Genomic DNA, 55,236 nt, shown 5'->3' with positions numbered 1-55,236 from the left:
GGCACAAGATCTATCCCTTCCGGGGCATCGTGTTCGACGTCGACCCGGTGTTCGACAACACCGAGGAATGGTGGCTCGCGATCCCGGAGGAAGTGCGACCGCGCAAGGATCAGCCCTTCTACCATCTGCTCGCGGAGAATTCGGAGACGGAGTACGTCGCCTACGTCTCCGAGCAGAACCTGCTGCCGGATACGTCGGGCGAGGCGTTGCGCCATGCCGGGATCAAAGAGATCTTCGAGCGTGACGCTTCCGGCACCTACCGGATGCGCGACCGGCCGACCAACTGAAAAAGGGCCGGGCCTCCCAGCCCGACCCTCTGGCCGAATCGGGGCGCCCGCGGGCGCCCCTTTTCGTGTCTGGCTTACTTGGCGGCCGGAGCGGCGCCGGCGGCGCCCTGCTGCGACTCGAGCTTCTTGCGCATGTCCTCGCTGCGCTTCTCCAACTCGGATTGCAGCTTCTTCTGCTGCTCCTCGAGCACCTTCGGATCCATGGCCGGGCCATCGAACGCCTTGCCGAAGCCGGCGAGCGGCACGGCGAAGGTCACTTCGCGCTGGGTCTGGTTCTGCACCGACACGCTGAGGGTCGTGCCCTTCTTGAGGGCCGCGATCACGCCCGCATCGACGCCGCCGACTTCGGCGAAGCAGCCGTTCGGGAAGCACACGGCGAAGCGGCCGGCGGTGGCGGCCTGACCGTCGATGCTGAAGCGGATGCCGGGCTGCAGCAGCAGGCCGAGCGGCAGCAGGAAGCGCACGACGCGGATTTCCTGCTTCTGCGCCGGGTTCTTCATGTCGTAGACGGCGGCGGCGAGCACCGGCTGGCCCTGGTCCGACACGAAGTCGCGGGTCGTGTAGCAGATGTCGGTGCCCGAACCCTGGTCCTTGCCGCACACCTTGGTCCAGTCGGCCTGGCTCGGCTCGGACTTGAGCGTGACGATCTGCGGGCCGGTCTGGGCGGCGGGGGTCTGCGCGGCCGGGGCGGGAGCGGCCGGAGCGGGGGCCTGGGCCGCCGGGGCGGCGGGCTTCTTCGGCTGAGCCGAGGCCGGAACCGTCGCCAGCGCGAGGCCCGCGAGGCCGAGGAAGGCGGCGCGCGCGAACGGCGCGGAGCGAGTGAAGGACATCGGCTCTTATTCCTTAGGGCGTTCGTTACCTGGACGTGGAACCTGCGCGGCGGCTTGCCGAAGCCTCCGGGGAGCGTGCCGCGATGACGATCGCCGCTCGAAACCCGGTCGGACCGGTTTGGCCGTCGGCCGCTGCGGATCGGATGGATCCACCCGGAGGGCCGGGCGGCTGATTTCCCTGTGAATGAGGCGAAGGCATGACGCCGCCGCCTCCAGGATCCGTGTGCGGACGCGGGCCTCCCTAGGCCGCATGCCGTTCCGCCGCAAGAGGCCGAGGCCTCCGAGCGTCAACGGGCGGTTAACCATGGACGGGGAAAGGTGCGCCTGAACGCTGTCCGTCAGGGGTTCGAGTGAGCGCGCACGCGGCGCAATTTCCGGCATCGCCGGCCGACGAGCCTTTGCGGCAGGGCTTGGCCACCGCCCTGATGGCGGCTGCCCGGCTGAATCCGCAGCGGACACTTCTGCGCGATGCCGGGGACCGGCGGGCGTGGTGCGGTCGTCCTGCCATCACCTGGACCTACGAGGCCGCCGCCGAGATCGTCGGCCGGCTGGCGCGGGGCATCGCCGCATGGCGGCTGCCGCGCGGCAGCCGAATCGGCCTGTGCTTCGCCGGGGGCGCCGAAGCCTCCCTCGCCCATCTCGCCGTCGAGGCCGCCGGGCACCTGCCCTGCCCGCTCTCGCCGGTCTGGGAGAGCGAGGCGCTGTCGGCCGCGATCGAATCGGCCGGGCTCGTCGCCGTCCTCACCGAGGGGCGGCGCGGGACGAGGCGGCCCGCCGAGGAACTCGCCTTCACCGCGCTCCGCCATTTCGGCCTTCGCTTCATCGCCGCCTTCGGGCCGGGTCTGCCGGACGGGGTCATCAGCCTCGACGCCATGGCGCTGGAGCGCGGAATCATCGATCCCGCCCCCGGGCTCGGGATCCTCACCTTCGCCGGGGCCGATCCGCGCCGTCCCGTCCAGCGGGATGCCGCCTCCTTCGGCGCGGCAGTGGCCGCCCACCGGGAGCGTCTGCCCTCGCCGGAGCGCGTGCTCACCCTCCTGCCGCCGCACGATCTGCGCGGCCTCGTCACCGGCCTCGGGACGGCCCTGGCTTCCGGCGCGAGCCTGGAGACCCTGATCCCGTTCGAGTCGGCCGCCTTCCGCGTCGCCCTGATGCGTCCGGTGCCGACGCGCCTCGTCGTGCCCGCCGCGTTCGAGTCGGCGCTCGCCGAGACGACCCTGCCCTGGACGGTGCGGGCCATCGACATCGCTCACCGGGCGCCCACCCGGATGCCCGAGCCGAGCGCCCGCGACGTCGCCGGCCCGCCTTGCCTCGACGTTCTCGTGCTCGACGAGGACGCGATCCTCACCCGCCCGCGCGGCCGGTGGGAGATCGCGATGCTCGATGAATCGCTCCCGGGCGAGGTTATTCACCCGCTCGTTCGCCGGCCTCGGGACGGGCGTCTGCTCTGCCGCGCCGCCCCTTCGCACCGCGACAGGCAGGCCGGGATCGGCGATGCGATCTGGCAGGAAACCGCTTATCGCGCCCATTATGCACAGGGTATTTTAGCCGTCTTACCCACCCTCTGAACGCGTCCTTCGGTTCGGTTCAGCCACCGCTCAGATTGCCTCATTCACCTTCGCCACAGAGTGCGGATGGTGGATCCAAAGGCATTTTCGCGGGTTTGGCTTAGGTTTCCGAGCGCGGCTATCTTTTCAGCCCGCAACCGATGGGGTATCGCTCAAGCTTATGGTTGCGCTGCAGCAAGTCCTCGTGGTGGATGACGGCGTCAGGGCCGTGGACCACTCGCTCTCCGGCGAGCTTGCCGGGCTGGGTTACGCCAGCGTCACCGCCTCGCTCGAGGCGGCGGACGACGTGCTGGCCGTCATCGCCCCTCCCGCCGCAGTCCTGGTCCAGGCGCCCGCCCGGCGCGACCCGACCTACGCGCGGCGGGCGGCCCGCCTCCGGGCGCGGATGCGCGAACGCGGCATCCCCGTCATCCTGATCGGCGAGAACGGCGAGACCCGCAGCGGCGCGCCCGTCGACCTCGCGACGCGGCTCGGCGCCTGCGTCGCCGCCAAGCCCTCCTTCTGAGACAAGCCCTCAGGCCGAGGCCGCTCGCCTGTCCGCCCGCATGAGTTCGGGCGCTCCGAAGCGCGGCAACACCCCTTCCCGCATCACGATTCGCCGCAGCGGCCCGAGATGGGCCATGGCGAGCAGGCCGAGCCCCCGCGCGAGATCGAGCGGCAGCATATCCGTGAGCAGGGAACGGTTCAGCGCATCGACGGCGGCCGTGCGCGCGGCGGCGTCGATCCGGCGTCCGCCCGCATAGGTCGCGAGCAGAGCCCGGCTGCCCGGATCGCGTCCATCGCGATGCGCCCGCGCCACCACGTCGCGCAACGAGGCCGCATCCCGCAGGCCGAGATTCAGCCCCTGCGCGCCGATGGGCGGAAAGACATGCGCCGCCTCCCCGATCAGCGCGAGCCGTGCCGCGACCGGGCTCGCGACCAGCATTCCGCGCATCGGCACGAGGCCGCGCGGCCCGTCGATGCGCATCGTGCCGAGCATCCCCCGCGCCTGCCGCTCGACGGCCTGGGCGAGGCCGGCATCGTCCAGCGATGCCAGCCGCTCGGCCGGCCCCTTGCCCGCCACCCAGACGAGGCTGGACCGGAACCCACCCGCCATCGGCACCAGGGTGAAGGGGCCGGAGCGGGTGTGAAACTCGGTCGAGACGTCGTCATGCGGCTTGGTGTGGGCGAGGATCGTGGTGATCGCCGATTGCGGGTAGGTCCATTCGCGGACCGTGACGCCGCTGGCCGCGCGCAGCGGCGAGCGGCTTCCGTCCGCCCCCACCACCAGCCGCGCCGCGACCGTGCCGCCCTCGGCGAGGGCGATGCGCGAGGTTTCCTCGCCGGGCTCGGCCCCGGCGGCATCGCTCTCGATCAGGGTGAGCCCCGGCTGGCTGCGGGCGCAGCGGCGCAGGGCCGCCACGAGATGCGCGCTCTCGACGTTCCAGCCGAAGGCGTCGAGGCCGATCTCGGACGCGTTGAATCGGGCGGGCGGCGGCCGGAACAGGCTGCCGGTGTCGTCCACGATCTGAAGCGTGCAGAGCGGGCTCGCCTTCGCGCCGACCTCATCCCAGGCGCCGAGCGCCTTCAGGAAGCGCACCGAACCGTCGAGCAGGGCGACGGTGCGCCCGTCCGCCACGGAGGCGTGACGGCCGACCAGGGCCGTCGGGACGCCCGCCTGCGCGCAGGCCAGGGCGGCGGCGAGGCCTGCGGCCCCGGCCCCCACCACGGCCACCTCGACTTGCGGATTCGCTGTTCCCGCCGACACGCCCTGCACCGTCTCTGGCCTCCGTTCGGGTCCTATCTGTCCTCCCGGCCGGTCCCTGCCAAGGGCATGCGACGCGGGGCTCACCCCAGGAAGCGCGACAGTTCGGCGATGAGCTCGTCCGGCCGCTCCTCCTGGAGGGTGTGACCGCAATCGAGGGCCCGGCCGGAGACGTCGGTCGCCTTCTCGCGCCATGTGGCCAGCACGTCGTAGGTCTTGCCGACCACGCCCTTCGCGCCCCACAGGGCCAGGAGCGGCACGGCGATGCGTTTCTCTGCATCGGCGGCGTCATGGTCGAGGTCGATGCCGGCCGAGGCGCGGTAATCCTCGCAGATGGCGTGGCGGCTCGCCGGATCGGCGTAGCAGCGCAGATATTCCGCGAACAGCTCCGGCGAGGTCGAGCCCGGCGTCTTCGACTGGTTCTCGATGTGATGACGCAGGAAATAGGCCGGATCGGCGCCGATCAGCCGCTCCGGCAGAGGCGCCGGCTGGATGAAGAAGAACCACCAGAAGTACCGGGTGGCGAAATCCTTGTCGGTGCGCGCGTACATCGTCGCCGTTGGGGCGATGTCGAAGACGGCGATCCGCTCCACCGCATCCGGGTGGTCGAGGGCGAGCCGGTGGGCGACCCGCCCGCCCCGATCATGCCCGACCACGGCGAAGCGCTCGTGGCCGAGGGCGCGCATCACCGCGACGGCATCGGCGGCCATGGCGCGCTTGGCATAGGCTTCGTGCCGCTCCCCACCCTCGGGCTTGGCCGAATCGCCGTAGCCGCGCAGGTCCATTGCCACGACGCTGCGATGCTCCGCGAGGCGGGGGGCGACGTGCAGCCAAGTCGAGAGCGTCTGCGGATGACCGTGCAGCAGGAGCAGCGGCGGGCCGGACCCGCCGGAGCGCGCATGGATCGTGACGCCGGGGGCGGTCTCGATACGGTGGTGGGCGAAGCCCGGCAGGAAATCGACGGCCACGGAGACCTCTCGGGTGAACGACGTCTTGTAGGCAACGCGAGGCGCTGCGTCGCCGGCATGAGTGGCACGGCGGGGAAGGCTCCGGTAAGCCCCTCCGGTCTAACCTCGCCGAACGCGATGTCCGAACCCAGCCTCCGCCCGAGCCTCCTCGATCCGCTCTTCGCCCCGGCCCGCACCCTGCCGGGCGTCGGGTCGAAGGTCGCGCCGTTGATCGAGAAGCTGCTTGGCTCGCCCGAGCGCGAGGCGCGCATCGTCGATCTGCTGTTCCACCTGCCGCAGGGCGGGGTGTCGCGCCGGCTGGTCGGCTCGGTCGCCGAGGCGCCGGTCGGCGAGCCGGTGACGATCGGCGTGACGGTGGTGGCGCATCGGCCGCCGACCCAGGGGACGGGCCGGCGCCCGCACCGGGTGGTGACGGAGGATGCCACGGGCGAGGTCACGCTCGTGTTCTTCGGGATGCCCCGGGCGCGGATCGAGAAGATGCTGCCCCTCGGCTCGCACCGCTACGTCTCCGGCAAGATCGACGTGTGGGAGGGGATGCGCCAGATGGTGCATCCGTCCCGCATCATGGACGAGGCCGGGCTCGCGGAACTGCCCGCCGTCGAGCCGGTCTACGGCGCCACCGAGGGGCTGACCTCGCGGGCGATCAACAAGCTCGCCGTCGCCGCCCTCGACAAGCTGGCGCCCCTGCCGGAATGGCAGGACCCGGCCTGGCTCGCCAAGAACCGCTACCCGCCCTTCGCCGAGGCCCTGCGCGCCGAGCACCGCCCGGAGGACCTGCCGGCCCGCCCGGCCGACCCGCTCCAGCCGGCGCCCGTGACCCCCGCCCGGCGGCGGCTCGCCTATGACGAGCTGCTGGCCTCCCAACTGGCGCTCGCCCTCACCCGCGCCCGCCAGCGGCGGAAGGCGGGGCGGGTGAATGCGGGGGATGGTAGCCTCGTCGCGCGGCTCACGGCGGATCTGCCCTTCGCCCTCACCGGGGCGCAGCGGCGGGCGGTGGACGAGATCCGCGCCGACCTCGCCGCGCCCCGCCGGATGCTGCGCCTGCTCCAGGGCGATGTCGGCTCGGGCAAGACGGCGGTGGCGCTGCTCGCCATGGCCTCGGCGGTGGAGGCGGGTCGGCAGGCCGCCCTGATGGCGCCGACCGAGATCCTGGCCCGGCAGCATTTCGAACGCCTCGTGCCGATGGCCGGCGCCCTGCGCCTGCGGCTGATGACCGGCCGCGACAAGGCGGCCGAGCGCCGGGCGACGCTCACAGACCTCGCGGCGGGGGAGATCGACATCCTCGTCGGCACCCATGCCCTGTTCCAGGAGGCCGTGACCTTCCACGACCTCGGCCTCGCCGTGGTCGATGAGCAGCACCGCTTCGGCGTCCACCAGCGGCTCGCCCTCGGCGCCAAGGGCGAGGCGGTGGACTTCCTCGTGATGACCGCCACGCCGATCCCGCGCACCCTTGCGCTGACCTTCTTCGGCGACATGGACGTCTCGATCCTCGACGAGAAGCCCGCCGGCCGTCAGCCGATCCGCACGGTCACGATGTCGACCGAGCGCCTGGACGAGGTGGTGGCCGGGCTCGGCCGGGCCATGGCGCAGGGCGAGCGCGTCTACTGGATCTGCCCCCTGGTGGACGAATCCGAGTTCGTGGACCTCGCGGCGGCGGCCGAGCGGTTCGAGGACCTGAAGCAGCATTTCGGGAATGTCGTCGGGCTGATCCACGGCAAGATGCAGGGGCCGGAGAAGGACGCCGCCATGGCCCGCTTCGCGGCGGGCGAGACGACGCTGCTGGTCTCGACCACCGTGGTCGAGGTCGGCGTCGATGTCCCCCAGGCGACGATCATAGTGGTGGAGCACGCCGAGCGCTTCGGCCTCGCCCAGCTCCACCAGTTGCGCGGCCGCGTCGGGCGCGGGGCCAAGGCGTCGTCCTGCCTGCTGCTCTACCGGGGGCCGCTCGGGCAGGTCTCACGGGCGCGGCTGGAGATGATGCGCGAGACCCAGGACGGCTTCCGCATCGCCGAGGCCGACCTGAAGCTGCGCGGCGAGGGCGAGGTGCTCGGCACCCGCCAATCGGGCATGGCCGCCTTCCGCCTCGCCCGGATCGAAAGCGACGGCGACCTTTTGGAGACCGCCCGCGACGATGCGAGGTTGGTGGTGGAGCGCGATCCGCGACTCGAAAGTCCGCGCGGCCAGGCACTCCGGGTGCTGCTCTACCTGTTCGAACGGGAGGCCGCGATCCGCCTGATCGGGGCTGGCTGAACGGGTTCGTTCAGAAAAGCGACAGGATCGAAAAGTGCGGAAAATTACTGCACAATCGGCCGGGGCGCTGGTACCGCTCCGAGATAGGCGAGAAATATCAGCAACTTAGAAGTTTCCCGACCGAACGCTCCGGTCGTTCAGGCAAGCTTCAGGTAGGCTAAGACCTTGCATCCGACACAATCGTCCCTTAACTGCAGATGAACGAATGGCCCGGTACGCCGGGTCGTCACGGACGAATCTGGAGGACGGACATGTCGAACGGACTGTTCCAGCACCTGCCGGGCTCCAACGAGATGGCCGGCCACTTCGCGCTCCCCAATGAGCCGTGGTTGATGCCCATCTCGGATCGGGAGACCGTCGCGAACCGGACTGCGGACGAGCTTCAGGCCGCCGTGAAGCGGGCGTCTCGCCCCTTCTGGATCGCTGCCAACGGCCTCGTGGTGGCCCTCGGGCTCGCGCTCACCCTTCAGGCGAGCACGGGCTGGATGGCCCCCGCACACCGCTCCACCGTCTCGGTGGCGCAGGCGACCCCGCCGACCATCGCGCCCCAGCAGGCTTCCCTGCAGCGCTGATCGGACCAACGGGTTCAAGACATTTCGTGAAGGGCCGTCCCATCCGCCGATTGGGGCGGCCCTTCGCGTCTCAGGCATCTTCCGGCGCCGCCTGCCGCGTCTCGGCGGGGTGTGGTCCGGGGGCGTGGGTGGAACGCAGGGTCGCCGCCATGGCGTTGAGCCGCGCCTGCGGATCCTCCGGCTGGATGACGCCCGCCGACATCACCAGCTTGGCCGCGTCGTCGACGCTGATCGGCACCTCCACCACCTCCGAGCGCGGCAGGTAGAAGAAGAACCCCGTGGTCGGGTTCGGGGCGCAGGGCAGGAACACGCCCACGAGATCGCCCCCCGATACGCCCCTGCCCTGCAGGGCGTTCTCCACCTCCGGCGCGGCCGGCGCGGAGAGGAACACCACGGACCACGTGCCCTTCACGGGGAATTCCACCAGCCCCACGGTGCGGAACGAGGTGCCGTTGGCCGAGAACAGCGTCTCGAAGATCTGGCGCAGCCCCTTGTACAGGCCGGAAATGACCGGGGTACGGGCGAGCAGCACCTCCCCGAACTCGATGATCGAGCGGCCGACGAGGTTGGCGGTGAGGAAGCCGAGGAGCGTCACCGCCAGGAAGGCGATGACGAGGCCGATGCCGGGAATCGAGAACGGCAGGTAATGGTCCGGCAGGTAGCTTGCCGGGATCAGCGGCTTCACGAAGGAATCGATGAGCGCGATGATCCACCACGTGATGTACGCGGTGATGGCTAGCGGCCCCGCGACGATCACGCCGGTCAGGAAGTAGGTCCGCAGCCGCCCTCGGGCGCTCACGCGCCGTTTCGGCGCGGCCGGATCGATGTCCGGGGACGGGATCGGGGGAAGACTCGACGCCACGACTGCCCTCTCGGCCGCAGGCTACCGGGGAACCCGGCCCAAGGGTGGCGGGGCCCCCTTGCGCGGGACAGGTAGCGGTTGCGCCTGCCGCGCTCAAGGGCCGCCGCCGCATGGCTCGATTCCGATGGCGCGCAATCTTCCTGCGCCTGTCTTTGTCGATCTTCCGTCGTCGTTCGGTCCGGCCGGCGAATGATCTTGTCTGGAATTGATCTAATTCACCTTTGTTGTGTTTGAGAAACAGACGACGGCAATAAACGGAAACCCAGAAGTAAATGCCATTACTCGATTGATCCGCCGCCCTTGGCCGATGAAGACCCGATCGGGCGCGCGTGCCGCGCCGCAGTGAGTCGAAGAGCCATGTCCACCCCGTTCCCGCGCCGCTCCCCATCCTGGGGCCGGCTTCCCCTCGGCCTCGCCATGGCGGCGGCGAGCTTCGGCCCGGTGCGGGCGCAACCGGCGGCGAACGAGGTTGTTCTGGAGGAACTGAGCGTGGTCGGTCAGGGCGGCGCCGTCCCCGAGAGCGCCACCGGCCCGGTGACGGGCTATCGCGCCACCCGCTCCGCCACCGGCACCAAGACCGACACGGCTTTGCGCGACTCGCCGCAGACCATCAACGTCGTGCCCCGGCAGGTGCTCGGGGATCAGCAGGATCTGCGCCTCACCGATGCGGTGACGAATGTCAGCAACGTCGTGCCGGGCAGCACCGTCCAGGGGCGCTCGCAGAACTACATCATCCGCGGGTTCAGCACGCAGATCTTCGCCGTCGACGGGGTGCTGATCAATCCGGCCATCAACTTCTATCCCGTGGAGCGCGATCTCGCGAATGCCGAGCGGGTGGAGGTGATCAAGGGTCCGGCCTCGGTGCTCTATGGGCGCGGCGACCCCGGCGGCGTCGTCAACATCGTGACCCGGCGGCCGACGCTGGAGCCCTCGGGCGAACTCTCCGTGCTCGGCGGCGGCTTCGGCCTGCGGCGGGTGCAGGGCTCCGTGTCGAGCGCGCTCCTCGGCTCTGATACGCTCGCCGGGCGGATCAGCTTCGCCGCGCAGGAAGATCCAACCTTCCGCAACATCGGCGACAACACCAATTCCCGGTACTTCGTCGCACCCGCCTTCAGTTGGACGCCGAGCGCCGACACACGGGTCTATCTCAATTCCGAGTTCACGAAGCAGTACAGCCAATACGACGAGGGGCTGACCGCGTTCAGGGGCCGGGTGCCGCTGGACAATGTCAGCCGGTATTACGGCACGCCGTGGTCCCGGTATTACGGCGAGATCAACTCCACGACGCTGCGCATCGAGCACGACGTCAACGAGAACCTCACCCTGCGGCAGATCGTGAACGGGCAATGGGGTGTGTTCCACGTTTTCGCCGCCCGCAACACGGGGGTGAACGCCGCCGGCACCACCGTCACCCGGCGGGAAGCGACCGTCGATTCCACCTTCGCGGCCGTGGATTCCCAGACCGAGGCGGTGCTGAAGTTCGACACGTTCGGCCTCGGCCACACGGCGCTCTTCGGCTTCGAATACACGAACGGCTTCCGCCACCCCTACTCGCAGCAGGGCGTGCTGCCCTCGACGAGCTTCCTCAACCCGATCCTGTCGGGCGCCTCGCCGGTGGGCCTCGCCTTCCAGCAGGACCTGAAGCAGAAGCTCGAACTGTTCGGCTTCTACCTTCAGGACCAGATCGCGCTGACGCCCGAGCTGCAGCTCGTCCTGGGCGCCCGGTTCGATCTCGGCACGCAGCTCTATGCCAATCGCCAGCCGGGCACGCGGACCCTCTCCCCGGAGCAGGACCTGTTCGGCGCCTCGCCGCGCGTCGGTTTGATCTACCGCCCGTTCGAGCCGCTGACCCTCTACGCCAGCTACGCGACATCCTTCGCGCCGCAGACCGCGAACGTTCTCAACGTCACCAACCCGCGCCCCGAGACGGGCGAACAGGTCGAGGTCGGCACCCGGATCGACATCCTGCCGAGCCTGACCCTCTCGGGCTCGGCCTTCCGCATCACCCGCGACAACGTCGCCGCGAGCGATCCGGTGAATACCGGCTTCTCCGTCATCACCGGGCAGCAGCGCTCGCAGGGGTTCGAGGCGGATCTCGCGGGCGAGATCCTGCCCGGCTGGAACGTGATCGGCGGCGTCGGCTTCCTCGATGCGAAGATCACCGAGGATCGGATCTTCCCCGTCGGCAACCGGCTCGCCGGCGTGCCGCATGTCAGCGGCAGCGTCTGGACGACCTACGAGTTCCACGAGGGCTGGCTGCGCGGGCTCGGGCTCGGCGCGGGCGTCACCTATGTCGGCCGGCGGACGGGCGACTTGAACGCCAGCTACTCCGTCGGCGCCTATGCCCGTGTCGATGCCGCACTCTGGTACGATTTCGACGAGCGCTGGCGGCTTTCGGTCAACCTGCGCAACCTGACGGACGCGCGCTACATCGAGCAGCCGTTCAACCAGTTCAACAACACGCCCGGCGCGCCCTTTTCGGCCATCGCCGCCATCCGCGTGAAGCTGTAGCGCGCCCTCACTCGGCGGGTGCGGCCACCAGCGGCTTGCGCTGGGCCCGCCGTCCAGCGGCCCGGCGCCGCAGGACGTAGAGGGTGATCCCCGTGGCCGCGAAGCCCGGCATCGCCAGGGCCGCGAGGCAGAACAGAAGGGCGAAGCCTTCACCAAAGAACCGGCCGCGATGCACCTCCAGCATGTTGCCGGCGATGCGCTTGCCCACCGGTTGCTCGGCGGCGCGCTCGGCCGAGATCAGGGTGCCGGTGGCGGCCTCGTATCTGGCCTCGTTGCGGGCGGCGGGGCGGTCGTCGTCGCGGGAGAACCAGCGGATGCGGACCGGCTGGCGCCCCTCCTCCGGCACGAGGATCTGCGCGCGGGCGGCGTTGCGCCCTTCGCCGGCGCGGAACGCGGTCCAGATCGCATCGAGGGCCGGCGGACCCTCCGGCGCGGCCTTGCCCCGGCCGCCCATCCGCGCGGGCTTCGCCCCACCCACGAGAAGCGCATTCGCGCCGTCCTTGACCCAATCGTAGGACCACGTGAGCCCGGACAGGGCGATGATGGCATAGACCGGCAGCAGCCACGTTCCGGCCACCGCATGGAGGGACCACCACCGGGCCCGCCCCGGCCGGGAGAGGTTCGGCCGCAGCCAGATCTTCAGGCGATGCACCTGCGGCCAGCGCAGCACGAGGCCCGTCGCGAGGAACACGAGGAGCGCGACCGCGCAGGCGCCCGTGATCTGGCGGCCCCAGCCATTGCCCTCGCCCGGCACGAGCAGGAAGCGGTGCAGGGCAAGGACCGTATCGAACAGCGACTCCCCGCGCACCGGCCCAAGCACGGCGCCGTCATAGGGATCGGCGAAGACGGATTCCGGCCGGAGGCGCGTTCCCGGATCGCGGGCGAAGCGAACGGTGACGCTGGCGGCGGGGTCGTCGCGCAGGCTCAGCCGGGCCACGCGCTGACCCGGCCTCTGCGCCTCGATGCGCTTCGACAGATCCGACAGGGCGAGCGGCGGCGCCTGCCGCGTTCCCACCGACAGGCGATCATGGTTCGCCCAATCGGTCAGGGCTTCCTCGTAGCTGAGGAGCGCTCCCGTCGCGCCCATCACCGCCAGGACGAGGCCGGCCGTCAGGCCGAGCACCCAGTGCAGGCGGAAGAGGATCGCACGGGGGCTCGGCATCGGGAAGGCTCCGGTGCTGTCCGCCATCGCGACAGCGTTCGGCACCGGCTTTTCCGCCGATGCAGGGCGGGAGTAGGTGATGAGGCGGGCTCGATCAAGCGCCTGTCCAAAGCATTCGCTGAGTGAAGTGCCGGATCGGCGCTTGATTATATTTAGTCTAAAGTGGAGTTGCGCTTTGACCGGGCTTGCCCTCGGCATCGAATGCTGGGCGACCGCATTGCGGGCGGGCGTTCGGCCTTGCGCCTGATGCGTCGAGCGAACCACGAGGGCCGCACCCGAACGAGTTGGTTCAGCCAGCCTTCTCCAGATCGTGCGGTGCGCTTTCACCGTCTCTGCGAGCCGAGCAGACGATCTTGATCAAATTGAAATCACTGCAGTGCAGGGCGCTGTAAAGTTTCCAAGACGCGTTTCGAAGCTTACGCGGCCTTGAAACAAAATGATACACGTTCATGGAATTGGCGTTGCAACTGTCCTCCAGTCTCTGGTGTTTCAAGGCACTCACCAAGGAGGAAGACTTCAATGCGAATGAAGTTGATTGGCGCCGCCCTTCTGGCGCTCGGCACCGTGACCGCGACGGCGGGCACCGCGGAAGCCCGCGATGGGTGCGGGCTCGGCTTCCACCGCACCATCTACGGCTTCTGCCGTCCGAACGGCTTCTATCGTCCGTACGCGTTCCGTCCCGTCTATGGCTACGGCTATGGCTGGCGCCGCCATTACGGCTGGCACCGGGGCTGGGGCTGGCACCGGCATGTCGGCTGGCGCGGCGGGTGGCACCACGGCTGGCGCCGCTGGTAATTCTTGAAGCCGCGTAACGGCGTCGTCGCCCCGGTCGTGCCGTCTCTCGCGAGGCGGCGCGGCCGGGGCTTTTCACGCGCGTATCGGGCGACAGCAAAACCTTGGCCGGGGATTCACATAAGCAGTTGCGGCATGTGTTCGCGGCCGATTCGTAAAGTCTTCTCACGGACTTCGGCCGTTTGGTCACGAATTGGTGACGCTTGCCTGCCCTGATGGGCGTGAAGCGGCACGCCTCGGCTGTGCCGCCACGTCCGGTCCACCCACGATGCCCGCTCCCCTGCCCTTTCGCGTCCCCGCCCCGGTCGCCTCGGACCCGGTTCGCCGCCTCGCCTCCTATTTCGACGGCCTCGACCAGGGGGTGATCGCCATTGACCGGCGGGGCCGCGTCGTGGTCGCGACCGCCCCCGCCTGTACCATCCTCACGGGCCTCGGCTTCACCGCGACCGCCGGTTCGTCCGGGCGGGACCTGCTGCGCATCCTGGCGGCGATCACCGGCTCCGGCCTGCGCGACGGCTTCGCGATGCTGCGCCGCGCCCGCGCGGAGGATGGCCCGCAGGCCTTCGAGGCGGTGACGGCCGGGCGCACCATCGCCCTGCGCATCCACCCTCTGGACGAGGGCTGGACCGTCGTGCTGGAGGACGTCACCGAACTCCGCGCGAAGGAGGCGAACTCGGCCGAGCTGGCGCGGATCGATCCGCTGACCGGCCTCGCCAACCGGCTGATGCTGCGCGAGCGCCTGAGCGCCTCCCTCGACCGCCTGAACCGCTACGGCGAGCCCTGCGCGGTGCTGCTCCTCGACCTCGACCGGTTCAAGCCGATCAACGACACCCTCGGCCATGCCGTGGGCGATGCGCTGCTGGAAAAGGTGGCCGACCGGCTGCGCTCGGCCGTGCGCAGCGCCGACACGGTGGCGCGCATCGGCGGCGACGAATTCGTGGTGATCCAGGCGGCCGCCGGGCGACAGGAGGACGTGACGACCCTCGCCCGCCGGCTCGTGGACCTGATCGGGCGCACCTACATCATCGACGGGCAGCTGCTCACCATCGGCGCCAGCGTCGGTGCGGCCCTGGCGCCCAAGGACGGGACGGACGCCGAGCGGCTCCTGAAGCACGCCGACCTCGCCCTCTACCGCGCCAAGCTCGACGGACGCGGCACGTTCCGCTTCTTCGAGCCCGAGATGGACGTGCGGATGCAGGCCCGCCGCCGGCTCGAACTCGACATCCGGCAGGCCCTGGCCCGGCGCGAATTCGTGCTCCACTACCAGCCGCAATTGAACCTCGCGAACCAGAGCCTCACCGGCTGCGAGGCGCTGCTGCGCTGGAAGCACCCCGAGCGCGGGACGGTCTCCCCGGCGGACTTCATCCCGCTGGCGGAGGAGGTGGGCCTGATCGTGCCGATCGGCGAGTGGGTGGTGCGGCAGGCCTGCCGGGACGCGGCCCTGTGGCCGGATCCGGTCACGGTGGCGGTGAACGTCTCGCCCGCGCAGTTCAAGAGCGAGCGCCTGGTGGAGATGATCGTCTCCGCCCTCGCCACGTCCGGCCTGCCCGCGCACCGCCTCGAGATCGAGATCACCGAAGGCGTGCTGCTGCAGAACAACGAGCACACGCTCGAGACCCTGCACCGGCTGCGCAAGCTCGGCGTGCGCGTCTCGATGGACGATTTCGGCACGGGCTATTCTTCCTTGAGCTACCTGCGCAGCTTCCCCTTCGACAAGATCAAGATCGACCGCTCCTTCGTGAAGGATATCGCCACCGCGCCGGACGGGGACGCGATCATCCGCGCCATCGCCGGGCTCGGCCGCAGCCTCGGCATGACGACGGTGGCGGAAGGGGTGGAGACCGAGGAGCAGATGCGCCGCATCCAGGCCGAGGGCTGCACCGACGTGCAGGGCTACCTCATCAGCCGGCCGGTGCCGCTCGACGACCTGATGCGCCTGCTGGCGCGGGACCAGCACAACCACCCGTCCGCCCCGGGAGTTCACCCATGAGCGACCTCTTCCGCCTCGTTTACGCCAGCAAGAACCTGCTCAAAGGCACCGAGCCGGAGGCGCGGGTGGCGGTGGAGACGATCCTCGATGCGTCCCGCCGCAACAACGCCCGCGTCGGGGTGACGGGCGCGCTGATGTTCAACGACGGCGCCTTCGCCCAGGTGCTGGAAGGCCCGCAGAAGGGCGTCGAGGACACGTTCGAGCGCATCCAGCGCGATCTGCGCCACGGCGACGTGACCGTGCTGGAATGCCGCCCGGTGACAGAGCGCAGCTTCCCGGAATGGTCGATGGCCTTCGTCGGCCACTCGACCAGCGGTCAGGCCGTGTGGAACCGCCTCGCGACCGAGAGCGGCTTCGATTTGCGCCGCCTCGACGGCGACGAGGTGTTCTCCATGCTGCACGGCCTCGTCCTCGAAGAGGAAGGCATCGCCGCGCCTCCGCAGCCCGCGCCGGAACCGCAGCCCCTTCCGCGCATCCTCGACACCGAACGCCTGCGCGAGGAGATCGCCCCCCTCACCCGGCCGCAGGGCCTGCCCGCCCCGGAGCCCGTTCCGGCCCGAAGCACCAGCGATGCCGCCGCCATCGCCATCCTGAAGGCGGCTCTCGTCGAGGAGCGCAGCCGCACGACGGCCCTGCGCGGCGAACTCGACGCGCTGCGGCTCTCGCTTGCGGAATCGGAGAACGGGCTGGACCACATGCGCGAGCAGCGCGACCTCTGGCGCCGCCGCTCGCGGGCGCTGGCGACGGCCCTCTGCCAGGATGACGACGAGGAAGCCGGTCTTCACGCCAGCGAGCCCTCGGCGCCGGACCGCGCCGTGGCCTGAGCCTCATAGAGGATCACCCACAGTCTCCACAGCGCGGTGAAGAACGGGTTGCGGAGATCGGCCCGAAGGGGGCACCGCGCCTCGACCTGCTCGCGCAGGGCCTCGCTCGCCCGGCCGGGCCCCAGCCCCAGCGAGACCGTGCCCGTCGACCTGTTCACCCTCGCCAACCGCGCGCGGGGCGCGGGGAGCCCCATGAGGCTGGGGCCTTCGTGTTCATGGGGAGCCCCGTCGATGGCTTGACTCCGCAAGCGTGGCCCGAACAAAGAGCCCGTCGGCATCATTTTTCCAGTTCAGCCGGCGTAGACGGGCCGGTTCATGAGCTTCATCATCTGTTTAGCCGCGCTCTTCTTCCTCATGGCGGTCGCCTATCGCGGCTATAGCGTCATCCTGTTCGCGCCGCTCGCCGCCCTCGGCGCGGTGCTCGTCACCGATCCCTCCGCCGTCCCGCCGATCTTCAGCGGGCTGTTCATGGAGAAGCTGGTCGGCTTCCTGAAGCTCTACTTCCCGGTGTTCCTGCTCGGCGCCCTGTTCGGCAAGCTCATCGAGATCTCGGGTTTCGCCCGCTCCATCGTGAGCGCGGTGACGGGCCTTCTCGGCACCAGCCGCTCGATCATCGCCATCGTCCTCGTCGGCGCGATCCTGACCTATGGCGGCGTCTCGCTGTTCGTGGCGGTCTTCGCGGTCTACCCCTTCGCCGCCGAGCTGTTCCGGCAGAGCGACATCCCGAAGCGGCTGATTCCCGGCACCATCGCGCTCGGCGCCTTCACCTTCACCATGGATACGCTGCCGGGCACGCCGCAGATCCAGAACATCATCCCCTCGACCTTCTTCAAGACGAACGCCTACGCCGCGCCGATCCTCGGCATCGTCGGCTCGCTGTTCATCTTCACGGTCGGCGTCGCCTATCTCGAATTCCGGCGCCGCGCGGCGGCCAAGGCCGGCGAGGGCTACGGCACCGGCCACACCAACGAGCCGGAGGCGGTCGAGGTGGCGGCTCCCATCCATCCGCTCGTCGCCCTGCTGCCGCTCCTCATCGTCGGCATCGGCAACAAGCTGCTCCTCAGCGTGATCGCCTCGGCCTACGGCGCGCAGGCGAGCGTCGCGCTCAGCCCCGAGATGGCGAGCCACCCGGTCATCGTCGATGTGAAGGCCGTCACCGCGATCTGGGCGGTGGAGGGCGCCCTGGTCCTCGGCATCCTGGCGACGCTGGTTCTGGGGATGCGCAACATCCGGGGCCGCTTCTCGGACGGGTCGAAGGCCGCCGTGGCGGGCTCGCTGCTCGCCGGCATGAACACCGCCACCGAGTACGGGTTCGGCGCGGTGATCGCCGCCCTGCCCGGCTTCAAGACCATCTCGGACGGGCTCGCCGCGATCCCGAACCCCCTCGTCAACGAGGCGGTGACGGTGAACGTGCTGGCCGGCGTGACGGGCTCGGCCTCGGGCGGCCTGTCGATCGCGCTCGCCGCCCTGGCCGACCGCTTCGTGCAGGGCGCCCAGGCCGCCGGCATCCCGATGGAGGTGCTGCACCGTGTCGCCTCCATGGCGAGCGGCGGCATGGACACCCTGCCCCATAACGGCGCGGTCATCACCCTGCTGGCGGTGACCGGGCTGACCCACCGCCAGAGCTACGGCGACATCTTCGCCATCACCATCATCAAGACCCTGGCGGTCTTCGTGGTGATCGGGGTCTACTACGCCACCGGCCTCGTCTGAACGCCCCAATCCTTCGTGAAGCGCAGGTTGTCCCGCGACAGCTCCGAGATCGACGAGCAGCCCATCAGGCGCATGTCCCGCTCGATCTCGGCATGCATCAGGCCGAGCGCCTTCTCGACACCCGGCTGGCCGGCGGCGGCCAGCGGGAAGAGGTAGTAGCGGCCGAGGCCGACCGCCTTCGCCCCGAGGGAGAGCGCCTTCAGCACATGCGTCCCGCGCTGGACGCCGCCATCCATGATGACGTCGATCCGGTCGCCCACCGCGTCCACGATCTCGGCGAGCTGGTCGAATCCCGTGGTCGAGCCGTCGAGCTGGCGTCCGCCGTGGTTCGACAGCACGATGCCGGTGCAGCCGATCTCGACCGCGCGCTTGGCGTCCTCCACCGACATGATGCCCTTGAGGCAGAACTGGCCGCCCCATTCGCGCACCATCAGGGCGACGTCGTCCCAGGTCATGCTCGGGTCGAGCATCTCGGTGAAGTAGCGGCTGATCGAGAGCGAGCCGCCGCCCATGTCGACGTGGTTGTCGAGCTGGGGCAGCTTGAAGCGCTCATGCGTGGCGTAGTTGATCGCCCAGGCGGGCTTGATCGCGAATTGCAGCATCCCGCCGAGCGTCAGACGGAACGGAATCGAGAAGCCCGTGCGCTTGTCGCGCTCGCGGTTGCCGCCGGTGATGCTGTCGACGGTCAGCATCATCACCTGGATGCCGGCCTGCTTGGCGCGGGCCATCATCTCGCGGTTCAGGCCGCGATCCTTGTGGAAGTAGAACTGGTAGACCTGAGGCCCGCCGCTGATGCGACGCGCCTCCTCCAGGCTCACCGTGCCGAGCGACGAGACGCCGAACATCGTCCCATACTTGCCCGCCGCCGCCGCGACGGCGCGCTCGCCATCGTGGTGGAACAGCCGCTGGAGCGCCGTCGGCGAGCAATAGACCGGCATGGCGAGCTTCTGGCCCATCACCGTCACCGACATGTCCACATCGCCGACGCCGCGCAGGACGTTGGGCACGAGGCTGCAATTGTCGAAGGACGAAGTGTTGCGCCGATACGTGACCTCATCATCGGCGGCGCCGTCGATGTAGTCGAAGATCGGCCCCGGCAGGCGGCTCTTCGCCATGCGGCGGAAGTCGTGGAACGAATGACACTGAGACAGACGCATCTTTGAGACTCCACAGGCGCTCGCGATCCCGGCCGCAGGGGTCGCTGCGCAATTCGTTTCTTCAACCCCATGCATGGCGTCGGACTGGGTGTCACCTGCCGAACCGATGGTGGCTTGGTCAAATGATTTGACCTAACTCGTCACACGATGCGCTCGCTTTCGGGCTTGCTGCGCCAGGGGGTGATCGAGAACCGCGACACCCTGTTCTCGCGGCCGGAGACCCGCGATTGCCTCTACGCCCAGCACAGGGACATCACCGCGTGCATCCTGCCCCTCAACGAGGTGAAGGCCGCCGAGGCCCGCCTTGAGGTTTCCCTGCGGCGGCTGAACGGCGGCGGCCTCACCGCACGCCGCAAGGGCGGGCGATAGGGCGCCCCGCCCATCGTCAGGCCGCCTTCACCTTCGCGAAGCGCTTGAGAAGGCGCTCGCGCTTCAGGCGCGACAGGCGGTCGATCCAGAAGATCCCGTCGAGCTGGTCGATCTCGTGCTGGAGGATCGCCGCCGAAAAGTCGGCCAGTTCCTCCTCGTGGGGCGCTCCGGCGAGGTCGCGATAGCCGATGCGGATGCGCGTGGGTCGTGTGATCCGCTCCCGGATCCCGGGCATGCTGACGCTGCCCTCGTCGTGGGACATCGTTTCGGGCGAGGCCCAGAGCACCGACGGGTTCACGTAGACGCGCGGCGCGTCGTCCGGCGCCATCCGGGCGACCACAACGCGCTGGAGGATGCCGATATGCGGCGCGGTGAGCCCGAGCGCCGACACCGCGAGGAGGGTGTCCCGCACGTCCTCCGCGACGGCTTCGAGGTCGGGACCGAACGCCTCGACCGCGGCAGCCGCGAGGGAGAGGCGGGGGTCCGGGTAAAGGACGAGGGCGCGCGCCGGCATCGTGGGGTCCCATCACCCGCGACGGTGCGGGCCGCTCCCTTGTAGCGTCGGGAGCGGATTCTGTGTCGCCTGATCGGACGCGAGCGTTGGAAGGGCTCCTGCCGGACCCGCGCCTCAGCGCACCCCGTCGAGCAGGTCGCGCGCCGCGCGGACGAGGAGGCCGTCCGCACGGCCGAACTCGTCGAGGATGGAGAAGTGGTCGGCGCCCGGCACCGGCAGGAGCGCGCCCGGCGCGTGGGCGGCGGCGCGCAGGGCGTGGAAGCGGCGCGCGTCATGGACGAGGGCCGGCAATTCGCGGCTGCCATAGGCGAGCGTCATCGGCTTGTCCGTGACCGGCAGGCGCAGCGGCGAGAGCGTCGCGATCTCGTCCTCCGTCAACGAAAGCTTCTCGTTCAGGTAGGTGTCGCGGATCGGCGCGAGGTCGTAGACGCCGGAGATGGCGAGCGCCGCCGCCACCGCCCGGTGTCCAAGATGCAGGGCGGCGAGATGCCCCCCCGCCGACCAGCCGGAGAGGATGATCGGCCCGCCGATCCCGTGGGCCTTCCCATGGTCAGCCAGCCAGTCGAGGGACACTCCGATCTCGGCGGAGATTCGAGTGAGGCTCGCCTCGGGGGCCAGGGTGTAGCCCGGCATGGCCACCGCCCAGCCGGCTTCGTTCAGCCCTTCCGCGAGGCAGGCGAAATCGGCCCTCGCATTGCGCTGCCAGTAGCCGCCGTGGATGAAGACGAAACAGGGCGCATTGGCATCCGCGACGGGGAACAGGTCGAAGCCCGTGCGCTCGCCCTCCGCATAGGGAATGTCGAGACCGGCCGGATGGGCGGCGCGGTAGCGCGCCGAGGCCGCGTTACGGGTGGCGACCCGCTCCGCGCTGTCGGCCACCGCGTTGGTGTTGTCGTAGCTCGCGTCCCGCGCCTTCTGGTCGAGGCTCGGCCAGTCGAGGCGGGGGTCGCGGGGCGTCGGGTCGTCGAGGAGGAAGGCGGTCATCGGGTCTCGCGGGTCAGGCAGCGGCTTTCTCCATGTAGCGGCGCCAGCCGCCGAACCCAGTGATGTCGGTGGCGCCGACGAGCCCCGCCGCCTCGCACAGGAAGCCCTTCGGCGCGGTGCCGTCGGCGAGGCGCACGGTGCCGATCCCCAGTGGGGACGGGATGCCGGCCACGAACTCCCCGAAGTCGGCGGGCGGAAGCGCCCAGACCTCCGTCGCGATGGCGCCGCCGCCCTCCTCCACACGCACGAGACCGGGCCGCTTGGGCGGGCCGCCGGGCAGCGCGTAGAGACGGTAATCCGGGGCGGTGTCCGCCGCGCGGAGGAAGCGAGCGCCGCGCGTTGCCAGCTCGTGATTGAGCGGCAGGCCGGAGAGATGTGCCCCGACCACGACGAGTTCGATCTCGCCGGGCAGCGCCCTCGCCGGTCCGTCCTGGGCGGGCGGCACCGGCGCGCGGCTGGCGCCGATCCGCTCGGCAGAGGCCGCGTGCAACCGGGCGCCGAGGGCGGCCAGCAACCCGTCCGCCCCACGGGGGCCGAGGAGGGTGATGCCGGCGGGGAATCCGTCGTCTCGGGCGTGGCCCGGCACGGCCAGCGCGCACCAGTCGAGCAGGTTCACGAAGTTCGTGTAGGTGCCGAGTTCGCTGTTCGGCCCGATCGGATCCGCCTCCAGGGCGGCGAGGGTGTGCGGGCGCGGGTAGGTCGGCACGCACAGGACATCGACCCGCGACCAGACCGCGTCGGCGGCCCTGCGCAATTCCGTCAGGCGGTAGAGGCCGGCGAAGGCGTCGGCCGCCGCGTGGCGGGTCGCCGAGCCGATCACCGTCCGCGTCGTCGCGTGCAGGATCTCCGGCCGCGTCTCCATCACGGAGCGGATCGCTTCGTAGCGCTCGGCGACCCAGGGGCCGTCGTAGAGCAGGGCCGCCACGGCGAACATCGGCGCGAGATCGACGGGGGCAGCCTGGCCGGCGATGCCTTCGAGGTCGGCCAGCGTCGCGGCGAAGGCGGTCTCGGAGAGCGCATCGCCGCCGAAGCGCAGGCCGGCGGCGTCGGGCACGCCAAGGCGCAGGCCCGGCGGCAGGCCGGCGGGGACGGGCGCCACCGGCAGCGGACGCGACCACGGATCGGCGGGGTCGAACCCGGCCATGACGCGGAAGGCGGCGTCGGCATCGGCCACGGTGCCGGCGAAGACGGAGAGCGTGTCGAGGGTACGGCAGGCTGGCAGCATCCCCCGGCTCGAGACGGCGCCGAGGGAGGGCTTCAGCCCGACCACGTTGTTGAGCCCCGCCGGCACCCGGCCGGAGCCCGCCGTGTCGGTGCCGAGCGCGAAGGCGACGATCCCGTGCGAGACCGCCACGGCCGAGCCGCTGCTCGATCCCCCCGGCACGTAGGCCGGGTCGATGGCGTTGCGCGGGACGGGATAGGGCGTGCGCACCCCCACGAGTCCGGTGGCGAACTGGTCGAGGTTGGTCTTCCCGATCAGGATCGCCCCCGCCGCGAGGAGCCGCGCCACGGCGGGCGCGGTCTCGGTGGGGGTGAAGGCGAAGTCCGGGCAGGCGGCGGTGGTCGGCAGGCCCGCCACGTCGATGTTGTCCTTCACCGCGAACGGCACGCCCCAGAGGGGTTTGGCCTGCGGGTCGAAGGCGCCGAGCGCGTCGGCGGCGGCCAGCGCCTCCGCCTCCGGCACCAGCGCGAGGAAGATGCCGGGATCGTCGATCTCCGCGATCCGGCGATAGGCCTCTGCCACCACGGCGCGGGGGTCGAGCCCCCCTTCGTAGGCCGCGTGAAGGGCGGGGATGGTCGGGAAGGGGGGCAACGGGAAATCCATCAGGCGGCGACCGTCGCGGTGCGCGGGGCGTGGTGGCTATGCAGCTGCGCGGCGAGCATACGGCGCAGGTCGTTGAACGCCGGGCTCGACACGTCCCGTCGGCGCAGCAGGTCGACCTCGTGGACGGCCTCGATCCGGCCGGGACCGGGGGACATCATCACGACGCGGTCGGCGAGGAAGATCGCCTCCTCGATGGCGTGGGTGACGAATAGGATCGTCAGCCCCGTCCGCGACCAGAGTTCGAGCAATTCGTCCTGAAGCCGCTCGCGGGTCATGGCGTCCAGCGCCCCGAAGGGCTCGTCCATCAGCACCACCTCGGCCTCGTTGGCCAGCACGCGGGCGATGGCGACGCGCTGCTTCATGCCCCCCGAGAGCTGGTGCGGATAGGCATCCGCGAAGGCCTGGAGGCCGACGAGGGAGATGTAGCGCTCGGTGATGTCCCGGACCTCGGCGGCGGGTCGCTTGCGCGATTTCGGGCCGAACCCGATGTTGTCGCGCACGGTGAGCCAGGGGAACAGGCCGTAATCCTGGAACACCATCCCCCGGCTCGGCCCGGGGCCGGGGATGGGCTTGCCCCACATCAGCGCCTGGCCTGACGTGGGCGCCTCGAAGCCGGCGGCGACGCGCAGAAGGGTCGACTTCCCGCAGCCGGAGGCGCCGAGCAGGCAGACGAACTCGCCCCGCGAGACGGTGAGGTTCGCATCGCGCAGGGCCTCGGTGGTGCGCCCGTTGGCCCGGTAGGTCTTGCCGACCCCGCGCATGTCGAGGATCGGGACGGTGGGATCAGCCATGGGACGGGCTCCAGGCAAGGAGTTTGCGGCCGAGGCGCATGACCAGCCAATCCGAGACGAAGCCCGCGACGCCGATCACCGCCATGCCGCAGATCACGATCTCGGTGCGGGAGAGCTGGCGCGCCTCCATGATGATCGCACCGAGGCCGGTCTGGACGCCGGTCATCTCGCCGACCACGATCACCACCCAGGCGAAGCCGAGGCCGAGCCGCAGGCCGGTGAAGATCGACGGCAGCGCCGCCGGCAGCACCACCCGGGCGAATTGCGCCGCCCCGGTGCAGCCAAGCATCGCCGCCGCCTCGAACAGGCGCGGCTCCACCGAGCGCACGCCGAACACGGTGTTGACGAGGATCGGGTAGAACGCCCCCAGGAACACGAGGAAGAAGGCCGAGCGCGGCCCGAGGCCGAACAGGATCATCGCCAGCGGCAGCCACGCCGTCACCGGGACCGGCCGCAGGATCTGCAACACGGGGTCGAGCAGCGCCCGGACCACGGGCACGCGGCCGATCAGCAGGCCGAGCGGCAGGGCTGCCGCGGCGGCCAGCGCGAAGCCGCCGTAGACGCGCATCAGCGAGGCCGAGAGATGCGTCCAGAGGGTGCCGCTGAAGGCATCGTCGTTCACCCCACCGATGGCGAGGTCGCGCATCTCGGCCCAGACGTCGGCGGGCGGCGGGATCAGGCTGTAGGGCCGGCCCGCCGTCGTGATTTGCCAGATCGCGACGAGGATCGCCGGCACCACCAGGGCGAGCCCGGCCCGCGCCAGCCCGCCGCCGAGGGCGATCCGCGCGGGCGCCCTCGCCGGCGCGGAGGCCGGCAGAGCGGGGGCGTCGATGCCGGTGCTCATGCCCGGCTCATCGCATCGACGAAGCGGGTGTCGATGAAGCCGGGCTCCGGCAGGCGCTTGATCTGCTTCAGCGCCAGCATGTGCTGGGCGTAGGCGCCGGCCTGCCGCACCTCGTCCGGCCCGAGGCGCCACGTCAGCTCGACGTTCGGCGCGGAGAGTTCCAGCGCCTCGCGCTTCTGGCCGAGCTTGGCCACCGCCATGGCGATCATCGCCTCGCGGTTGCCGGCCGCGAACTCCGTCGCCTTGCGGTGGATGTCGAGCATGGTGCGCACCATGTCGGGGCGCTCGGTCAGGGTATCGCGATGGGCGCCGAACACCATGTTCAGCGAGCCCATCTCGGTGCCGTAGGGATATTCCACCAATTGCCCCACGCCGGAGGCGAGGCTGACGCCGGGGGCGGGCTCGGCGCCGACATAGGCGTCGACGTCGCCCCGCGCGAGGGCGATGTGCATCTCGGAGAAGGAGATCCGCACGGGGGTGATGTCCTTCACGGACAGGCCCTCCATGCGCATCCGTTCGAGGGCGAACACCTCCTGCGTGCTGCCGGGCCAGATCGCGACCCGCTTGCCGCGCAGGTCCTTGATCGCGTGGATGTCCGAACCCTTCTTCGCGATCACCGCCATCCCGCGATTGCAGGTGGAGGCGATGACCACCAGCGGCTCGCCCGCCGCCGCGCCGAGCATCGCGGATGCGAGGCCGAACGTGCCGAAATCGACCGACTTGGTGACGACGGCGTTCTTGCACTCGGTCGGGCTCTCGAAGGGCACGACCTCCACCCGCACGTTCTCGGGGGTGAAGCGCTCATAGAAGCTCGGCGCGATGGAATGGATGAGCTTCAGGGAGCCCATCCGGATCGTCACGGGCGCGCCCTCGGCCCGCGCGGTGCGGCGAGAGAGCGGTGAGAGGGCGAGGCCGGCCCCGAGACCGGCCAGGAGAGAGCGGCGGCGGATCATCGAACGGCTCCGTGAGATTCTCGATGGATGGGAGGCTAGGTTCGCCGCCTGTTGCAAGGAAGTGCTATTTTTCGAGTGACCCGTTGCAAGCCAGGCAACAGGGCGACAGTGTGGGGCGATGAAGCACCTGCGCACCCTCGCCTACGTCACCGAGATCGCCCGCGCCGGGTCGATCCGGCGCGCTGCCGAGCGGCTGAGCATCACCCCCTCGGCCCTCACCCGGCAGATCCAGGACCTCGAATATGAGCTCGGCACGCCGATCTTCGAGCGGCTGGCGCAGGGGATGCGCCTCAACGCGGCGGGGGAACTGTTCGTCCGGCACATCCGCGACCAGATGGCCGACCTCGACCGGGTCCGCTCGCAGATCGCCGACCTCTCTGGCGTGCGCCGGGGCCATGTGGCTTTGGCGTGCAGCCAGGCCTTCGTGACGCAGGTGGTGCCGGAGGAGGTCGAGACCTATCGCGCGCGCTTCCCGCTCGTCGGGTTCACGGTGCAGGTGCGCGACCACGCCCAGGCGGTGACGGCGCTCGCCACCTTCGAGGCGGATCTCGCCCTCATCCTCCAGCCCCCGCCCTCGGCGGATTTGCATCCGCTCTATTCCGGGCACCAGACCCTGCGCGTCCTGATGCGGTCGGATCACCCCCTGGCGGCGGAGGCCGGGCCGGTGCGCCTGCGCGACTGCCTCGGCCACGCCCTCGCCCTGCCCGACCGGTCGCTCGCCATCCGCCATCATATCGAGCAGGCGCTGGCCCGGCGGGGCGTCGCGCTGCAACCCACCGTGGAATCGGGCTCGCTGGAATTCCTGCGCAACCTGACCCTGCGGGAGGGCGTGATCAGCCTTCAGGTGCCGAGTGGCATCCCGCAGGATCCGCGCCTGCACAGCCGGCCTATCGACGAGCGCGACCTCACCCCCATGGTGCTGGTCCTGGCGCAGCTGCGCGGCCGGTCCCTCTCGGTGGCGGCGGCGAAGTTCGCGGACCAACTCGTCGCCCGCCTCAACCGGGAGGGGAGTTGAGGGGACGTTCGGCGAAGATCGCCTTCTTCACGATGGCGTGGACGCCCCAGTTGCCATCCACCACCTGGGTGATGCCGAAATCGACTGCGATGGACATGAGCGAGATCGCCTCGTCCTCGGTGAGGCCCTGCGCCTGCATCAGGAACTGGCGCATCTTGCGGAACGCGTCGCGCATGGCGAGGTCGAGGGACGACTTCGCGAAGATCTCCGATTGGGCGTCGGGCCCGAGGTCGCGCAGGTAGTTCGGGTAGCTGAAGCCCGAGAGCACCCAATCCTCGCCCGTCTCGATCATCGGGAAGTCGAGGCTGGCGAGGGACGTGCCGGCGAGGTCGGCCTTCTTGTGCAGGATGAACTGGAACGTGCCGGTGAGCGAGCACTCGATGGCCGTGCCGCAGAGTTCGGAATCGCCCTGGCTCGCATGGGGATCGCCCACGGAGAACAGCGCGCCGGGCACCGCCACGGGGTAATACATCGTGGCGCCCTTGCCGATGCGCCAATTGTCGATGTTGCCGCCGGTGTAGCTCGGCGGGATCGAGTTCACCATATCGGCTTCGGCCGGCGCCAAGCCCATCGTGCCGAAATGCGGGCGGATCGGCAGGCGCACGCCCTTCAGCACGTCGAAGTCCCGCGTGGTGCGCGAATGGTCCACCGGCAGGCCGGGATAGTCGATGGTCGGGTGGTGGACACCGTTCGGGTCGGTCACGCCCGGCCAGCGGAAATTGTAGGCGGCCCGCGCCCAGTCGCGGCGGCCGGTGGCGTCGATCTCGTAGATCGTCACGACCTCGCGGGGTTTCTCCCCGGTCAGCAGGTCCTTGTAATGGTAGCCCCACCATGCCGCCGCGTTGCTGCCGAAGGCGAGGCCCTTGAACTTCGGGTTGGCGCAGGGGCGCGGCGCCACGTCGAGGATGCGCACCTCCAGCACGTCGCCGGGCTCGGCGCCCCGGATCGCCACCGGCCCGGTGCAGATATGCACGCCGAGCCCGCCGCCCGGCCCGAGCTTGGCATCGTCCGGGCCGGCGCCGCGCCGGGCGACGCCCTTCTTCTCCTTGGTCCAGAGGAAGACGCTCTCCGCGCCGGGATCGCCCTGGACCATCCGCTCCGCGTCGTCGTTGGCGTGATGGGTCAGGGTCTCGATGGTGACGAAGTCGCCGGATTCGATCTCGACCTGGGGTTTCAGGTTCTTGGAGAAGTAGCCCCAGTGGATCGTGTCGGCATTGGCCGGCAGGTGGTAATGCGCCGTCCGGCCGGCGGCGGCCTTGGCGGCGCTCGCCTGGGCCAGCGCCGGGCTCACGAGGGTGGTGCCCGCCGCCATCATCGCGGCGGCGCCGCCGGTCGCGGCGAAGGTGCTCTTCAGGAAGGCCCGGCGCTCGGGCGCCATGTCGTGCTGGTAGCGCAGGCGGTGCTCCGCGAAGGCCGCGCAGGTCGGATCGTCACCGAGGCACATTCTCACACACTCCGACTGACCGGATTCCCGGCAGCGATCCATGCAAGGGTGCGGCCAAGCTGCGGAACGATCCTTGCCTGCCTTTCCCCGGAACCCGGCTTCGGAGGATCGATGAGCCCCAACCCGCACCCGGCCGCCCCGCCGGATCTCGACGCCTATTGCGACGCCGCCGCCGCGCTCCTCGGCCTGACGATCGACCCCGCGTGGCGGGCGCCGGTCCTCGCCAATCTGCGGGTGCTGCGGGAGGCCGCCGCGCTGCTCGAGGGCTTCCCCCTCCCCGACGAGGCCGAGCCGGCCCCGGTCTTCGAGGCGTGAGGTGATGTCCGTGTCGCAGGATTGGGCCACGGCCCCCGCCGCCGCCATCGCCCGGGGCGTGGCCTCCGGGGCGGTCAGCGCCCGCGCCGTCGTCGCGGCGTCCCTGGAGCGGATCGGCCGGATCGACTCCGCCGTGAACAGCTTCACCGACGTGCTGGCCGGGCGGGCCATCGCCCGCGCCGAGGCCGTCGATGCCGCGCTCGCCCGGGGCGAGGCGCCGGGGCCGCTCTGCGGCGTGCCCTTCGCGGTGAAGAACCTGTTCGACGTCGCGGGCCTGACCACCCGCGCCGGATCGCGCATCAACCGAGAGCGGGCACCGGCCGCCCGCGACGCGGCGCTGATCCGCCGCCTCGAAGGCGCGGGCGCCGTGCTGGTCGGTGCCCTCAACATGGGCGAATACGCCTACGACTTCACCGGCGAGAACATCCACGACGGCGACACCCACAACCCGCACGACCTGTCGCGGATGTCGGGCGGCTCGTCGGGAGGCTCCGGCGGGGCGGTGGCGGCGGGGCTCGTGCCCCTGGCGCTCGCCTCCGACACCAACGGCTCGATCCGCGTGCCCTCCGCCTTCTGCGGCTGCTTCGGGCTGAAGCCGACCTACGGGCGCACCAGCCGGGCCGGCAGCTTCCCCTTCGTCGGGAGCCTCGACCATCTTGGGCCGATGGCGCGGAGCGTCGCCGACCTCGCCCTCGCCTTCGACGCGATGCAGGGGCCGGATCCCGACGATCCCGCCTGCGCCAAGCGCCCGGCCGAGCCCGCCCACCCCGGCCTGGAGGACGGCATCGGGGGCCTGCGCATCGCCACCGTCGGGGGCTATTTCACCCGCTCCGGCGAGCCCGAAGCCTTCGCCGCCGTGGCGAAGGTGGCGGGGGCGCTGGACGTGTCCCGCGTCGTGGAACTGCCGGAGGCCGCCCGCGCGCGGGCCGCCGCCTACCTCATCAGCGCCGCCGAGGGGGCCTCCCTGCATCTCGACCGCTTGCGCCACCGGGCGGCCGAGTTCGACCCGGCGGTGCGCGACCGGCTGCTCGCCGGGGCGATGCTGCCCGCCGCCTTCATCGAGCGGGCGCAGCGCTTCCGCCGCTGGTACCGCGCGGCCATGCTCGACCTGTTCAAGGAGGTGGACGTGATCCTCGCCCCCACCACGCCCTGCCGGGCGCCGAGGGGCGGGCAGACCACCTTCCTCCTCGACGGGGTGGAGTTTCCGCTGCGGCCAAACATCGGCCTCTATACGCAGCCGATCTCCTTCATCGGCCTGCCCGTCGCCGCCGTGCCGGTCTGGCCAGACGACGGCCTGCCGCTAGGCGTGCAGGTCATCGCCGCGCCGTGGCGGGAGGATATCGCCCTGCGGGTGGCGCGGCATCTCGAACGGGAGGGTGTCGTGCGCGCGCCCATCGCGAGGCTTTGATGATGATCGACGATCCTGAGGTGAAGGCCGAGGTCGAGGCGGCCTTCGCGGCCTACGAGACGGCCCTCGTCACCAACGACGTGGCGATCCTCGAAGCCCTGTTCCACGACGATCCCCGCACCATCCGCTACGGCGGCGGGGAGAACCTCTATGGCATGGAGGCGATCCGCCGGTTCCGCCGGGGGCGCTCGCCGCAGGGCCTCGCCCGCGCCCTGGAGGGCACGGTGATCACCACCTACGGACAGGATTTCGCCACGGCGATGACCCTGTTCGCCCGCGAGAACGCGCCGGGCAAGGTCGGCCGCCAGAGCCAGACCTGGGTGCGGTTCCCCGAGGGCTGGAAGGTCGTCGCCGCGCATGTGAGCGTGATCGACGCCTGAGCCCCCTCAGTGGTGCCCCGCCATGTGCCGGCCGATCGTGCCGGCCTCGGCGGTGGCGCCCGGCGTCTCGTAGACGAGGTGGCCCTCCGACATCACGACGATGCGGTCGGAGAGTTCGAGGATCTCGTCCAGATCCTCGCTGATGAGCAGCACCGCCGCCCCGGCGTTGCGGGCGGTGACGATCCGCGTGCGGATCTCGGAGACCGCCGCGAAGTCGAGCCCGAAGCACGGGTTGACCACGATCAGCAGATCGACCGGATCGGTCAGCTCGCGGGCGAGCACCGCCCGCTGGACGTTGCCTCCGGAGAGCGTCGCGATGGGCGCCTCCGACGAGGCGGTCTTCACCTGGAACCGCTCGACCAGCTCCTTGGCGCGCTTGGCCATGGCGCGCCGGTCGAGCCAGAAGGTCGGCGGGCCGGCGGCGTCCTCGCCCCGCCGGTCGAAGGCGCGGAAGGCGAGGTTTTCGGCCACCGACATGCGCGGGGCGCAGGCTTCCCGCAGGGGCTCCTCCGGGATGAAGCGGACCTTCCGGGCGCGGCTCTGCGCGCGGATCCCCGTATAGGGCTCGCCCGCCACGACCACCCGGCCGCCGGCCGCGCGGATACGCCCGCCGAGCACGTCGGCCAACTCCTTCTGCCCGTTGCCGGAGACGCCCGCGATCCCGACGATCTCCCGCGCCCGAACCCGCAGGTCGGGGATCGCGATCCGGCGCAGGCCGGAACTGTCGGTCGCCTGAAGGTTCTCGACGCGCAGGATCTCGCGAGCCAGATCGGGCTCGCCGACCCGGCTGGCGATGGGCCGCACGACGCGCTCGCCGATCATCATCGCCGCCATCTCGGTGCGCGACACGGCACCGACCTCCCCGCCCCCGACGAGCTTGCCCCGGCGCAGGACGCTGAAGGATCGGGCGAAGGTCTCGACCTCCCGGAACTTGTGGCTGATCATCAGGACGGTGAGGTCGCCCCGGTCGGCCATGGCCCGCAGGAGGCCCAGCACCTCCTCGGCCTCGTCGGGGGTGAGGACCGAGGTCGGCTCGTCGAGGATCAGGAAGCGGGCCTTCAGGTAGAGCTGCTTGACGATTTCGAGCTTCTGCTTCTCCCCCGCCGCGAGTTCGGCCACCGGCCGGTCGAGGTTCAGCCGGAACGGCATCCCGGCCATGAACGCGGCGAGCGCCGCCCGCTCGGCCTTCCAATCGAGGATGGCGGGGGCGTCGGCGCGGGCGATCACGAGGTTTTCCGCCCCGGTCAGGGACGGGACCAGGGTGAAGTGCTGGTAGACCATCCCGAGGCCGCGCGCCTGCGCGCCCTTCGGGTTGGTGATCTCGACCTCGCGGCCGTCCACCAGCACGCTGCCGGCGCTCGGGGCGTAGAAGCCCATCACGCATTTCACGAAGGTCGACTTGCCGGCGCCGTTCTCTCCGAGCAGCGCGTGGAAGCCCCCCGCTTCGATCTTCATCGACACGTCGTCGAGCGCCGCGAAGGCGCCGAAGCGCTTCGTCATGCCGATGGTCTCGACGCCCAGCGCGCCGAGCACAGTTTCCGGGGGCGGCACCTCGCTCATGCCCGGCGGCCCATCGCGGCGATGAGCGCGGACGAAGTGGCGACGGCGCCGAACACCCCGCCCTGCATCGTCACCATCTTCAGGGCCGCCTCGTGGTTGCCGGGATCGGTCGCGGCGGTGCCGTCCGCGACGATCACGCATTCGAAGCCCCGGTCGTTGGCCTCGCGCATCGTCGTGTGGACGCAGACGTCGGTGGTGATGCCGGTGAGGATCAGGTTGCGGATGCCCCGCTGCGTGAGGATCAGTTCCAGGTCGGTGGCGCAGAACGAGCCCTTGCCCGGCTTGTCGATGACCGGCTCCCCCGGCAGCGGCGCCAGTTCGGGGATGATTTCCCAGCCCGGCTCGCCCCGCACCAGCACCCGGCCGCAGGGGCCGGGATCGCCGATGCCCGCGCCGATCCGGCGGGAGCGCCAGCGCTTGTTGGCGGGCAGGTCGGCGAGGTCCGGCCGGTGGCCCTCGCGGGTGTGGATCACATGGAAGCCGGCGGCGCGGGCCGCGTCGAGCAGGCGGCCGATCGGCCCGATCGGCGCGCGGGTCAGGGCGAGGTCGTAGCCCATCGCATCGACGTAGCCGCCCTTGCCGCAGAAATCCGTCTGCATGTCGATGACGACGAGGGCGGTGTTGCCGGGCCGCAGATCGCCGTCGAAGGGCCAGGGATAGGGCTCGGCGGCGGTGTAGGTGCCCTCCGTCCCGCTCATTCGGCGGCCTCCCGGCGGGAGGGCTCGTCGTAGAGGCGGGTCGGCGCCGGGAAGCCGCAGGAGGTGCCGTCCGTGACGATCACCTGATCCTCCCAGGGCAGGCGATAGCGGCCGGCGGCGAGGTCGGTCATGTAGGTGTAGGGGCAATCCTGCGCCCCGCCCTTCACCGCCGTGTAGCCCCGGTGGCCGAACTGGTAGATGTTGTTCTCGACGCCCCAGTGCCGGCGCGCCTCGCGCACCAGATCGGGCCGCACCTCGGCGGTGATGATCTCATCGACCCGGCCGGTGGTGCCATGGGCGAGGACCGCCCCGTCGAAGTTGCAGATCATCCCCTCGCCCATCGAGTCGAACGTGCCGTCCGAGCCGCACAGGCAGACATTGGCCGTGACCATCAGGTTGCAGAAGGCGTTGGACTGGTTGGTGAAGCGCCAGGATTCGCGGATCGGGGCCGTGTAGCCGGCCGTGCGGATCATGATCTCGGCGCCCTTGTAGGCGGCCTCCCGCGCCATCTCCGGGAACATGCCGTCGTGGCAGATGATCAGGCCGAGCTTGGCGCCCTTCGGCCCCTCGATCACCGGAATGCCGAGGTCGCCGGGCTCCCAGGGCTCCACGGGGACCCAGGGGTGCATCTTCCGGTAGTAGAGCTTCAGCTCGCCCCGGTCGTCGATGATCAGGCCGGAATTGTAGGGCATCCCGCCGGGGTTCGCCTCCATGATGGAGAAGCAGCCCCAGATCTCGTTCTCGGCGCAGGCGCGCTTGAAGGCGGCCACCTCCGGCCCGTCGAGGGTGCACAGGATCTCCGGGCGGATGTCCATGGACAGGCCGTGGAGGGCGTATTCCGGGAAGACCACGAGGTCCATCGTGCCGAGATTGGCCCGCGCCTTTCCGACCATCGCCACGATCCGGTCGGTCTGCGCGGCGATGTCGGCGCGGGTCTCGATCTTCGGCAATTGCAGTTGCACGAGGCCGATCACCACGCCATTTGGCGTCTTGTTCAATCCACCGAGGCCGTTCATCGGCACAACTCTCACTTCGACAGGGACAGCTCGCCCGGCGCCCCGGCCAGCGCCCGGTCGGGCGAGGAGGTGGCGATCAGGAGGACGAGGGTGAGGACGTAAGGCGCGGCGTAAAACAGGTAATAGCCCTGCGAGACGCCGACCGATTGCAGCGCCGGGCCGAGCGCCCCCGCGCCGCCGAACAGCAGCGCCGCCCCGAAGCAGGCGAGCGGGTTCCAGCGGGCGAAGATGACGAGCGCCACCGCCATCAGCCCCTGGCCGGAGGAGATGCCCTCGTTCCACGAGCCCGGATAGTAGAGCGAAAGGTACGAGCCGCCGATGCCGGCGAGCACGCCGCCGAGCCCGGTGGCGATGAGGCGCACCCGGTCGACGTCGTAGCCGAGCGCGCGGGCGGCGTCGGCGCTGTCACCGACGACGCGCAGGATCAGCCCGGCCTTGGTGTTGCGGAAGCCCCACCACAGGGCGACCGAGAGGGCGGCGCCCGCGAGGAACAGCACGTTCACCCGCAACGCCGCCTGCACCTGGGGCAGGTCCGACCACGCTCCGAAGGGAATGGCTGGAAGCGGCGGCGCGGGGGGCTGGATGAACGGCTTGCCGAAGAAGAACGCGAGGCCGGTGCCGAACAGCATCAGCGCGATGCCGATGGCGACGTCGTTCACCTTAGGGAACTTGCAGATATACCCGTGGAGCAGGCCGAACAGCCCGCCCGCGAGCCCAGCCACCGCCACCCCCGCCCAGGGCGAGTTCGTGAGCACGGCGGTGGCGTAGGCCGACATCGCCCCGAAGACGAGGGTGCCTTCGAGGCCGAGATTGATCCGCCCCGAGCGTTCGGTGATCGTCTCGCCGAGGCTGACGAACAGGAACGGCGTCGAGACGCGGATCGCCCCGCCGAGGATCGCCAGCGGCACGCTCCAGAGGCCGAGATCGTCGCTCATGCGGGCACCGCCTCGCGCTTCTCCGCCCAGAGATGCGGGTTGAACGGCTTGAACCGGCCGTAGAGCGTCTCGCTCAGGAGCACGACGAGGAAGAGCAGCCCTTCCAGCACCAGCACCGTCGCGTCGGGCAGTTGCATCCGGCGCTGGATCAGCCCGCTCGACGCCTCGATGCCGCCGAGGAGGAAGGCCACCGGCATGATCGCGAGGGGGTTCTGCCGGGCAAGGAAGGCGACGAGGATGCCGGTGTAGCCGTAGCCCGCCGCCAGGGTGCCGTTGGCGTTGCCCTGCACCGCCGCGACCTCGAAATAGCCGGCGAGCGCCGCGAAGGCCCCGCCGAGCGCCGTGAAGCCGACGATGAGCCGCCCGACCGGCAAGCCCTGGATCTGCGCCGCGCGGACGTTCCCGCCCGCGATCCGCGCCGCGAAGCCCAGCGTCGTGCGGTCCATGAGAACGTAGGCGATGACGCAGGCGAGGATTCCGCAGCCGAGGCCCCAGTGGACGCCGATCACCGGCATCGGCCCGAGCATGAAGGCGTCGCCCACGGGGAGGGTCGAGGGCTTGTTGAGGCTCGCGGGATCGCGCAGCGGCCCCTCGATCATGTGGTTTGCGAGCGCGATGGCGATGTAGGACAGGAGCAGGCTGGAGATGGTGGCGTTGACGTTGCGGTAGGCCTGGAGCCAGCCCACGGCGCCGATCCAGACGGCGCCCGCGAGCATGGCCGCGCCGGCCATCAGCGGCACGGCGAGGAGGGCGGGCAGGCCGGCGAGGGGCTGGGCGGCCGCCGCCGCCGCGAGGCCGCCGAGCACGATGGCGCCCTCGCCACCGATCACCACGAGGCCGAGCCGTGCGGGCAGCGCCACGCACAGGGCGGCGAAGAGGAGGGGCGCGGCCCGTTGCAGGCTGTTGCCGAGCGCGAAGGGCGAGCCGAACCCGCCGCGCCAGACGATGTCCACGAGTTGCGTCGGCGATTTGCCGAGCGCGGCCAGGAACAGCCCGAACAGCAGGAACCCGACGAGGGCGGCGCCGACCGGGATGGCGAGGGCTTCGCACCGGCGGGCGAGCCACGCGCGTACCGCGAGGGAGGACGACGCCTCCCGTGGGCCGGCGGCGAGCTTGGAGGGGGCGGCGTCCGCAACCACGTCTTGAGCATCCCCTTCGCTTCACACCCGACCGCCGCGACGGCGCAGAAACCATGCCAGCTTCGCGGGCGGTGATGGTGACGGTGCCGGGTCGCTCCCGGAATGGGCGCCCCCCTCTCCCCGTCTTGCGGGGAGAGGCCCGCTGACACCTTGTCGTGTCAGCGGGGAGCGAAGGCGAAGCCGAAGCGATGGTGAGGGGGCCTTCCGGTCGAGGCTCCTTCGGAACGCCCCCTCACCCCCGGCTGCCGCCTCGCTTCGCCCCCTGCGAGGGGGGCTCAGCCCTCTCCCCGCAAGACGGGGAGAGGGGAGTGCTTCCCGCGCCTAGACCGAGCCCTTCACGCCCTCCACGAGGTAGTTCGTGCCCTCCAGCTCGACGGCCTTTTCCGGATAGGCCTTGCCGGCGGGCATCACCTCCTTGCCGGTGTTGTCCTTCAGCGGGCCCTTGATGATCTCGTAGCCGCCCTTCAGCATCTCGGCCTTCACCGCATCCGCGTTCCGGCGGGCGCCGTCCGACACGGCCGGTCCGTAGGGGCTCATCTTCACGTAGCCGTCCGCCAGCCCGCCGCGCACGAAATGCGCGGGCACCTTGCCGGCCTGCATCGCGGCGATGGCGTCCTTGTAGATCGGCAGCCAGTTCCACTCGGCGCCGGTCAGGTATTTCTGCGGCGCCAGCGGCGACTGGTCGACATGGTAGCCGCACACGAAGGCGCCCCGGCGGGCGGCGGTCTCGACCACGACCTTGGGGCTGTCCACGTGGCAGGTGATGACGTCGGCGCCACCATCGACCAGGGCGTTGGTGGCCTCGGCCTCCTTCACCGCGAGCGACCATTCCCCGGTGAAGATCACCTGGCAGGTGATCGCCGGATCGACGCTGCGCGCGCCGAGGAGGAAGGCGTTGACGTTGTTCAGCACCTGCGGGATCGGCTTGGCCGCGACGAAGCCGATCTTCTTCGATTTGCTCGCATGGGCGGCGACGATGCCGTTCAGATACTGCCCCTGCGCGATGTAGCCGAAATAGGAGCCGGCGTTCTGCGGGTCCTTCTCGGTCCAGAGGCCGCCGCAATGGCGGAACTGGATCTTCGGATTCTTCCGCGCCTCGTTGAGCAGGTAGGGGCTGTAATAGCCGAAGGAGGTCGGGAACAGCAGCGTCGCCCCGTCGAGGTTGATCATGCTCTCCATGGTCTTCTCGACGGCGTTGGTCTCGGGGACGCGCTCCTCCTCGGTGATCTCGATCCCACTCATGCCCTTCAGGGCCTTGGCCGCCTGGGCATGGGCTTGGTTGTAGCCGTAATCGTCCTTCGGCCCGACATAGATGAAGCCGATCGTGAGCGGGGTGGCGGCGCGGGCTCGCCCGCCCGTCGCCGCATCGAGGCCAAGGAGCGCCCCCGCGCCGAGCAGGGTCCTGCGGGTGAACGTATGATGGGCCAAGACGGACTCACGCCAGACGAGCCGCCCGGAGGCGGCGGACGGGTCGAAAGCTTAAGCAGGTCCCGCAGGGGGGCGAAGCCGATATTTGCGGCAGTGCGGCAAGTCGTTTTCGCTGGGGCCCAAGCATCGGCCGCCTATGCGATGACCGTGACCTGTTCAATCGCGCGCCAATCCGGCGGGGCTAGTGGGCTTCCGCCGCCCGCGCCTGATCGACGGCGTGCGCCCGCGCGGAGGCCGCATCCCCGAGCCCATTGAAGAACAGGTTCAGGCCGACCGCCGAGACCGCGCAGAGCAGGATGCCGGATTCGAGCAGGGGGTGCAGGGCGTGGGGCATCTCCTTGAAGAAGTTCGGCGCCACGAGGGGAATCATCCCGAAGCCGACCGAGACCGCCACCACGAACAGGTTGTTGCGGTTGCCGGCGAAATCGACGCCGCCGAGGATCCGCGCCCCCGTGGCGCCGACCATACCGAACATCACGAGCCCGGCGCCGCCGAGCACGCAGAGGGGCACCGCCTCGACCAGGGCGGCGAGCTTCGGCACGAGGCCGAGCCCGAGCATGATGAGCCCGCCGACCACCGCCACCATGCGGGTGCGTACCCCCGTCACCCCGACGAGGCCGACATTCTGCGAGAACGACGTGTAGGGGAAGGTGTTGAACACGCCGCCGATCACCGTGCCGAGCCCGTCCGCGCGCAGGCCCTTGGTCAGGCGCTCCTCGTCCATCGGGTCTGCGCAGATCTCGCTGAGCGCCAGGAACATGCCGGTCGACTCGATCATCACCACCACCATCACCACGCAAAGGGTGACGATGGAGACGGGATCGAAGGTCGGCAGGCCTAAGGCGAAGGGGCGCACCACATCGAACCACGGCGCGGTGGCGACGTGGCTGAGATCGACGAGGCCAAACATCGCGGCCAGAACCGTGCCGACGACGATGCCGATCAGCACCGAGGCGGAGTTGGCGAAGCCTGTGGCATAGCGGGTGATCGTCAGGATCAGGCACAGGACGAAGCCCGCGAGGGCGAGGTGCAGGGGCGCGCCGTAATGCGGGCTGCCGATGCCCCCGGCCGCCCAGTTCACGCCCACCCGCATCAGCGAGATGCCGATGACGAGGATGATCGTCCCGGTGACGACCGGCGGGAACAGCGGCAGCAGGCGCCCGACGAGCGGCGCGGCCAGCAACGCGAAGAGCCCCGCCGCGATCACGGCGCCGTAGACGCCCGTGAGGCCGACGCCCGGGGTGAGGCCGATGGCGATCATCGGCGTCACGGCGGCGAAGGTCACGCCCATCATCACCGGCATCCGCACGCCGATACCGGGCAGGCCCCAGCTCTGCACCAGCGTCGCGAGGCCGCCCGCGAACAGGTCGGCGCTCACCAGCAGGGCGACCTGCTCCGGCGGCAGTTTGAGGGCGCGCCCGACGATCAAGGGCACCGCCACCGCGCCGGCATACATGACGAGCACGTGCTGGAGGCCCAGCAGCCCGAGGGCGGTCCGGCTCTGGGGCGCGGTGCGAGGGGCGCTGGTCGTCATGGCGGGGTCCCGGCGGCGCGCAGGCGAAGCGCGGCTGCGGGGATTGCGCAAATGATGTGCCAGCGTCGGGCGTTACTGGAACTCGGGCGCGCCTGCGCCATTCGTTCCCATCATCAGAGAGGACCGAACGATGGCGATGGGTTTCAGGACGACGGCACTGATCGGGCTCGGCGCCCTCGTGGCGATGGCGGGCGCGGCCTCCGCGCAATCGACCGGCGCCCCGGCCGGGCGCGAGCCCGCGACCGCGCCGGGCGGCACCAAGGGCGTCGCCGGCCCGCGCAACGCCGCCGAGGCGGTCCGCTCCGGCGACGCGATTCCGGTGAACCCGCGCGGCCCCGCCGCCACGGGCACGGTCCCGGCGGCGCGGATGCCCGCCGGGCGCTGAGCCGCCCCTACTGGGGGAGCTTGTCGTCGATCCCCTTCACGTACCAGTTCATGCCGAGGATCATCGGGTCGGGGGCGGTTTCGCCGTCCTTGACCGCGATGGTGCCGTCCTGCTTCGTCACCGGGCCGGCGAAGGGGTGCGTCTTGCCGGAGGCGATGTCTTTGACCGTCGTCTCGGCCATGGCCTTCACGTCGTCGGGCATGTTGGTGAAGGGCGCGAGGACGACCATGCCGTCCTTGATGCCGCCCCAGGTGTCGTGGCTCTTCCACGTCCCGTCGAGCACCGCCTTGGCCTCGCCGATCACGTAGCCGTTCCAATCGTCCGTGATGGAGGTGAGCTGCGCCTTCGGGGCGAAGCGGTACTGGTCGGAGGATTGGCCGAAGGCGAGCTTGCCCTGCTTTTCGGCCTCCTGCAGCGGCGCGGCGGAATCGGTGTGCTGGGTGAGGATGTCGGCGCCCTGGGCCAGCAGCGCCTTGGCGGCCTCGGCCTCCTTGCCGGGGTCGAACCACGTGTTCACCCAGACGATCTTGAGCTTGATGTTCGGGTTCACCGATTGCGCGCCGAGCATGAAGGCGTTGATGCCGCTCACCACCTCGGGAATCGGGAACGAGGCGATGTAGCCGACCGTGCCCGTCTTCGAGAGCTTGGCGGCGATCTTCCCGCAGACGTAGCGGCCCTCGTAGAACCGGGCCGAGTAGGTCGAGACGTTTGCCGAGCGCTTGTAGCCGGTGGCGTGCTCGAACTTCACCTTGGGGTATTTCTTGGCGACCTTCAGGGTCGGCTCCATGAAGCCGAACGAGGTGGTGAAGATCAGCCCCATGCCCGAGCGGGCGAGCTTCTCGATGGCGCGCTCGCTGTCGGCCTCCGGCACGTTCTCGAGATAGGTGGTCTCGACCTTGTCGCCCATCGCCTCGGCCAGGGCCTTGCGGCTGAGGTCGTGCTGGAACGAGTAGCCGTAATCGGCCACCGGCCCGACATAGACGAAGCCGACCTTGAGCTTGTCCTCCGCGCTCGCCGCGCCGGAGAACAGGAGGAGCGCGCCGAGGCAGGCAGAGAGGGTCGTCCGCAACATCCGCATGTGTCCTTGTGTGGTGTGTCTATCGGTGCGGGGTGAAATCTCGGCCGAGCGCCGCCGGGGCCTGCGAGCCGCCCCGCCGCCGCCCGAGGGAGAGCAGGACCAGGGCCAGGATCGTCGCGAGGTAGGGAAGCGCCGAGAGCAACTGCCCCGGCAGGCCGATGCCGGAAGCCTGGGCGTGGAGTTGCAGCACGGTGGCGCCGCCGAACAGGATCGCCCCGCCCACCACCCGCGCCGGCCGCCACGAGGCGAAGACGACGAGGGCGAGCGCGATCCAGCCGCGCCCGGCGGTCATGGCCGGCGCCCAGAACGGCGTGTAGGCCAGCGACAGGTAGGCCCCTGCCAGCCCGGAGCAGGCGCCCCCGAACAACACCGCGAGGAAGCGCACCCCGCGCACAGACAGGCCCAGGGAATGGGTGGCGGTGTGGTCGTCGCCGATGGCGCGCAAGATCAGCCCGCCCCGCGTGCGCCACAGGAACCACGAGACGCCGATGGCGAGGGCGATGCCTGCATAGACGAAGCCGTCCTGCCCGAAGACGAGGCGGCCGATGCCCGGCAAGTCGCTCAGGACCGGCAGGTGGAGATGGGGCGCGGGCTCGCGCTTCAGCCCGACATAGCCTGCGCCGACGAGCCCCGAGAGGCCGAGGCCGAGGATCGTCAGCGCCAGCCCGGAGGCGACCTGGTTCGCCGCGAGCCCCACCGTCAGCAGGCTGAACAGGGCGGACAGCGCCATCCCCGCGCCGATCCCGGCGAGCGCCCCGACGAGGGTCGAGCCGGATTCGACCGCCGCCGCGAAGCCGATGGCCGCGCCGCAGACCATCATGCCCTCGACGCCGAGGTTGAGGACGCCCGCGCGCTCGGTGACGAGTTCGCCAAGCGCCGCGATGATGAGCGGCGTCGCGGCGGCCAGCACGGTGGCGAGCACCATCTGGACGAGATCGAGGCTCATCGCGTCGCCCCCGGCACGAGGCGGACCTTGAACCGCGTGAACACGTCCGCCGCGAGCACGAAGCCGAGCAGCAGCCCCTGGAAGGCCCGCGTCAGGTCGAGGGGCAGCCGCAGGTCGATCTGCGCCGCCTCCCCACCGATGGTGGTGACGGCGATGACCAGCGCCGCGAGGAGGATGCCGACCGGCGAGAGCCGCCCGAGGAAGGCGACGATGATCGCGGTGAAGCCGTAGCCCGGCGAGATGGTCGGCTGGAGCTGGCCGATCTTGCCCGCCACCTCGACGATGCCCGCGAGCCCCGCCGCGCCGCCGGAAATGGCGAAGGCCATGAGCGTCAGCCGCGCCTCCCCGAAGCCCGCGAACCGGGCGGCGCGGGGGCTCGCGCCGACGAGGCGCATCTCGAACCCGAACAGGCTGCGCCCGAGGACGAGGGCCGCCAGCACCACGGCGGCGAGCGCCACCAGCACGCCCGCGTGCAGCGTGTCGCCCTCCATCAGGTAGGGAAGCCGCGCGGCGTCATCGAACGTCACGCTCTGCGGGAAGTTGTAGCCGGCCGGATCGCGCAAGGGGCCGCGCGCCATGTAGTCGAGGAGGAGTTCGGCCACGTAGACGAGCATCAGGCTCGTCAGGATCTCCGAGACGCCGAGCTTCACCCGCAGCAGCGCCGGGATCATCGCGTAGGCAAGGCCGGCGAGCGTGCCCGTCAGGAGCATCGCCGGCAGGATCCAGAAGGTTGCGCCCTCGCTGCCATGGGTGGCGATGGCGACCATGCCGCCCGCCAAGCCGCCGACCACGAACTGGCCCTCGGCGCCGATATTCCACAGGTTCGCCCGGTAGCAGAAGGCGAGGCCGGTCGCGATGAGGGCCAGCGGCGCCGCCTTCAGGGCGATTTCCTGCAGCGACCACAGGTCCGAGAGCGGCGCCACGAAGTAGACATTGAAGGCAGCGGCCGGTGAGACGCCCATCAGCGCGACGGCGATGCCCCCAACCAGCACGGCGGCGAGGAAGGCGAGCGCGGGCGACAGGGCGGCGGACAGGGCCGAGCGGCGCCCGCGCGGGACGAGATCAAGCCGCATGGGCGGCCTCCGACGGCGTGCCGGCGCCGCCCATCAGCAGGCCGACCGCCTCGCGGGAGGTCTCGGCCCGCGCCACGGGCGGCGACAGGCTGCCGCCATGGAGCACGGCGATGCGCCCCGCGATCTCGAACAGCTCGTCGAGGTCCTGGCTGATCACGAGGACGGCGCTGCCTCGCGCCGCGAGGTCGATCAGCGCTTGACGGATCCGCGCCGCCGCCGCCGCATCGACGCCCCAGGTCGGCTGGTCGACCACAAGGAGGCCGGGCTCGGCCAGGATCTCCCGCCCGACCACGAACTTCTGGAGATTGCCGCCCGACAGCGTTCCGGCGGCCGGGTCCGGCCCCGCCTTGCGCACGTCGAAGGCCGTGCTCACGCTCGCCGCCAGGGCCCTCGCCGCCGCGCGTCGCACGAGGCCGAAGCGCGTGAGCGGAGCCGTGGCGTGGCGCGACAGCACGATGTTGTCGGACAGGCTCAGGCCGGGGGCGGCGGCGTGGCCGTTGCGCTCCTCCGGCACGAAGGCCGCGCCCAGCCGGCGGCGGGCGTTGATGCCGAGATGCCCGGCGGGCTCGCCGTCGATGCGCACGGCCTCGGCCGGGACCGTCGTCTCGCCCGAGAGGGCGGCGAAGAGTTCCGCCTGCCCGTTCCCGGCGATGCCGGCGATGCCCAGGATCTCGCCGCCCCGGATCGCCAGCGTGATGTCCCGCAGGGCGGTGGCGTGCAGGCGGGGCGCGGGCAGTGAGAGCCGGTCGAGGCGCAGGCGCTCGGGGCCTGCCGGGGCGGCGGCGGGTGCCGCGATCTCGCGGACCTCCTCCCCCACCATCATCGCGGCGAGCGAGGCGGCGGTTTCCGCGCGCGGGTCGCAGGCGCCCACCACCTTGCCCGCCCGCAGGATCGTGGCGCGGGCGCAGAGCCGGCGCACCTCGTCGAGCCGGTGCGAAATGTAGAGGAGCGCCCTCCCCTCGTCGCGCAGGCGCTCCAGCACCGTGAACAGCAATTCGGCCTCGCCGGGGGTGAGGACCGAGGTCGGCTCATCGAGGATCACCAGCTTCGGATCCTGCAGCAGGCAGCGCACGATCTCGATGCGCTGGCGCTCGCCGGCCGAGAGCGACCAGACCGGGCGATCCGGTTCGAGATGCAGGCCGTAGGTGTCACCCAGCGCCGCGATGCGCCGCGCGAGGTCCGCGCGGGAGAGGCCTCGCTCCATCACCAGGGCGATGTTCTCGGCGACCGTCAGGTTCTCGCAAAGGGAGAAGTGCTGGAACACCATGCCGATGCCGAGCCGGCGCGCGGCCTCGGGGCTGCCGAGCCGCACCGTCTCACCGCGATGGGTGACGACCCCCTCCGTCGGCTCCAAGAGGCCGTAGAGGATCTTCATCAGTGTCGACTTGCCCGCGCCGTTCTCCCCCAACAGGGCGTGGATCTCGCCGGCGCGGATTTCGAGATCGATGTAGTCGTTGGCCGTGAAGGCGCCGAAGCGCTTCACGATGCCGTAGGCGCCGAAGAGCGGCCCCGCCTCGCTTGCCACGGCGCGCCCGTCAGAAGACGTGGAAGGCGAAGCCCGCCAGGAAGCTCTTCTCTTCCGTACCCTTGAAGGTCGCTGTCTCGACATTGCCGAACTTGTTCAGCCAGTACTGGAAGCCGATGAACACATCGACCTTGTTCGGCTGGTCATAGACCAGCTTGCCGAGGTCGAGAACGAGGTTCGTGCGCGACAGGAATTCCAGGCCCCGCTTCGGGTTGAAGGCGAAGTCGGCCACGTTCTGCACCCCCCGGCCCTTCGGCAGGACGATGTTGTTGAACCCGGTCACGCTCAGCGGCAACCCGGTGAACGTCAGCGGGAAGTTGTAGACGAGCTCGAATTCGGGGACGACGTCGAAGCTCTGGTCGCGATCCGGCTGCACGTTGAAGCCGTTGCGGTTCCATTCCTTGTAGGCGTGGACCGACAGGTTGAGGAACCCGGCCGGCACATCGAAGGCGAAGTTCAGGCCGCCGACCACGTCGCGCTTCTTCGAGCCGAAGGCGTCGTTCTGCGAGTTGGCGTCGAAACCGAAGGCCAGCGACACGTCCTTGACGAGGCCGGGGATGGCGAAGGCCTTGGTGTTGGTGAGGGCGTTGAGGCTGAGCGTGCCGCGATAGAGGCCGTAGGCTTCGGTGTTGCCGTAGTCCTGGAAGAACGGGTTGCCGATGGTGCCGGGCGGGTTGGTGGTGCCGGCCGGGAATTGCGAGCCCGACTTCAGGATGTCGAGGGAGAAGAAGTTGGTGCCGTAGGCCCAGGCGTCGGCGTGGGAGATGTTGAGGATCTGCTTCGGGGCCTCGCGGGAGACGAAGCTGCCGTCGGCGCGCTGGATCTGCACACCGGGGGAGACGGTGGGGAACTGGTAGCGATAGCTGATCTGCGTGTCGGCGAAGAGGAAGAACGGCGCGTCCACCGGCGCCGCGGCGGGAGCCACGTCCTTCTTCACCGTGCCGAGATCGGCAGCATTGGCGGCCCCCGTCAGGAAGAGCGGCAACGCCGCCGCCAGTACGTAACGCTTGAACATCCTACGATCCCCCGGGCCTTCTCGGTCGGGGAGACTTCAGCAACCGCTATGCCATGGCTTGGCCGTTTGCCGACCGGCGCGGGCTGTGTTGCAAAACCGTTACAACCTGGCATCGCATTGAGCGATCTGCCTGTTTCCCATCCAGACTCAGACCCCGTCATGGCGCGGGAGCGCCTGCATGGATCTTGCGTGAGGGGGCCGCCGAGGCCCGGCGACGTGCCGGGACTTCGCGCAGGTGACGACTATGGATTTGGCGACGATCCCCTCCCCCACCGTCAACCTGCCCGCCGAACCGGCGCCGCTGCCTCTCGCGCTGGCCTCGACGGCCTTGGTGATCATCGACATGCAGCGCGACTTCCTGGAGCCCGGCGGCTTCGGGGAAAGCCTCGGCAACGACGTCTCGCTGCTCGCCGCCGCCATCCCCCCGGCCGCCGCCCTGATGGCCGCCGCCCGCCGGGCGGGGCTGCTCGTGGTGCACACGCGGGAGGGCCACCGGCCGGACCTGTCGGACGCGCCGCCCGCCAAGCTCGCGCGCGGCACGCCCTCGGCGCGGATCGGCGATCCCGGCCCGATGGGGCGCATCCTGATCCGGGGCGAGGCTGGCCACGACATCGTGCCGGCGCTGGCACCGATCCCCGGCGAACCCGTCATCGACAAGCCCGGCAAGGGCGCCTTCTACGCCACCGACCTCGCCGGCATCCTGAGCGCCCGCCGCATCGAAACGCTTCTCGTCTGCGGGGTGACGACGGAGGTCTGCGTGCACACGACGGTGCGCGAGGCCAACGATCGGGGCTATCGCTGCGTGGTCGTTGCCGATGCCTGCGGGTCCTATATTCCGGCCTTTCACGAGGCGGGGATCGCGATGATCAAGGCGCAGGGCGGGATCTTCGGCTGGGTCGCGTGCTCCGGCGACGTCATCTCCACCCTCGACGCGGCATGAGCGCCCCGGTGGAGCCCCGGCGCCGCGCCCTGCGCGGGCAGATGGCGAGCCTGTCCGGCAACCCGTTCCTGGCGGAAGGCTGCCTCGACCATATCGAGGACGCGCTGATCCTCATCGAGGACGGGCGCATTACCGCCGTGGGTCCCTATGCCGAGACCCTGAGCCAGGTGCCGGCGGGCGTGACGGTGGAGCATTACGAGAACGCGCTGATCCTGCCGGGGCTGATCGACACCCACGTCCACTACCCGCAGCTCCAGATGATCGCCTCCTACGGCGAGCAATTGCTGACGTGGCTGACCAAGTACACCTTCCCCGCCGAACTCGAATTCGCCGACCAAGCGCACGCCGAGCGGGTCGCGAAGCTGTTCTTCCGCGAGATCCTGGGCGCCGGGACGACCACGGCGGTGGTCTATTGCACGGTGCATCCGGGCTCGGTCGAGGCGTTCTTCGCCGAATCCGAGCGGTTCAACACCCGCATGATCGCGGGCAAGGTCCTGATGGACCGCAACGCCCCCGCCAGCCTCCTCGACACCGCGCAGCGCGGCTACGACGAGAGCCAAGCGCTCATCGCCCGCTGGCACGGGCGGGGGCGGCAGCTCTACGCGGTGACGCCGCGCTTTGCCGCCTCCTGCACGCCGGCCCAGCTCGACGCGGCCGGGACGCTCCTGAAGGAGCATGACGGCCTCTTCCTGCAGACGCATCTCTGCGAGACCACCGACGAGATCGCCTGGGTGATGGACCTGTTCCCCGACCGGGCGAGCTACCTCGACGTCTACGCCAAGGCGGGGCTCGTCGGGCCGCGCTCGGTCTTCGGCCACGCGATCCACGTGACGGAGGAGGATTTCTGCACCTGCCACGCGGCGGGCGCGGCGGTCGCCCATTGCCCGACCTCGAACGGCTTCCTCGGCAGCGGCCTGTTCCGCCTCTACGATGCCCTCGATCCGAGGCGGCCGGTGCGGGTCGGGCTCGGCTCCGATGTCGGGGCGGGCACGACGCTCTCGCTGCTGAAGACGCTGGGCGATGCCTACAAGGTGGCGGCGCTGCGCGGCACCAAGCTCGACGCGCCGCGCGCCTTCTGGCTCGCCACGCTGGGCGGCGCTGAGGCGTTGCGCCTCGATGACCGGATCGGCCGCATCGCCCCCGGCTACGAGGCGGATCTCTGCGTCCTCGACCTCGCGGCGACGCCGCTGCTCGGCTTCCGCACCGGCACCTGCCGCTCCATCGAGGACCTGCTGTTCGTGCTGATGACGCTCGGCGACCACCGCACCGTGCGCGCCACCTGGGTGGCCGGCGAGTGCGTCTACGACAATCGGCGCACCGGCGATCCGCTACGTTATCCTCATTCGACGCCGATCGACTGATTCTGGCTCGGCGCTTGCTAAAGCTTGACTGTGGATTGGAGAAAAACGATGCGTCGGTTGAGTCTTGGGCTGTGCCTCGTCTTCGTGCTGCCGGCGGCGGCGCTCGCGCAGAGCTATACCGCGCCGACGCCGACGGATGTGCCGGCAACCGCCACCAGGGAACTGAGCAAGGCCGACCGCAAGACCGCCTGCACGCAGGAGGCCGACCGCCGCAATCTGCGCGGCCTGCGCCGCCAGCAATACCGCGCCGCCTGCCGGGGCCGGGCGATCCCGAAGCGCGTCAATCCCTGAGCGGGGCGGCACCGCATCCCTGCGCCGTTCGCTGCGCTGGCTCATCGGACGAACCGGCGCTTAGAGCGGTTTCGGTTTGATCCGGATCACTCGCTCAACCGTCTTTGCGAGCGACAGCGAAGCAATCCAGGGCTGCGGGACTTGACCGGACGTAGCGGATCCCTGGATTGCTTCGCTCCGCTCGCAAAGACGGGAGACACGGTGTAAGCCGGGTTTCCCTGAAAATGCTGTAGCCGACCCGCCCGCGCCGGACCTGAGGGGCCGGCTGTTGGGATCGCGACGGGACATCGAGCCCTCGAACCCGCTGCATCGGCTCCGTCTTGCAAAGACAATCGGGCGCGACAGCTCCGTTGAGTCCGATGCAGAATCAGTCCTTCCTGTCGGACCCTATGACATTGCCCGAGCCCGACATGGCCGGGAAGTCGCGGTTTTCGCGCGCATCGGTTGTCGAGGCGGCCGCCGCAGTCGAACGCAAGATCGTATTCAGCTCTTTCCGATGCCGCCTCGGCATCGAGGAGGATATCGGAAGGCATTTGCCCCCGCCTGCCGAAGGCGTTCACACTCCCTTGACGGGAAAAATCGATCAGCGGGGAGTACAATGCTCGCGAAAGGCGAGCGCCATCGGGGTCTGACGGACGCCGCCTCACTCGAGCCAGTCAGGATCCTCGGCATGCATGAGCGACCGATGGAAGCCGAATGCCTCGATGCGTGCGGCTTCGCGCCGGTCCCGCCCCTTCGCGAAGAGGGGCGGCCCGAGATCCCATTCCTCGCCGGCCTCGACCCGGACGCCGCCGACGAGATCCGGTCCCGAATGACGTCGGTGGCCGTGGCCGGGGGGCGGACGCTGTTCGAGGAAGGGGATGAGCCGGATGCGCTCTACACGCTCGTCAGCGGCGCGGTTGGGCTCTCCGCCCGCGATGCGCGCGACGGGAGCGTCCGCCGCCTCATCCGCCTCGCACCCCCCGATACGGTGGGCGAACTGGCGCTGCTGACGCGGGAGCCGCGCACCGTGACCGCGACGGCTTTGCGCGACACGCATCTTCTCCGGCTCCCACGGACGGCGTTCGAGGACCTGATCACCCGCCATCCCGGCACGCTGCTGTACTTCGCCCGCATCCTCGCGGGCCGGCTGACCATCGCCCATACCGGCGTGACCCTCGGCCACGCGCCCCGGAGCTTCGCGGTGATGGCGGTGACGGAGGGGCTGATGGCCGGGCGCTTCGGCGAGCGGCTGGCCCACGCGTTGGACGCTGCCCTTCCCGGACGGACGGGGTGCCTCACGGAATGGCCGCCGGAGGCGGACGAGGCGTGGTTCCACCGCTACGAGCAGGCCCATGACCGCACGGTGTTCGTGGCGCACCAGATCGACTGCCCCTGGTGCCAGCTCTGCCTGCGCCATGCGGATCACGTCCTGCTGCTGGCCGAGCCCGGCGCCCCGCCGCGCCCGGGCGCTGCCGCCTACCTCGCCTCGATCCGCTCCGACTGGATCCGCATGGACCTCGCGGTGGCGCAGCCGGCCGAGACCCGCCTGCCGCGCCCCCTCCACCCGGACGTCGCCGCGCTGCCCTTTGCCCTGCGCCTCCAGGTTCGCGACAATCACGACGGAGACTTCGCCCGCCTCGCCCGGATCGCCTCCGGCCATGCGCGGGCCCTCGTCCTCGGAGGCGGCGGTGCGCGCGGGCTCGCCCATCTCGGCGTGCTGCGCGCCCTCGCGGAGGCGGGAATCGCCATCGACCTCGTCGGCGGCACCAGCATGGGCTCGATCCTGGCCGCCAGCGTCGCCATGGACTGGAACCTGGACGAGATCGAACGCTACACCGTCGCGTCCTTCGTCGGGCGCAACCCGCTGGACGACTACACGCTGCCGTTCCACGCCCTGACCCGGGGCGCCAAGGTGGATGCCGGGCTGGCGGAGCGGTTCGGCGACGCCCGCGTCGAGGATCTGTGGCGCCCGTTCTTCTGCGTGTCCTCGAACCTCACGGCGGGCACGGCCATGGTCCATTGGGCCGGCGCCCTCGACCGGGCGATCCGCGCCAGCATCGCCATCCCCGGCCTGTTGCCCCCGGTGGCGAGCGCCGACGGCATCCTCGTCGATGGCGGCATGATGAACAACCTGCCCGCCGACGTGATGGCCGATCTCGATCGCGGGCCGGTGCTCGCCGTCGATGTCGGCAGCGACAGCGCCTTCCAGGCGATGCCGAGGCCGGGCCGGAGCGCGCGGGTGTTCCGCCGCATCCTCGGCATCTCGGACCAGCTTCCCGGCATCGCCCATCTGCTCCTGCGCTCGGCCACCGTGTCGAGCGACGCGCAGACCATGGCGGCGGTGACCCGCGCCGCGATCCTGCTCAAGCCGCCCCTCGCCGGGGTCGACCTGCGGGCGTGGTCGAGCTTCGAGACGACGGCCGAACTCGGCTACCGCTGCGCCCGCGAGGCGCTGGATGCCGGCCGCTTGCAGGCCTGGACATGAGCCCCCGTGCGGCGGCGCACGCGATGGCTTGGCGGAGGGACACCTTGCCGCCGCTGCGGCGAATGAATGGGCATCCGCTCCCCTTCGTCAGGAGGCCGCCGTGAAAGTCCTACTCGCCGCAACGCCGCTCACCGGCCACGTCAACCCGATGCTCGCCGTCGGGCGCCTGCTCGCGGGCCGTGGCGATTCCGTCACCGTCGTCACCGATCCGGCCTTCGCCCAGCCGGTGCAGGCGGCGGGCTTTCGCTTCGTCGCCTGCCCGGACGAGGGGGCCGCCAGCTACCTCGAAACCGAGCTGCCCCCCGGCCCAGAGCGCTGGAGCCATGAATTCGCCCGGCGGTTCATCGACCCGATGCCCGCCCAGGCCGCCCTGCTGCGCGAACTGGTCGCGAACGACGCGCCGGACGTGATCGTCGCCAGCAGCCTGTTCCTCGGCGTAATTCCGCTGCTCCAATCGAGTCGGCCTCGTCCGCCCATCGTCGTCCTGAACGTCAGCGTCCTGTTCCTCGACAGGGCGGACGGCGCGCCGGTCGGCCTCGGATTGCCGCCGGCGGGGGACGAGGACGAGCGGGCGCGCTACGCCGCGCTCGCCGCCGCCATCGACGCCGCCTTCGTCGGACCCGTCCGGGCGCATGCCGACCGGCGGCTCGCGGATCTCGGCCTGCCGCCGCTCCCGGCGTCCCTGACCCGCTCCATCGTGGAACTGCCCGACCTCTTCCTCCAGCAGGGCGTGCGGAGCTTCGAATTCGATTTCCGCGCGCCGCCGCGCGACCCGCGCTTCGTCGGACTTCTCCCCCTCGGCCGCTCGTCGACGCCCCGCCCGTCATGGTGGGACGAACTCGACGGCGGCAAGGACGTCGTTCTCGTCACCCAGGGCACCCTGGCCAACGGCGATCTCGGCCAGCTCGTCGGGCCGACGCTGGCCGCCCTGGCGGACCGCGACGACCTTCTCGTCGTCGCCACGACGGGCGGGCGGCCGGTCGAGGCCCTCGGCACGACGCTGCCGGCGAATGCCCGGATCGCCTCGTTCCTGCCCTTCGACGCGATCTTCCCCAAGGTCGACGTGTTCGTGACCAACGGCGGTTACGGCAGCGTCCTGCAATCCCTGGCGGCCGGAGTCCCCGTCATCGCCGCCGGCAAGACCGAGGACAAGGCCGAGGTCTCCGCCCGCGTCGGCTGGTCCGGCGTCGGGATCGACCTCGGGACGAGTACGCCGACACCCGCCGCCATCGGAGGGGCCGTCGACCGCGTGCTCTCCGAACCGTCGTTCCGGCGCCGGGCGCAGGCGATGGCCGCCGAGTTCGCGGCGCTGGATGCCGGGCGGGAAATCCTCCGCGCCATCGACGGCCTCGTCCATGGCGACGCGCCCGTTCCGACCGACCTGCCGGCGGCATCCGCCCGGTCGCGTGCTGTTTCGTCCGCCCCTATCGCCGGAGCCCGTTGAATGCGCGTCGTGGTCGATCTCAACCGCTGCCAGGGCTACGCCCAGTGCTGCTACGCGGCCCCCGAGCATTTCGAGGTCCGGGGCCACGAAATCCTGTTCTACGACCCCGCGCCGCCGGAGGCGAAGCGGGCGCAGATCGAGCGGGCGCGGCACGCCTGCCCCGTCCGGGCCATCGAGGTCGAGCCGGCGAACCTCTCCGAGGAGGGCGAACAGTGATCGGCGTTCAGACACCCGCCATCGTCGTCGTGGGGGCCTCCCTCGCCGGGCTGCGGGGGGCGGAAGCCCTCCGCGACGGGGGCTACGACGGACCCCTGACCATTGTCGGCGACGAACCGCACAGGCCCTATGACAGGCCGCCCCTTTCGAAGCATGTCCTGGCGGGGGAACTCCCGCCGGAAGCGACCGCCCTGCCGCAATTGACGCGCCTTCAGGCCCGGTGGCGGCTCGGCCAGCCGGCGATCGGCCTCGACCGGCAGCGGAAGATCGTGCGCCTCGCCGACGGCGCGACGCTCGCCTACGAGAAGCTCCTGATCGCCACCGGCGCGAAGGCACGGACCTGGCCCGGCGAAGGCGCGGATCTCAGGGGGATCTTCACGATCCGCACCCTGGAGGATGCCCGCGACCTGCGGACCGCCCTCGCCCGCCGCCCCCGTCGCGTCCTCGTCGTCGGCGGCGGCCTGATCGGCTGCGAGGCGGCCTCCTGTTGCCGCGACCTCGCGCTCGACGTCACCCTCGTCGATCCCAACCCGACACCCCTCGCCCGCCTGCTCGGGACGACGATCGGCGCGACGCTGGCCAAGCGGATGCGGGATGCCGGCGTCGATCTCCGCCCGGACACCAAGGTGCACACCTTCTCCGGCGAGGCGGGACAGGTCTATCGCGCCCACCTGGCGGGCGGCGGGGTGATCGAGACCGACCTCGTGATCATCGCCCTCGGCGCGACCCGCGACACGGGATGGCTCTCGGCGGCGGGACTCATCGCCGATGCGGGCGGCCTGACCTGCGACGCGGCCTGCCGCGCCCTGACCCTCTCCGGCGAGCCCGATCCCGACATCTACGCGGCGGGGGACGTCGCGCGCTGGCCGAACCCTCTCACCGGCGGCCGTCCGATGGCGGTCGAGCACTGGGGCAATGCGGTGGATCAAGCCCGCCACGCGGCGGCCAACATGCTGGCCCGCCCCACCGACCAGCGGCCCTACAGCCACCTGCCCGCCTTCTGGTCGAGCCAGTTCGGCCTGAACATCAAGCTCGCGGGCCACACCGAGGGGGCCGATTCCCTGGCCGTCGTCCACGGCTCGCGGGCCTCCCAGCGCTTCCTGGCGGTCTATGGCCGCGCGGGGCGCAGCATCGCCGCCGTGTCCTTCGATCAGGCGCGGTGGCTGCCCGCCTACGCCGAGGCCATCGCCGCCGGAATGGCCTTCCCGCCGATCCTCGAAGCCGCCGACCAGCCCCGGATCGAACGCCTGGAGCCGGGCTTCCCCGGCCCCCGACGCCCCGCCGATCGGGCCGCCCCGGCTCTGGAGACCGCCCATGCCTGACGACACGCTGTTCGCGCAGGTCCTCGACCCGAGGAACCGGGCGAATCCCTACCCCCTCTACGCGCGGCTGCGACGGACGCCGATCTCGCGGCAGGCCGACGGCAGTTACGTCGTCAGCACCCACGCCGCCCTCAAGAGCCTGATCTTCGACCCGAGGCTCAGTTCAGAGGACCTTCCCCCGTCGCGGCGGCCCTCCACCGGCAATCCGCTGAAGGACTGGATCCTGAACCCGATCCGCAACCGGGTGGTGAACGCCCACCGCCCGCTGATCTTCCGCGATCCGCCCGACCACGACACCCTGCGCCGCTTCGTGATGAAGGAATTCACCATCACGCGGGTACGGGATTCCCACACCAAGGTCGCCCATCTGGTCGACAGCCTGATCGACGCGTGCCGGGGTCGCGACAAGGTGTGCCTCGTGGACGACCTGTCCTATCCCCTGCCCGTGGCGGTCATCTGCGAACTCCTCGGCGTCCCGGAGAAGGACGAAGCGCAGTTCCACGCCTGGGCGATCCGCCTCGCCACGGCCCTCGAACCCGACGCCCGCCACGACGAGGCGGGGCGGCGGGAGATCACCGCGACCTTCGACGCCATCTCAGATTACATGCGCCGGCTGATCCGCGAGAAGCGCCGCCGCCCGGCCGACGACATGCTGAGCGGCCTCGCCGCGCGGGGCGGCCGCGACAATCCGGCCATGGGCGACATCGACCTGATCTCGACGGCGATCCTGCTCCTGGTGGCCGGGCACGAGACGACGGTGAACCTCATCACCAACGGGATGCTGACCCTGCTCCGGCACCCGGACGAGCTCGAGAAGCTCAAGGCGGATCCCGAGCGGGCGCCGCGCGTGATCGAGGAGCTTCTGCGCTACGAGCCGCCGGTCCATTTCCGGACCCGCAAGGCGCTCGGCGACATCGACATCGCCGGCACGACGATCCCGAAGGGCGCGTCGGTGATCCTGCTCTTCGCCTCCGGCAACCGCGACCCGGACCGTTTCGCGGATCCCGACCGGTTCGACCCGGACCGGGCCGACAACCAGCATTTCGGCTTCGGGGGTGGGCTTCACTACTGCGTCGGCGCGCCGCTCGCGCGCATCGAGGCGGAAATCGCCCTCGTGACCCTGTGCCGCCGCCTCGTCCAGCCGACGCTGCTGGAGGATCCGCCGCCCTATCGCGCGGGCGCCTCCCTTCGCGGCCCGAGCAACCTCGGCATCCGGATCGCCGGCATCGCCTGACGGCGGTGCCGGGGCGTCATCCGGTGCCGCTCGCGGGGTTCCACGCATAGCGACCAAGCGCCGAGAGCAGCGCGGCGATCGGGGGCGAGGGTGAGCGCCGGTCGATCGTCACGACGCAGACCTCGCGCGTCACCGCCGGATCGACGAACGGCACCAGGGTGAGGCCGGGGATCATCGCCGAGAACGACGGGAGAAAGCACACCCCCATATCGGCCGCCACCATGCTCTGGATCCAATCCTCCCGCTCGCTGCGATGGGCGCGCCGGATGCTGACGCCGCGATCCGCCAGAATCTGCGCGAGCCGGTCCCGGTACTCGCAATGGATCCGCTGCAGATAGATCTGGCCTTCGAGATCCTCGGGCTTGAGCGCCTGCCGCGCGGTGAAGGGATGGGTCGGGCCACAGGCGAGGACGAACGGCTCCTCGTACAGCACCCGCGCCCGATGCGGCGGCTCGAAGCCGTCCGGATCGGAGATGACGGCGACGTCGATGTCGCCGCTGCGCAGGAGATCCTTGAGGGCGGACGAGACGCCCTCGATGAGCGTCAGCTCGACGCCGGGGTGAGACACGCGGAACCTGTTGAGGAAGCCGGTGAAGCGGACCGGCCCGATCGAGCACATCACCCCGAGCCGGACCGGCGCGCCCTTCAGGCGCAGGAAGCTTTCGGCCGTCCGCTTGGCTTGGCTGGCCTGAACGATCATCTCGCGAAGGCTGGGTTCCAGCAGGCGGCCGAGATCGGTGAGATGGATGTTGCCCCGCTCGCGCGAGACCAGTGGGCCGCCGAGCTCGTCCTCCAGCTTCCGGATCGCCCGGGTGAGGGCCGGCTGCGTCACGTGGCAGGCGGCCGCCGCCTTCGTGAAGCTGCGCGTTTCTCCCACCGCGAGCAGATAACGGATCTCGTGAAGTTCCATGACCGTGCCAATTCGACGGGCCCCGGGCGATCTTCAGCGCGAGGCTTCAGGAATTCGTGCGGATCCTTATGGACGATGCGGGTGGAGAAAGATCCACACTCCTCTTCCGGCCGATCAACAGCCGCGGCAGATGGCCGAGCGCACGAGCTGTTTCACGCGCAAGTCGGCGGCGGCCAGGGTCATCGACGTGCCGCCGCGATCATCGAGGGCCGCGCCTGGGGGCTTCGTCGTTCCCGTGGCCGTCACATGGCGGAACGCCATCAGCGACGAGACCGGCGGGATCCCGGACGACACCGGCGGATGCGCCGATCCGGCGCTCGAGGCGAACGACGTCAGGCAGGTCAGGGCGAGGGCGGAGAGGAGCGTGCGCGAGGTGGCGAACATGGGGTGTCTCCATAGGTGGACACACCGTTTTCGATCCTGCTGCCGGGCTGTTACGCACTAACGCGCCCCCCCGTGTGCCGCCGCACCAATGGGGCTCGCACGGCGTCTCGCGACGAACGGCTTCTCCGAAGAGACATCACTAGAGCGGAGCTCGTCCGATCGGAAGCTGTGCTGGGCGGCTAGGGGTTGATGGGGCAAGGAGGAGCCCATGCCGACAACCTTATCCGTCGATCTTCGCCAGCGCGTGGCATCCGCTGTCTCAG

52 protein-coding genes (1 of these 52 only partly in view) are annotated in these 55,236 nt (G+C 70.5%); 24 read left to right on the top strand and 28 right to left on the bottom strand.

Annotation, left to right across the window (positions count from 1 at the left end):
* Window positions 1-287, top strand: the 3' portion of a protein-coding gene (hspQ, locus tag ACS5Q7_RS00260; protein ID WP_478337436.1) for a heat shock protein HspQ. The gene continues 52 nt to the left of window position 1, outside the view; only the last 287 of its 339 coding nucleotides appear in the window; its start codon lies beyond the left edge, outside the window; its stop codon occupies window positions 285-287.
* A 74-nt stretch (window positions 288-361) separates the two neighbouring features.
* On the opposite strand, the gene ACS5Q7_RS00255 is transcribed toward hspQ, so the two are convergent.
* Window positions 362-1,117, bottom strand: a complete 756-nt coding sequence (locus tag ACS5Q7_RS00255) for an invasion associated locus B family protein (protein WP_478337435.1) — start codon at window positions 1,115-1,117, stop codon at window positions 362-364.
* Between the two features lie 410 nt (window positions 1,118-1,527).
* Here ACS5Q7_RS00255 and ACS5Q7_RS00250 point away from each other — a divergent pair, with 410 nt between their 5' ends.
* Both ACS5Q7_RS00250 and ACS5Q7_RS00245 read left to right on the top strand, forming a co-directional pair.
* Window positions 1,528-2,685 (top strand): AMP-binding protein, encoded by a 1,158-nt coding sequence (locus ACS5Q7_RS00250; RefSeq protein WP_478337434.1) that lies wholly within the window; start codon window positions 1,528-1,530, stop codon window positions 2,683-2,685.
* 160 nt (window positions 2,686-2,845) lie between these two features.
* Window positions 2,846-3,190 carry a hypothetical protein gene (locus ACS5Q7_RS00245; protein ID WP_478337433.1) on the top strand — a complete coding sequence of 115 codons (345 nt, stop codon included), beginning with the start codon at window positions 2,846-2,848 and terminating at the stop codon, window positions 3,188-3,190.
* A gap of 9 nt (window positions 3,191-3,199) precedes the next feature.
* On the opposite strand, the gene ACS5Q7_RS00240 is transcribed toward ACS5Q7_RS00245, so the two are convergent.
* Both ACS5Q7_RS00240 and ACS5Q7_RS00235 read right to left on the bottom strand, forming a co-directional pair.
* Window positions 3,200-4,432: an FAD-dependent monooxygenase gene (locus tag ACS5Q7_RS00240; RefSeq protein WP_478337432.1), complete on the bottom strand. Its 1,233-nt coding sequence runs from the start codon at window positions 4,430-4,432 to the stop codon at window positions 3,200-3,202.
* Between the two features lie 80 nt (window positions 4,433-4,512).
* Window positions 4,513-5,397 (bottom strand): alpha/beta fold hydrolase, encoded by an 885-nt coding sequence (locus ACS5Q7_RS00235; RefSeq protein ID WP_478337431.1) that lies wholly within the window; start codon window positions 5,395-5,397, stop codon window positions 4,513-4,515.
* A 117-nt stretch (window positions 5,398-5,514) separates the two neighbouring features.
* On the opposite strand from ACS5Q7_RS00235, the gene recG reads away from it, so the two are divergent.
* Both recG and ACS5Q7_RS00225 read left to right on the top strand, forming a co-directional pair.
* Entirely contained in the window at window positions 5,515-7,647 is a 2,133-nt protein-coding gene (gene recG / locus ACS5Q7_RS00230; RefSeq protein ID WP_478337430.1) for an ATP-dependent DNA helicase RecG, read from the top strand.
* 251 nt (window positions 7,648-7,898) lie between these two features.
* Window positions 7,899-8,219, top strand: coding sequence for a hypothetical protein (locus ACS5Q7_RS00225; protein ID WP_478337429.1), 321 nt, complete (start codon window positions 7,899-7,901; stop codon window positions 8,217-8,219).
* Between the two features lie 70 nt (window positions 8,220-8,289).
* Here the strand turns inward: ACS5Q7_RS00225 and ACS5Q7_RS00220 are convergent, their stop codons facing one another.
* Entirely contained in the window at window positions 8,290-9,081 is a 792-nt protein-coding gene (locus tag ACS5Q7_RS00220) for a DUF502 domain-containing protein (protein ID WP_478337428.1), read from the bottom strand.
* Window positions 9,082-9,438: 357 nt separating this feature from the next.
* Between ACS5Q7_RS00220 and ACS5Q7_RS00215 the strand changes: the two genes are divergently transcribed.
* Window positions 9,439-11,592: a TonB-dependent receptor gene (locus ACS5Q7_RS00215; protein ID WP_478337427.1), complete on the top strand. Its 2,154-nt coding sequence runs from the start codon at window positions 9,439-9,441 to the stop codon at window positions 11,590-11,592.
* Between the two features lie 7 nt (window positions 11,593-11,599).
* On the opposite strand, the gene ACS5Q7_RS00210 is transcribed toward ACS5Q7_RS00215, so the two are convergent.
* Window positions 11,600-12,781: a PepSY-associated TM helix domain-containing protein gene (locus tag ACS5Q7_RS00210; RefSeq protein WP_478337995.1), complete on the bottom strand. Its 1,182-nt coding sequence runs from the start codon at window positions 12,779-12,781 to the stop codon at window positions 11,600-11,602.
* Between the two features lie 492 nt (window positions 12,782-13,273).
* Between ACS5Q7_RS00210 and ACS5Q7_RS00205 the strand changes: the two genes are divergently transcribed.
* The 3 genes from ACS5Q7_RS00205 (at window position 13,274) to ACS5Q7_RS00195 (ending at window position 16,360) form a co-directional block, all read left to right on the top strand.
* Entirely contained in the window at window positions 13,274-13,549 is a 276-nt protein-coding gene (locus ACS5Q7_RS00205; RefSeq protein WP_478337426.1) for a GCG_CRPN prefix-to-repeats domain-containing protein, read from the top strand.
* Window positions 13,550-13,814: 265 nt separating this feature from the next.
* Window positions 13,815-15,536, top strand: coding sequence for a putative bifunctional diguanylate cyclase/phosphodiesterase (locus ACS5Q7_RS00200; RefSeq protein WP_478337425.1), 1,722 nt, complete (start codon window positions 13,815-13,817; stop codon window positions 15,534-15,536).
* On the top strand, window positions 15,533-16,360 hold the full coding sequence (locus ACS5Q7_RS00195) for a BLUF domain-containing protein (protein WP_478337424.1): 828 nt from the start codon (window positions 15,533-15,535) through the stop codon (window positions 16,358-16,360). The genes ACS5Q7_RS00200 and ACS5Q7_RS00195 overlap by 4 nt, the downstream gene beginning before the upstream one ends.
* Here ACS5Q7_RS00195 and ACS5Q7_RS00190 read toward each other — a convergent pair.
* Entirely contained in the window at window positions 16,318-16,518 is a 201-nt protein-coding gene (locus tag ACS5Q7_RS00190) for a hypothetical protein (RefSeq protein WP_478337423.1), read from the bottom strand. The two genes, ACS5Q7_RS00195 and ACS5Q7_RS00190, sit on opposite strands and share 43 nt — an antisense overlap.
* 157 nt (window positions 16,519-16,675) lie before the next feature.
* On the opposite strand from ACS5Q7_RS00190, the gene ACS5Q7_RS00185 reads away from it, so the two are divergent.
* Complete coding sequence (locus tag ACS5Q7_RS00185; RefSeq protein WP_478337422.1) at window positions 16,676-18,073, top strand: GntP family permease; 1,398 nt, start codon at window positions 16,676-16,678, stop codon at window positions 18,071-18,073.
* Here ACS5Q7_RS00185 and ACS5Q7_RS00180 read toward each other — a convergent pair.
* Entirely contained in the window at window positions 18,052-19,230 is a 1,179-nt protein-coding gene (locus ACS5Q7_RS00180; RefSeq protein ID WP_478337421.1) for an alpha-hydroxy acid oxidase, read from the bottom strand. The two genes, ACS5Q7_RS00185 and ACS5Q7_RS00180, sit on opposite strands and share 22 nt — an antisense overlap.
* A gap of 147 nt (window positions 19,231-19,377) precedes the next feature.
* On the opposite strand from ACS5Q7_RS00180, the gene ACS5Q7_RS00175 reads away from it, so the two are divergent.
* Window positions 19,378-19,599 (top strand): hypothetical protein, encoded by a 222-nt coding sequence (locus tag ACS5Q7_RS00175; RefSeq protein ID WP_478337420.1) that lies wholly within the window; start codon window positions 19,378-19,380, stop codon window positions 19,597-19,599.
* 16 nt (window positions 19,600-19,615) lie between these two features.
* Here the strand turns inward: ACS5Q7_RS00175 and ACS5Q7_RS00170 are convergent, their stop codons facing one another.
* From ACS5Q7_RS00170 to ACS5Q7_RS00145, 6 genes are all read right to left on the bottom strand, one after another.
* Window positions 19,616-20,113: a peptide deformylase gene (locus tag ACS5Q7_RS00170; RefSeq protein ID WP_478337419.1), complete on the bottom strand. Its 498-nt coding sequence runs from the start codon at window positions 20,111-20,113 to the stop codon at window positions 19,616-19,618.
* Between the two features lie 114 nt (window positions 20,114-20,227).
* Window positions 20,228-21,097, bottom strand: coding sequence for an alpha/beta hydrolase (locus ACS5Q7_RS00165; RefSeq protein WP_478337418.1), 870 nt, complete (start codon window positions 21,095-21,097; stop codon window positions 20,228-20,230).
* A gap of 13 nt (window positions 21,098-21,110) precedes the next feature.
* Window positions 21,111-22,922 (bottom strand): allophanate hydrolase, encoded by a 1,812-nt coding sequence (atzF, locus tag ACS5Q7_RS00160; protein WP_478337417.1) that lies wholly within the window; start codon window positions 22,920-22,922, stop codon window positions 21,111-21,113.
* Entirely contained in the window at window positions 22,922-23,713 is a 792-nt protein-coding gene (locus tag ACS5Q7_RS00155) for an ABC transporter ATP-binding protein (RefSeq protein WP_478337416.1), read from the bottom strand. The genes atzF and ACS5Q7_RS00155 overlap by 1 nt, the downstream gene beginning before the upstream one ends.
* The gene (locus tag ACS5Q7_RS00150) at window positions 23,706-24,557 is read right to left on the bottom strand and encodes an ABC transporter permease (RefSeq protein WP_478337415.1); all 852 of its coding nucleotides are present in this window, start codon (window positions 24,555-24,557) and stop codon (window positions 23,706-23,708) included. Before ACS5Q7_RS00150 ends, ACS5Q7_RS00155 begins: the two co-directional genes overlap by 8 nt.
* Window positions 24,554-25,510, bottom strand: a complete 957-nt coding sequence (locus ACS5Q7_RS00145) for an ABC transporter substrate-binding protein (RefSeq protein WP_243953459.1) — start codon at window positions 25,508-25,510, stop codon at window positions 24,554-24,556. Before ACS5Q7_RS00145 ends, ACS5Q7_RS00150 begins: the two co-directional genes overlap by 4 nt.
* A 118-nt stretch (window positions 25,511-25,628) precedes the next feature.
* Here ACS5Q7_RS00145 and ACS5Q7_RS00140 point away from each other — a divergent pair, with 118 nt between their 5' ends.
* Window positions 25,629-26,525, top strand: a complete 897-nt coding sequence (locus ACS5Q7_RS00140) for a LysR family transcriptional regulator (RefSeq protein WP_478337414.1) — start codon at window positions 25,629-25,631, stop codon at window positions 26,523-26,525.
* Here the strand turns inward: ACS5Q7_RS00140 and ACS5Q7_RS00135 are convergent.
* A complete protein-coding gene (locus ACS5Q7_RS00135) occupies window positions 26,506-27,969 on the bottom strand; it encodes an acetamidase/formamidase family protein (protein WP_478337413.1) in 1,464 nt (487 codons plus the stop codon). The genes ACS5Q7_RS00140 and ACS5Q7_RS00135 overlap by 20 nt on opposite strands.
* Before the next feature lie 111 nt (window positions 27,970-28,080).
* Between ACS5Q7_RS00135 and ACS5Q7_RS00130 the strand changes: the two genes are divergently transcribed.
* Genes ACS5Q7_RS00130 through hpxZ form a run of 3 tightly spaced genes read left to right on the top strand, consistent with a single transcriptional unit; the run spans window position 28,081 to window position 30,072 of the window.
* Entirely contained in the window at window positions 28,081-28,284 is a 204-nt protein-coding gene (locus ACS5Q7_RS00130) for a DUF4089 domain-containing protein (RefSeq protein ID WP_478337412.1), read from the top strand.
* 4 nt (window positions 28,285-28,288) lie between these two features.
* Window positions 28,289-29,692: an AtzE family amidohydrolase gene (locus ACS5Q7_RS00125; RefSeq protein WP_478337411.1), complete on the top strand. Its 1,404-nt coding sequence runs from the start codon at window positions 28,289-28,291 to the stop codon at window positions 29,690-29,692.
* Window positions 29,692-30,072, top strand: a complete 381-nt coding sequence (gene hpxZ, locus ACS5Q7_RS00120) for an oxalurate catabolism protein HpxZ (RefSeq protein ID WP_478337410.1) — start codon at window positions 29,692-29,694, stop codon at window positions 30,070-30,072. Before ACS5Q7_RS00125 ends, hpxZ begins: the two co-directional genes overlap by 1 nt.
* Before the next feature lie 6 nt (window positions 30,073-30,078).
* Here hpxZ and ACS5Q7_RS00115 read toward each other — a convergent pair whose 3' ends face one another.
* The 7 genes from ACS5Q7_RS00115 to ACS5Q7_RS00085 form a co-directional block, all read right to left on the bottom strand.
* Entirely contained in the window at window positions 30,079-31,632 is a 1,554-nt protein-coding gene (locus tag ACS5Q7_RS00115; RefSeq protein ID WP_478337409.1) for an ABC transporter ATP-binding protein, read from the bottom strand.
* On the bottom strand, window positions 31,629-32,330 hold the full coding sequence (gene biuH / locus ACS5Q7_RS00110) for a biuret amidohydrolase (protein ID WP_478337408.1): 702 nt from the start codon (window positions 32,328-32,330) through the stop codon (window positions 31,629-31,631). The genes ACS5Q7_RS00115 and biuH overlap by 4 nt, the downstream gene beginning before the upstream one ends.
* Window positions 32,327-33,346 carry a formamidase gene (locus ACS5Q7_RS00105; RefSeq protein WP_478337407.1) on the bottom strand — a complete coding sequence of 340 codons (1,020 nt, stop codon included), beginning with the start codon at window positions 33,344-33,346 and terminating at the stop codon, window positions 32,327-32,329. Before ACS5Q7_RS00105 ends, biuH begins: the two co-directional genes overlap by 4 nt.
* An 11-nt stretch (window positions 33,347-33,357) precedes the next feature.
* On the bottom strand, window positions 33,358-34,281 hold the full coding sequence (locus tag ACS5Q7_RS00100; protein WP_478337406.1) for an ABC transporter permease: 924 nt from the start codon (window positions 34,279-34,281) through the stop codon (window positions 33,358-33,360).
* Window positions 34,278-35,420, bottom strand: a complete 1,143-nt coding sequence (locus ACS5Q7_RS00095) for an ABC transporter permease (protein ID WP_478337405.1) — start codon at window positions 35,418-35,420, stop codon at window positions 34,278-34,280. Before ACS5Q7_RS00095 ends, ACS5Q7_RS00100 begins: the two co-directional genes overlap by 4 nt.
* A 321-nt stretch (window positions 35,421-35,741) precedes the next feature.
* Window positions 35,742-36,848, bottom strand: coding sequence for a BMP family ABC transporter substrate-binding protein (locus ACS5Q7_RS00090; RefSeq protein WP_478337404.1), 1,107 nt, complete (start codon window positions 36,846-36,848; stop codon window positions 35,742-35,744).
* A 181-nt stretch (window positions 36,849-37,029) separates the two neighbouring features.
* Complete coding sequence (locus tag ACS5Q7_RS00085; protein ID WP_478337403.1) at window positions 37,030-38,382, bottom strand: nucleobase:cation symporter-2 family protein; 1,353 nt, start codon at window positions 38,380-38,382, stop codon at window positions 37,030-37,032.
* 130 nt (window positions 38,383-38,512) lie between these two features.
* On the opposite strand from ACS5Q7_RS00085, the gene ACS5Q7_RS00080 reads away from it, so the two are divergent.
* A complete protein-coding gene (locus tag ACS5Q7_RS00080) occupies window positions 38,513-38,767 on the top strand; it encodes a hypothetical protein (protein WP_478337402.1) in 255 nt (84 codons plus the stop codon).
* 7 nt (window positions 38,768-38,774) lie between these two features.
* Here the strand turns inward: ACS5Q7_RS00080 and ACS5Q7_RS00075 are convergent, their stop codons facing one another.
* From ACS5Q7_RS00075 to ACS5Q7_RS00055, 5 genes are read right to left on the bottom strand one after another with little or no spacing between them, the layout of a single operon-like run.
* Window positions 38,775-39,845, bottom strand: a complete 1,071-nt coding sequence (locus ACS5Q7_RS00075) for a BMP family ABC transporter substrate-binding protein (RefSeq protein WP_478337401.1) — start codon at window positions 39,843-39,845, stop codon at window positions 38,775-38,777.
* A 19-nt stretch (window positions 39,846-39,864) separates the two neighbouring features.
* Window positions 39,865-40,791 carry an ABC transporter permease gene (locus ACS5Q7_RS00070; protein WP_478337400.1) on the bottom strand — a complete coding sequence of 309 codons (927 nt, stop codon included), beginning with the start codon at window positions 40,789-40,791 and terminating at the stop codon, window positions 39,865-39,867.
* The gene (locus ACS5Q7_RS00065) at window positions 40,788-41,864 is read right to left on the bottom strand and encodes an ABC transporter permease (protein WP_478337399.1); all 1,077 of its coding nucleotides are present in this window, start codon (window positions 41,862-41,864) and stop codon (window positions 40,788-40,790) included. The genes ACS5Q7_RS00070 and ACS5Q7_RS00065 overlap by 4 nt, the downstream gene beginning before the upstream one ends.
* On the bottom strand, window positions 41,854-43,473 hold the full coding sequence (locus ACS5Q7_RS00060; protein ID WP_478337398.1) for an ABC transporter ATP-binding protein: 1,620 nt from the start codon (window positions 43,471-43,473) through the stop codon (window positions 41,854-41,856). The genes ACS5Q7_RS00065 and ACS5Q7_RS00060 overlap by 11 nt, the downstream gene beginning before the upstream one ends.
* A complete protein-coding gene (locus tag ACS5Q7_RS00055) occupies window positions 43,400-44,404 on the bottom strand; it encodes a hypothetical protein (protein ID WP_478337397.1) in 1,005 nt (334 codons plus the stop codon). Before ACS5Q7_RS00055 ends, ACS5Q7_RS00060 begins: the two co-directional genes overlap by 74 nt.
* Before the next feature lie 244 nt (window positions 44,405-44,648).
* On the opposite strand from ACS5Q7_RS00055, the gene ACS5Q7_RS00050 reads away from it, so the two are divergent.
* The 8 genes from ACS5Q7_RS00050 to ACS5Q7_RS00015 all read left to right on the top strand — a co-directional run bounded on the left by ACS5Q7_RS00050 (window position 44,649) and on the right by ACS5Q7_RS00015 (window position 53,679).
* Entirely contained in the window at window positions 44,649-45,344 is a 696-nt protein-coding gene (locus ACS5Q7_RS00050; RefSeq protein ID WP_478337396.1) for a cysteine hydrolase family protein, read from the top strand.
* The gene (guaD, locus tag ACS5Q7_RS00045; RefSeq protein WP_478337395.1) at window positions 45,341-46,705 is read left to right on the top strand and encodes a guanine deaminase; all 1,365 of its coding nucleotides are present in this window, start codon (window positions 45,341-45,343) and stop codon (window positions 46,703-46,705) included. Before ACS5Q7_RS00050 ends, guaD begins: the two co-directional genes overlap by 4 nt.
* A 48-nt stretch (window positions 46,706-46,753) precedes the next feature.
* Complete coding sequence (locus ACS5Q7_RS00040; protein WP_478337394.1) at window positions 46,754-46,996, top strand: hypothetical protein; 243 nt, start codon at window positions 46,754-46,756, stop codon at window positions 46,994-46,996.
* Between the two features lie 670 nt (window positions 46,997-47,666).
* Window positions 47,667-49,463 carry a patatin-like phospholipase family protein gene (locus tag ACS5Q7_RS00035; protein ID WP_478337393.1) on the top strand — a complete coding sequence of 599 codons (1,797 nt, stop codon included), beginning with the start codon at window positions 47,667-47,669 and terminating at the stop codon, window positions 49,461-49,463.
* A gap of 100 nt (window positions 49,464-49,563) precedes the next feature.
* Complete coding sequence (locus ACS5Q7_RS00030; RefSeq protein ID WP_478337392.1) at window positions 49,564-50,907, top strand: glycosyltransferase; 1,344 nt, start codon at window positions 49,564-49,566, stop codon at window positions 50,905-50,907.
* On the top strand, window positions 50,908-51,123 hold the full coding sequence (locus ACS5Q7_RS00025) for a ferredoxin (protein WP_478337391.1): 216 nt from the start codon (window positions 50,908-50,910) through the stop codon (window positions 51,121-51,123).
* A complete protein-coding gene (locus ACS5Q7_RS00020) occupies window positions 51,120-52,445 on the top strand; it encodes an NAD(P)/FAD-dependent oxidoreductase (protein WP_478337390.1) in 1,326 nt (441 codons plus the stop codon). Before ACS5Q7_RS00025 ends, ACS5Q7_RS00020 begins: the two co-directional genes overlap by 4 nt.
* Window positions 52,438-53,679 (top strand): cytochrome P450, encoded by a 1,242-nt coding sequence (locus tag ACS5Q7_RS00015; protein WP_478337389.1) that lies wholly within the window; start codon window positions 52,438-52,440, stop codon window positions 53,677-53,679. Before ACS5Q7_RS00020 ends, ACS5Q7_RS00015 begins: the two co-directional genes overlap by 8 nt.
* A gap of 16 nt (window positions 53,680-53,695) precedes the next feature.
* On the opposite strand, the gene ACS5Q7_RS00010 is transcribed toward ACS5Q7_RS00015, so the two are convergent.
* A complete protein-coding gene (locus ACS5Q7_RS00010) occupies window positions 53,696-54,589 on the bottom strand; it encodes a LysR family transcriptional regulator (protein WP_478337388.1) in 894 nt (297 codons plus the stop codon).
* A gap of 114 nt (window positions 54,590-54,703) precedes the next feature.
* Window positions 54,704-54,973 carry a hypothetical protein gene (locus ACS5Q7_RS00005; protein WP_478337387.1) on the bottom strand — a complete coding sequence of 90 codons (270 nt, stop codon included), beginning with the start codon at window positions 54,971-54,973 and terminating at the stop codon, window positions 54,704-54,706.
* Window positions 54,974-55,236 lie beyond the last annotated feature (263 nt).

This window comes from Methylobacterium sp. Gmos3 (assembly GCF_056430985.1).
Note: the sequence above shows the minus strand (reverse complement) of the source record. Positions and strands in the feature narration are given on the sequence as shown.

Bases quoted from the DNA above. Each gene is read 5' to 3' on its own strand.
- ACS5Q7_RS00175 (WP_478337420.1), top strand. From the start codon at position 19,378: ATGCGCTCGCTTTCGGGCTTGCTGCGCCAGGGGGTGATCGAGAACCGC.
- guaD (WP_478337395.1), top strand. From the start codon at position 45,341: ATGAGCGCCCCGGTGGAGCCCCGGCGCCGCGCCCTGCGCGGGCAGATG.
- ACS5Q7_RS00165 (WP_478337418.1), bottom strand. From the start codon at position 21,097: ATGACCGCCTTCCTCCTCGACGACCCGACGCCCCGCGACCCCCGCCTC.
- ACS5Q7_RS00100 (WP_478337406.1), bottom strand. From the start codon at position 34,281: ATGAGCGACGATCTCGGCCTCTGGAGCGTGCCGCTGGCGATCCTCGGC.
- recG (WP_478337430.1), top strand. From the start codon at position 5,515: ATGTCCGAACCCAGCCTCCGCCCGAGCCTCCTCGATCCGCTCTTCGCC.
- ACS5Q7_RS00200 (WP_478337425.1), top strand. From the start codon at position 13,815: ATGCCCGCTCCCCTGCCCTTTCGCGTCCCCGCCCCGGTCGCCTCGGAC.
- ACS5Q7_RS00085 (WP_478337403.1), bottom strand. From the start codon at position 38,382: ATGACGACCAGCGCCCCTCGCACCGCGCCCCAGAGCCGGACCGCCCTC.
- ACS5Q7_RS00195 (WP_478337424.1), top strand. From the start codon at position 15,533: ATGAGCGACCTCTTCCGCCTCGTTTACGCCAGCAAGAACCTGCTCAAA.
- ACS5Q7_RS00225 (WP_478337429.1), top strand. From the start codon at position 7,899: ATGTCGAACGGACTGTTCCAGCACCTGCCGGGCTCCAACGAGATGGCC.
- ACS5Q7_RS00215 (WP_478337427.1), top strand. From the start codon at position 9,439: ATGTCCACCCCGTTCCCGCGCCGCTCCCCATCCTGGGGCCGGCTTCCC.
- ACS5Q7_RS00070 (WP_478337400.1), bottom strand. From the start codon at position 40,791: ATGAGCCTCGATCTCGTCCAGATGGTGCTCGCCACCGTGCTGGCCGCC.
- atzF (WP_478337417.1), bottom strand. From the start codon at position 22,922: ATGGATTTCCCGTTGCCCCCCTTCCCGACCATCCCCGCCCTTCACGCG.
- ACS5Q7_RS00125 (WP_478337411.1), top strand. From the start codon at position 28,289: ATGTCCGTGTCGCAGGATTGGGCCACGGCCCCCGCCGCCGCCATCGCC.
- ACS5Q7_RS00115 (WP_478337409.1), bottom strand. From the start codon at position 31,632: ATGAGCGAGGTGCCGCCCCCGGAAACTGTGCTCGGCGCGCTGGGCGTC.
- ACS5Q7_RS00055 (WP_478337397.1), bottom strand. From the start codon at position 44,404: ATGTTCAAGCGTTACGTACTGGCGGCGGCGTTGCCGCTCTTCCTGACG.
- ACS5Q7_RS00060 (WP_478337398.1), bottom strand. From the start codon at position 43,473: ATGTCGAGACAGCGACCTTCAAGGGTACGGAAGAGAAGAGCTTCCTGG.
- ACS5Q7_RS00210 (WP_478337995.1), bottom strand. From the start codon at position 12,781: ATGGCGGACAGCACCGGAGCCTTCCCGATGCCGAGCCCCCGTGCGATC.
- ACS5Q7_RS00065 (WP_478337399.1), bottom strand. From the start codon at position 41,864: ATGCGGCTTGATCTCGTCCCGCGCGGGCGCCGCTCGGCCCTGTCCGCC.
- ACS5Q7_RS00010 (WP_478337388.1), bottom strand. From the start codon at position 54,589: ATGGAACTTCACGAGATCCGTTATCTGCTCGCGGTGGGAGAAACGCGC.
- ACS5Q7_RS00140 (WP_478337414.1), top strand. From the start codon at position 25,629: ATGAAGCACCTGCGCACCCTCGCCTACGTCACCGAGATCGCCCGCGCC.
- biuH (WP_478337408.1), bottom strand. From the start codon at position 32,330: ATGAGCGGGACGGAGGGCACCTACACCGCCGCCGAGCCCTATCCCTGG.
- ACS5Q7_RS00130 (WP_478337412.1), top strand. From the start codon at position 28,081: ATGAGCCCCAACCCGCACCCGGCCGCCCCGCCGGATCTCGACGCCTAT.
- ACS5Q7_RS00035 (WP_478337393.1), top strand. From the start codon at position 47,667: ATGCATGAGCGACCGATGGAAGCCGAATGCCTCGATGCGTGCGGCTTC.
- ACS5Q7_RS00075 (WP_478337401.1), bottom strand. From the start codon at position 39,845: ATGCGGATGTTGCGGACGACCCTCTCTGCCTGCCTCGGCGCGCTCCTC.
- ACS5Q7_RS00245 (WP_478337433.1), top strand. From the start codon at position 2,846: ATGGTTGCGCTGCAGCAAGTCCTCGTGGTGGATGACGGCGTCAGGGCC.
- ACS5Q7_RS00050 (WP_478337396.1), top strand. From the start codon at position 44,649: ATGGATTTGGCGACGATCCCCTCCCCCACCGTCAACCTGCCCGCCGAA.
- hpxZ (WP_478337410.1), top strand. From the start codon at position 29,692: ATGATGATCGACGATCCTGAGGTGAAGGCCGAGGTCGAGGCGGCCTTC.
- ACS5Q7_RS00025 (WP_478337391.1), top strand. From the start codon at position 50,908: ATGCGCGTCGTGGTCGATCTCAACCGCTGCCAGGGCTACGCCCAGTGC.
- ACS5Q7_RS00180 (WP_478337421.1), bottom strand. From the start codon at position 19,230: ATGCGTCTGTCTCAGTGTCATTCGTTCCACGACTTCCGCCGCATGGCG.
- ACS5Q7_RS00150 (WP_478337415.1), bottom strand. From the start codon at position 24,557: ATGAGCACCGGCATCGACGCCCCCGCTCTGCCGGCCTCCGCGCCGGCG.
- ACS5Q7_RS00255 (WP_478337435.1), bottom strand. From the start codon at position 1,117: ATGTCCTTCACTCGCTCCGCGCCGTTCGCGCGCGCCGCCTTCCTCGGC.
- ACS5Q7_RS00205 (WP_478337426.1), top strand. From the start codon at position 13,274: ATGCGAATGAAGTTGATTGGCGCCGCCCTTCTGGCGCTCGGCACCGTG.
- ACS5Q7_RS00015 (WP_478337389.1), top strand. From the start codon at position 52,438: ATGCCTGACGACACGCTGTTCGCGCAGGTCCTCGACCCGAGGAACCGG.
- ACS5Q7_RS00170 (WP_478337419.1), bottom strand. From the start codon at position 20,113: ATGCCGGCGCGCGCCCTCGTCCTTTACCCGGACCCCCGCCTCTCCCTC.
- ACS5Q7_RS00155 (WP_478337416.1), bottom strand. From the start codon at position 23,713: ATGGCTGATCCCACCGTCCCGATCCTCGACATGCGCGGGGTCGGCAAG.
- ACS5Q7_RS00005 (WP_478337387.1), bottom strand. From the start codon at position 54,973: ATGTTCGCCACCTCGCGCACGCTCCTCTCCGCCCTCGCCCTGACCTGC.
- ACS5Q7_RS00145 (WP_243953459.1), bottom strand. From the start codon at position 25,510: ATGATCCGCCGCCGCTCTCTCCTGGCCGGTCTCGGGGCCGGCCTCGCC.
- ACS5Q7_RS00080 (WP_478337402.1), top strand. From the start codon at position 38,513: ATGGCGATGGGTTTCAGGACGACGGCACTGATCGGGCTCGGCGCCCTC.
- ACS5Q7_RS00135 (WP_478337413.1), bottom strand. From the start codon at position 27,969: ATGTGCCTCGGTGACGATCCGACCTGCGCGGCCTTCGCGGAGCACCGC.
- ACS5Q7_RS00105 (WP_478337407.1), bottom strand. From the start codon at position 33,346: ATGAACGGCCTCGGTGGATTGAACAAGACGCCAAATGGCGTGGTGATC.
- ACS5Q7_RS00185 (WP_478337422.1), top strand. From the start codon at position 16,676: ATGAGCTTCATCATCTGTTTAGCCGCGCTCTTCTTCCTCATGGCGGTC.
- ACS5Q7_RS00040 (WP_478337394.1), top strand. From the start codon at position 46,754: ATGCGTCGGTTGAGTCTTGGGCTGTGCCTCGTCTTCGTGCTGCCGGCG.